Source organism: Paenibacillus sp. 7523-1 (genome assembly GCF_002276415.1).
Classification (GTDB): Bacteria; Bacillota; Bacilli; order Paenibacillales; family Paenibacillaceae; genus Paenibacillus; species Paenibacillus illinoisensis_A.
Map to the genome: position 1 here is coordinate 1 of NZ_NPBR01000013.1, position 57,671 is coordinate 57,671.

General features: G+C 46.7%; 47 protein-coding genes, 1 pseudogene and 1 riboswitch (1 of these 49 running past the window's edge). Of the genes and pseudogenes, 1 reads left to right on the forward strand and 47 read right to left on the reverse strand.

The features are described from left to right. Together CHH60_RS15175 and CHH60_RS15180 are read right to left on the reverse strand one after the other, a co-directional pair. A pseudogene (locus tag CHH60_RS15175) lies at positions 1-367 on the reverse strand (hypothetical protein); the annotation flags it as partial. 462 nt (positions 368-829) lie between these two features. Then, complete coding sequence (locus CHH60_RS15180; protein ID WP_095359941.1) at positions 830-1,210, reverse strand: hypothetical protein; 381 nt, start codon at positions 1,208-1,210, stop codon at positions 830-832. Here CHH60_RS15180 and CHH60_RS30090 point away from each other — a divergent pair. Beyond that, entirely contained in the window at positions 1,199-1,393 is a 195-nt protein-coding gene (locus tag CHH60_RS30090) for a hypothetical protein (protein ID WP_217989989.1), read from the forward strand. The two genes, CHH60_RS15180 and CHH60_RS30090, sit on opposite strands and share 12 nt — an antisense overlap. A gap of 150 nt (positions 1,394-1,543) precedes the next feature. Here the strand turns inward: CHH60_RS30090 and CHH60_RS15185 are convergent, their stop codons facing one another. From CHH60_RS15185 to CHH60_RS15405, 45 genes are all read right to left on the reverse strand, one after another. Continuing rightward, the gene (locus CHH60_RS15185) at positions 1,544-2,266 is read right to left on the reverse strand and encodes a response regulator transcription factor (protein WP_095291355.1); all 723 of its coding nucleotides are present in this window, start codon (positions 2,264-2,266) and stop codon (positions 1,544-1,546) included. 4 nt (positions 2,267-2,270) lie between these two features. Beyond that, the gene (locus CHH60_RS15190; protein ID WP_095359942.1) at positions 2,271-3,431 is read right to left on the reverse strand and encodes a sensor histidine kinase; all 1,161 of its coding nucleotides are present in this window, start codon (positions 3,429-3,431) and stop codon (positions 2,271-2,273) included. Positions 3,432-3,478: 47 nt separating this feature from the next. Beyond that, on the reverse strand, positions 3,479-6,202 hold the full coding sequence (locus CHH60_RS15195; protein WP_095359943.1) for a stalk domain-containing protein: 2,724 nt from the start codon (positions 6,200-6,202) through the stop codon (positions 3,479-3,481). A 324-nt stretch (positions 6,203-6,526) separates the two neighbouring features. Beyond that, a complete protein-coding gene (locus tag CHH60_RS15200; protein ID WP_095359944.1) occupies positions 6,527-10,255 on the reverse strand; it encodes a SwmB domain-containing protein in 3,729 nt (1,242 codons plus the stop codon). Positions 10,256-10,468: 213 nt separating this feature from the next. After that, entirely contained in the window at positions 10,469-11,671 is a 1,203-nt protein-coding gene (gene metK / locus CHH60_RS15205; protein ID WP_095291347.1) for a methionine adenosyltransferase, read from the reverse strand. Positions 11,672-11,926: 255 nt separating this feature from the next. Further along, positions 11,927-12,202 carry an alpha/beta-type small acid-soluble spore protein gene (locus tag CHH60_RS15210; protein ID WP_095291345.1) on the reverse strand — a complete coding sequence of 92 codons (276 nt, stop codon included), beginning with the start codon at positions 12,200-12,202 and terminating at the stop codon, positions 11,927-11,929. A 137-nt stretch (positions 12,203-12,339) separates the two neighbouring features. After that, entirely contained in the window at positions 12,340-12,897 is a 558-nt protein-coding gene (locus CHH60_RS15215; protein ID WP_095359945.1) for a hypothetical protein, read from the reverse strand. A gap of 105 nt (positions 12,898-13,002) precedes the next feature. Beyond that, positions 13,003-15,555, reverse strand: coding sequence for a DUF4352 domain-containing protein (locus CHH60_RS15220; protein WP_176476075.1), 2,553 nt, complete (start codon positions 15,553-15,555; stop codon positions 13,003-13,005). A 173-nt stretch (positions 15,556-15,728) separates the two neighbouring features. Continuing rightward, on the reverse strand, positions 15,729-18,719 hold the full coding sequence (locus CHH60_RS15225) for an S-layer homology domain-containing protein (RefSeq protein WP_176476076.1): 2,991 nt from the start codon (positions 18,717-18,719) through the stop codon (positions 15,729-15,731). 559 nt (positions 18,720-19,278) lie between these two features. Then, complete coding sequence (locus CHH60_RS15230) at positions 19,279-19,620, reverse strand: hypothetical protein (protein WP_095359948.1); 342 nt, start codon at positions 19,618-19,620, stop codon at positions 19,279-19,281. Positions 19,621-19,824: 204 nt separating this feature from the next. Beyond that, a complete protein-coding gene (locus CHH60_RS15235) occupies positions 19,825-23,709 on the reverse strand; it encodes an S-layer homology domain-containing protein (protein WP_095359949.1) in 3,885 nt (1,294 codons plus the stop codon). Positions 23,710-23,870: 161 nt separating this feature from the next. Next, positions 23,871-24,998: a glycosyltransferase family 4 protein gene (locus tag CHH60_RS15240; protein WP_095359950.1), complete on the reverse strand. Its 1,128-nt coding sequence runs from the start codon at positions 24,996-24,998 to the stop codon at positions 23,871-23,873. 411 nt (positions 24,999-25,409) lie between these two features. Further along, on the reverse strand, positions 25,410-26,168 hold the full coding sequence (locus CHH60_RS15245) for a WecB/TagA/CpsF family glycosyltransferase (RefSeq protein ID WP_095359951.1): 759 nt from the start codon (positions 26,166-26,168) through the stop codon (positions 25,410-25,412). 7 nt (positions 26,169-26,175) lie between these two features. Continuing rightward, on the reverse strand, positions 26,176-27,345 hold the full coding sequence (gene csaB, locus CHH60_RS15250; protein ID WP_095359952.1) for a polysaccharide pyruvyl transferase CsaB: 1,170 nt from the start codon (positions 27,343-27,345) through the stop codon (positions 26,176-26,178). Then, positions 27,321-29,342, reverse strand: coding sequence for a DUF5693 family protein (locus CHH60_RS15255; RefSeq protein ID WP_095359953.1), 2,022 nt, complete (start codon positions 29,340-29,342; stop codon positions 27,321-27,323). The genes csaB and CHH60_RS15255 overlap by 25 nt, the downstream gene beginning before the upstream one ends. A gap of 225 nt (positions 29,343-29,567) precedes the next feature. Then, positions 29,568-31,289 carry a phospho-sugar mutase gene (locus CHH60_RS15260; RefSeq protein WP_095359954.1) on the reverse strand — a complete coding sequence of 574 codons (1,722 nt, stop codon included), beginning with the start codon at positions 31,287-31,289 and terminating at the stop codon, positions 29,568-29,570. A gap of 112 nt (positions 31,290-31,401) precedes the next feature. After that, on the reverse strand, positions 31,402-31,833 hold the full coding sequence (gene fabZ, locus CHH60_RS15265; protein WP_095291326.1) for a 3-hydroxyacyl-ACP dehydratase FabZ: 432 nt from the start codon (positions 31,831-31,833) through the stop codon (positions 31,402-31,404). Between the two features lie 482 nt (positions 31,834-32,315). Further along, positions 32,316-32,540, reverse strand: a complete 225-nt coding sequence (locus CHH60_RS15270; protein ID WP_095359955.1) for a DNA-directed RNA polymerase subunit beta — start codon at positions 32,538-32,540, stop codon at positions 32,316-32,318. 11 nt (positions 32,541-32,551) lie between these two features. Then, entirely contained in the window at positions 32,552-33,391 is an 840-nt protein-coding gene (locus CHH60_RS15275; protein WP_095359956.1) for a flagellar hook-basal body protein, read from the reverse strand. Between the two features lie 30 nt (positions 33,392-33,421). Continuing rightward, the gene (locus CHH60_RS15280) at positions 33,422-34,306 is read right to left on the reverse strand and encodes a flagellar hook-basal body protein (protein ID WP_095359957.1); all 885 of its coding nucleotides are present in this window, start codon (positions 34,304-34,306) and stop codon (positions 33,422-33,424) included. Between the two features lie 102 nt (positions 34,307-34,408). After that, complete coding sequence (locus CHH60_RS15285; RefSeq protein WP_095291319.1) at positions 34,409-35,407, reverse strand: rod shape-determining protein; 999 nt, start codon at positions 35,405-35,407, stop codon at positions 34,409-34,411. Between the two features lie 218 nt (positions 35,408-35,625). Continuing rightward, entirely contained in the window at positions 35,626-35,913 is a 288-nt protein-coding gene (gene spoIIID / locus CHH60_RS15290; protein ID WP_024632710.1) for a sporulation transcriptional regulator SpoIIID, read from the reverse strand. Between the two features lie 170 nt (positions 35,914-36,083). Continuing rightward, positions 36,084-36,818, reverse strand: a complete 735-nt coding sequence (locus CHH60_RS15295; protein ID WP_095291317.1) for a M23 family metallopeptidase — start codon at positions 36,816-36,818, stop codon at positions 36,084-36,086. 375 nt (positions 36,819-37,193) lie between these two features. Then, the gene (gene spoIID / locus CHH60_RS15300; RefSeq protein WP_441339398.1) at positions 37,194-38,285 is read right to left on the reverse strand and encodes a stage II sporulation protein D; all 1,092 of its coding nucleotides are present in this window, start codon (positions 38,283-38,285) and stop codon (positions 37,194-37,196) included. A 654-nt stretch (positions 38,286-38,939) separates the two neighbouring features. Further along, a complete protein-coding gene (murA, locus tag CHH60_RS15305; RefSeq protein WP_095359959.1) occupies positions 38,940-40,286 on the reverse strand; it encodes a UDP-N-acetylglucosamine 1-carboxyvinyltransferase in 1,347 nt (448 codons plus the stop codon). Positions 40,287-40,802: 516 nt separating this feature from the next. Next, positions 40,803-41,060: a DUF1146 family protein gene (locus CHH60_RS15310; protein WP_095359960.1), complete on the reverse strand. Its 258-nt coding sequence runs from the start codon at positions 41,058-41,060 to the stop codon at positions 40,803-40,805. A gap of 602 nt (positions 41,061-41,662) precedes the next feature. Then, on the reverse strand, positions 41,663-42,067 hold the full coding sequence (locus CHH60_RS15315) for a F0F1 ATP synthase subunit epsilon (protein WP_095359961.1): 405 nt from the start codon (positions 42,065-42,067) through the stop codon (positions 41,663-41,665). A gap of 63 nt (positions 42,068-42,130) precedes the next feature. Then, the gene (gene atpD, locus CHH60_RS15320; protein ID WP_095359962.1) at positions 42,131-43,534 is read right to left on the reverse strand and encodes a F0F1 ATP synthase subunit beta; all 1,404 of its coding nucleotides are present in this window, start codon (positions 43,532-43,534) and stop codon (positions 42,131-42,133) included. 95 nt (positions 43,535-43,629) lie between these two features. After that, complete coding sequence (atpG, locus tag CHH60_RS15325; RefSeq protein WP_095359963.1) at positions 43,630-44,502, reverse strand: ATP synthase F1 subunit gamma; 873 nt, start codon at positions 44,500-44,502, stop codon at positions 43,630-43,632. A gap of 130 nt (positions 44,503-44,632) precedes the next feature. Further along, positions 44,633-46,147 carry a F0F1 ATP synthase subunit alpha gene (atpA, locus tag CHH60_RS15330; RefSeq protein WP_095291229.1) on the reverse strand — a complete coding sequence of 505 codons (1,515 nt, stop codon included), beginning with the start codon at positions 46,145-46,147 and terminating at the stop codon, positions 44,633-44,635. A gap of 16 nt (positions 46,148-46,163) precedes the next feature. Beyond that, entirely contained in the window at positions 46,164-46,712 is a 549-nt protein-coding gene (locus tag CHH60_RS15335; RefSeq protein ID WP_095291227.1) for a F0F1 ATP synthase subunit delta, read from the reverse strand. Next, a complete protein-coding gene (gene atpF, locus CHH60_RS15340) occupies positions 46,709-47,197 on the reverse strand; it encodes a F0F1 ATP synthase subunit B (RefSeq protein ID WP_095291225.1) in 489 nt (162 codons plus the stop codon). Before atpF ends, CHH60_RS15335 begins: the two co-directional genes overlap by 4 nt. A 114-nt stretch (positions 47,198-47,311) precedes the next feature. Then, positions 47,312-47,536: a F0F1 ATP synthase subunit C gene (gene atpE, locus CHH60_RS15345; protein WP_017691934.1), complete on the reverse strand. Its 225-nt coding sequence runs from the start codon at positions 47,534-47,536 to the stop codon at positions 47,312-47,314. 79 nt (positions 47,537-47,615) lie between these two features. Next, positions 47,616-48,434 (reverse strand): F0F1 ATP synthase subunit A, encoded by an 819-nt coding sequence (atpB, locus tag CHH60_RS15350; RefSeq protein WP_095291222.1) that lies wholly within the window; start codon positions 48,432-48,434, stop codon positions 47,616-47,618. 45 nt (positions 48,435-48,479) lie between these two features. Then, positions 48,480-48,857: an ATP synthase subunit I gene (locus tag CHH60_RS15355; RefSeq protein WP_095291219.1), complete on the reverse strand. Its 378-nt coding sequence runs from the start codon at positions 48,855-48,857 to the stop codon at positions 48,480-48,482. After that, positions 48,850-49,104 (reverse strand): AtpZ/AtpI family protein, encoded by a 255-nt coding sequence (locus CHH60_RS15360; RefSeq protein ID WP_024632723.1) that lies wholly within the window; start codon positions 49,102-49,104, stop codon positions 48,850-48,852. Before CHH60_RS15360 ends, CHH60_RS15355 begins: the two co-directional genes overlap by 8 nt. 187 nt (positions 49,105-49,291) lie before the next feature. Continuing rightward, the gene (gene wecB / locus CHH60_RS15365; protein WP_095359964.1) at positions 49,292-50,449 is read right to left on the reverse strand and encodes a non-hydrolyzing UDP-N-acetylglucosamine 2-epimerase; all 1,158 of its coding nucleotides are present in this window, start codon (positions 50,447-50,449) and stop codon (positions 49,292-49,294) included. Between the two features lie 38 nt (positions 50,450-50,487). Next, positions 50,488-51,117, reverse strand: coding sequence for a uracil phosphoribosyltransferase (gene upp, locus CHH60_RS15370; protein ID WP_053782842.1), 630 nt, complete (start codon positions 51,115-51,117; stop codon positions 50,488-50,490). Between the two features lie 230 nt (positions 51,118-51,347). Then, the gene (gene glyA, locus CHH60_RS15375; protein ID WP_095359965.1) at positions 51,348-52,595 is read right to left on the reverse strand and encodes a serine hydroxymethyltransferase; all 1,248 of its coding nucleotides are present in this window, start codon (positions 52,593-52,595) and stop codon (positions 51,348-51,350) included. A 230-nt stretch (positions 52,596-52,825) separates the two neighbouring features. After that, positions 52,826-53,419: a TIGR01440 family protein gene (locus CHH60_RS15380; RefSeq protein ID WP_095359966.1), complete on the reverse strand. Its 594-nt coding sequence runs from the start codon at positions 53,417-53,419 to the stop codon at positions 52,826-52,828. A gap of 142 nt (positions 53,420-53,561) precedes the next feature. Next, a riboswitch (ZMP/ZTP riboswitch) is annotated at positions 53,562-53,643 on the reverse strand. A 137-nt stretch (positions 53,644-53,780) separates the two neighbouring features. After that, positions 53,781-54,353 carry a low molecular weight protein arginine phosphatase gene (locus CHH60_RS15385; RefSeq protein WP_095359967.1) on the reverse strand — a complete coding sequence of 191 codons (573 nt, stop codon included), beginning with the start codon at positions 54,351-54,353 and terminating at the stop codon, positions 53,781-53,783. Positions 54,354-54,476: 123 nt separating this feature from the next. Further along, complete coding sequence (locus CHH60_RS15390) at positions 54,477-55,037, reverse strand: manganese efflux pump MntP (RefSeq protein WP_095291207.1); 561 nt, start codon at positions 55,035-55,037, stop codon at positions 54,477-54,479. A gap of 215 nt (positions 55,038-55,252) precedes the next feature. Further along, positions 55,253-56,476: an L-threonylcarbamoyladenylate synthase gene (locus CHH60_RS15395; protein ID WP_095359968.1), complete on the reverse strand. Its 1,224-nt coding sequence runs from the start codon at positions 56,474-56,476 to the stop codon at positions 55,253-55,255. A gap of 236 nt (positions 56,477-56,712) precedes the next feature. Then, positions 56,713-57,375, reverse strand: a complete 663-nt coding sequence (gene spoIIR / locus CHH60_RS15400; RefSeq protein WP_095359969.1) for a stage II sporulation protein R — start codon at positions 57,373-57,375, stop codon at positions 56,713-56,715. Between the two features lie 240 nt (positions 57,376-57,615). Then, positions 57,616-57,671: the 3' end of an FtsW/RodA/SpoVE family cell cycle protein gene (locus CHH60_RS15405; RefSeq protein ID WP_095359970.1), read on the reverse strand. Its footprint extends 1,165 nt past the window's final position; 56 of the gene's 1,221 nt are visible here — the last part of the coding sequence; its start codon lies beyond the right edge, outside the window; it ends in the stop codon at positions 57,616-57,618.

Genomic DNA, 57,671 nt, shown 5'->3' on the forward strand with positions numbered 1-57,671 from the left:
AGGCAGCAGCAATCCCACTTGTCCCAGCTCTACGTTCAGCTGCAGCTATCCCCGCTTCTCCCCCCAAAACTGCACCTTCTCTTCTGGCTGCTTGTTCTCCCGACAGCTTGTCATACTCCTCCACTTTACGGCGCATAAATGCCAACCAATGTCTCTCATTCCACTGATCTATTCCGCGCTCCGGCTCAAAATGTTCAACCAGCCATGACGCCTGACTTAGCGGCAACGCTTCGTCCAACAATAACCAGCTAAGCTCCTGCTGACCACTCGCTCCTTCCAACCACCATGTGACATCCACCCGCAGATCCAAGGACAATAGCATGTTCCACCTATCCTTAACTCGGCACACATAGAGCGCAACTCTCATCCAATCCCTCCTCAAACTTGAACTTCCATGAACGCAAAAAAAGCACACGCTTACCCGGCTATCTGCCGGAGCATGTGCTTCATGTCCTGATTTCATCCAATGTCTTATCTTACTTGTCTTTTTACTATATCAATTGCTCCCGTGCAGGACAAGCTTTAGGAATTTAAAATTCATGTTTAGGCCCATTTTACCAATTTAACGAATACCCCGAATCAATCTCATAAAGTGCGAAACTTTTTCCAATCGGTACCGTCTATACTTTTAAGTTAAGATGTACGGTTTCGAATCGCTTCTTACTTCAATCTCAGGAGCCCAACATCCAAACAATAACCATAGATTGCATAAAAACCCATTTTTAATTTAACAGCAGACTTGGCTACAATGAACAAAAAAAGATTACAGCTATGCTGTAATCTTCATGTGGATCTATGGAAACGAATTCGATTCAGGCTTTACATAAAATTAATGCTCAGGCTCACGCAGATCAATAAGTCGAAACGTACGATCTCCATTTGGTTTCGAACGTTCCATATCGGGTGGTACGGCTGACAGGTATGAAGGCTCCAACCCCTGCTTGCGCATCAGCTTTTCAATAATCCGAACCGTTTCCGATTCCATACGATCAGCAACAACTGTCAATGTGAAGCTCTTTCCACGGTAAAACAGCTCCCGGCAAAGTGCTCTTACAACGCCTTCGATCCGCTGTTCCTGATTGGAAGGAATGAGCAAAATCTGCTCGTAACCCTCGGGTTCCGGACGAGAAAGATGACGCTGGTGCATGGCATGAACGGCCACTGCCGCCAGGAAGTATATGAGCAGAATCATAGTCAAATGAGCAACCATGGCAACTGCACCTCCTCGGAAGGTCATGCTCACCCATGGCGAACATCCCTGTATACGACAGTATATGCCGTACTCCCGAAAGGGTTACACCTGCACATTGCAAGTGCCATATTTCTTTCTAGTGACTTCGTCAAGGAAACGACAGGCCAGGTCATTCGTCCACTCATTCATAACCAAGCATGAACATTTGTTCCGCACTTTTCCATACTTTGTTCTTATGCAGTGATAAAGTCCATTAACCCGCAGACCAATCCGGGCAATCGGGAAGGGTGCGAGTGAACAGATATCTATGGTACCATTCTTATTTTATTAACAGGAAATCTTATAATTGTATTAGAGCGTAACCCAACCATACTTGATGGAGTTAATAACGGCTTGTGTACGGTCATCTACTTCCATCTTCTGCAGAATGCTGCTGACATGGTTTTTTACCGTTTTTTCACTGATGAACAGGAATTCACCAATCATTTTGTTACTCTTACCTTCAGCCATCAGACGAAGCACTTCTGCCTCACGACGAGTGAGCGGGTTGTTATCGCCAGCGACAAATTTAACCCCAGCTTCTTTTGAAGCACCTTCGCTCATCGCACCTGTTTCATTAAGATACGTCATACGACGCAGCTGCATGATCAGTTTGCCTGTTACTTTAGGGTGAATGAACGCATGCCCCTCATGAACGGAACGAATCGCATTGATTAGGGATTCAGCTTCCATATCCTTCAGCAAGTATCCGTTGGCACCTTTACGCAAAGTCTCAAATACATAACTTTCATCATCATGAATGGACAGAATAATGACTTTAACGTCCGGGAACAGCTCACGCAGTTTCTCCGTCGCTTCAACCCCGTTCTCCACAGGCATGTTGATATCCATCAGAACGATATCCGGCTTCTCCTGGTTGCAGAATTCAAGCACCTGAATCCCATCGCCACATTCGCCGATGACCTCAATATCGTCCTCCATGTTCAAAATGCGTTTTAGCCCTTCACGGAACAGCTGATGATCGTCAGCCAAAAGAACTTTAATTGATGTATTACCAGTATCACGGTTTTCCATCCTGCTACTCCTTTCCCTTATCCACGTTTGTCGGGATATGAATCACGATTTTGGTTCCTTGATTTTCTGCGGATTCAATCTCTATTCTGCCTTCCAGCAGTTCAACCCGTTCTCTCATCCCAATCAGACCGAAATGGTTGTGATCCTTGCTTTTCTTCGCAAGAAGCTCCGGTTTGAAGCCAAGCCCATTGTCCTGAACGACAATTTTAACGAGCTGAGCCTGGTATGTAATTTCCACTACAACATGAGTGGGATAAGCATGCTTTGCAGCATTGGACAGACCCTCCTGCACGAGACGGTAGATTGCAGCCTCCATTGCAGAAGACAAGCGGTGTTCCTTGCCTCTTGTTTCAAAAATCGAGCGAATTTTTGTTTTTACTTCAAAATCCTGCACGTATTTCCGAAGCGTTGGAATCAATCCCAAGTCATCCAGTGCCATAGGACGCAAATTGAATATTACTTTTCTCATTTCTTCAAGACTGGAACGAACCTGGCCTTTCAAATCTACTATTTCGGCCTGGACCATCTTAAAATCCTGCTTAATGAGCATTCTTTCTACAATTTCCGTCCTAAGTACTAGATTGGCGAGCATCTGCGCAGGCCCGTCATGAATCTCACGTGCAATACGCTTCCGCTCTTCTTCCTGGGCCAAAATTATTTTCAAACCAATCATTTGTCGATTCTTGGCGGATTCAATGATCCGGGTCACTTGACCCAGCTCACCCGACAAGTACTCCAGTACGACCCCCATCTGCGAACCAATCGTTTCGGCACGCTCCACAGAAGCCTCCACATTTTTGGCACGCTTCTGCAGATCATCCCGACGGGCCTTCAGATACATTTCCTTCTCACGATAAATCATCAGGTCCAGCTGCAACTGCGTCGCTTTCTCATACGCCTGCTTGATATCATGCTCGGAATAACGGACGAAGTCACGGCTAACCTCAGTCAGACGGATCCGGGAGCGGCGGTAGTTGAGCTCCAATTGATCTACTTTCTCGATCGTTTCCGCCGTCTCCTTCAGAACCGACTTCAACTCCTCATTTAGAGTTTTTAGCTCCTCACGGGTTGAGTCCATGATTTCGAACATTTGATATTTGCTGTTTTCCATGACTTGTATGGCGTTTTTAATGACGCGGTCTATGGCATCGGCTTGTAAATCCACGTTAGTTCGACTCCATTTCTATCGTTTCCGGTATATATCATACCATATCACGATGAGATGGTAACGGTCTTCGTTTTCTGTTCCCATTTTACAGTCAATCCAAGTTGCTCGGAAACGAGTCGAAGAGGGACTAAAGTCCTACCTCCAGATACATATGGGGCTACTGTTGCGCTCTGTCTTTTTCCATTCAAGATGAATTCTTTCTGTCCCACGACCAGATCAATCAGTTTCCCGCCGCGAATAACGGTGATCCGCTGATTTTTGCTATCCCAGCTTGCCTGTCCGCCAAAGGCATCCAGTACATGTTTGATTGGGACATATGTTGTACCATTTTTCAGCACGGGTGCTGCATCAATTGCCTTTTTCGTTCCGTTCACGGTCATCGACTTCTGTCCAAGGACCAGGGAAGCTGTTCCTGTAGGCAGTCCCACTTCACTGGATTTCGATGGCATAGTGAAGGCAATGTTATCAAATGCAACGGTACCTGTCATGGCGCGCTCATCCTGGCCCTCTTCTACATTGACTACATAGATACGTTTCAGCTTGGCTGGATATGCAATGTTCAGACCGCTCAGGTCCACGTTCACTTTTTTCCACCCGCTCCAGTCAATGGCCTTCGCAAGATCGGCATATACGGTTTTCCCATTGGCATCCGTAAACTCTGCACGGAGCCAGTTTAGGCTCTTGTCACCCATTACATCCATCGACATGGTCGTTGCAGCTGAAGATACTTCTCTGCCTGTTGTCCCGTTCAATTGGGCATAAGCATACATTTTCCCTGTACCTGCAGTCATGTCGTAGCTCAGCTGAAGCACTTTGGAGCCAGCCTTTTCACCTGTACCCGCCGTTACCGCTGCTGAACCAGTTACGCCAGCGGCGTTCGTTGTAAAGTTGATTGGATAACTTACATTCTCGAAGTTCTCCCAGGTGGTTTCGCTGTCAGCAGTCGTAAGAACAACGACCGTACTGTAGCCGTCATAACGACCGATTGCATATCCAACCTGTGCTCCTGAATTTACAGAAGATACCGTTAATTGATCGCCAGCCACTTTACCTTTGAAACCGATAAATTCCCATGTCAGCGAATCAGCCGGAACGGTTACACTTTGTCCGTCTTTCGTCTTCGCAGTCACAGGGATGGACATGGTCGTTCCCGCTTTCAGCGAGCCAAGACCAGAACCTGCTGTCAGAGAGGACAACTCGCTTCCACCGAGCACCGTTACTTTAATGGTAGAAGATGCTCCGTTGCTTGTTGCTGTAAGCGTAGCTGTTCCTGGTTTAACACCCTTGATCACACCATTACTTACGCTGACGATACCATTGTTGCTTGATTTCCAGGTCAGCTTGATGTCTCCGGTCGCAATCGGGTTGTAGTACGTGTCATACCCTTTGGCTGAATACTTGCCTTCTTGTCCTACCAGCAGCGTCTGGCTGCCACTTACAGCGAAGCCTTTCAGCTTGCCTTCCGGAGCCGTAGAGAATACGCCGAGCGTGTTTACGACCTGACGCTGCTCTGTGCCATATTCCGTGTTGAAGGTCAGACTAGCATTTTCTTCCCCAAGCGGACGTGTCACCATGGTGGTGGAGCCGCCGCCGTCCAGGTTCATGCCTTTCCATACGCCGATACTGGTCATGAAGGATTGCAATTCAGTCAGCGACATGCCGCTGCTGTTACTGTTTTTCTCAGCCGCAATAATATAGACATATCGACCATCCTGCGAATAACCTACCGCTGTTCTCGCACGAATACCTCCAATACCGGAAGAGGCGATATCACGGGAAAACGTAGCTGCTTTGCCTCCATTGACAAGGATCGTATGACCACCAATCATCATCTCGAGATTACTCGGATCAACCGATTGTCCTGTTGTTTTGGCTACGAGCTTGTAGTCCGCACTAAGTGTCTGTCCTACGGAGAGATGAGTCATAATCCAGGTAGCCGCTGTTCCATGTGCACGCAAAATGTAACCGTCTTCCGGTACCGTCATGTCCAATGCTTTTTTGTCAGAAATTTGCGTAATGACGCCGTTCTGCACAAGCACCTCTGTCGGTGTTGTAGAAGGGTCATTCGGACGTTTGGTTGATGTCCAGGCTGGTGTATAAATATACATCGAGTTGGCGTGACTGTATTTGACCGAGCCTGACTCTACCGTATAGTCCTCCTTGTTCATTCCGCGCAGAGCAAACGTTGAACCGTCATCGGCCTTCACCGTACCGTCAAAAGAGTATTCGTCGATCATCGGTTTGCCATCCTTGGTCACGGTTAGGGCATACATGCCCGTCAGTTCCGAAGGTGTGGAGATTAGAACCCCATCAGAGACCTGTCCACCAATTGGAGCAAGCTCCCCGGAAACGTTAAAATAATCACCGTTCACAGCAGCAACCGCATCATTTTCCTTGGCCATACCGCCTGTGCTTTGTTTACTGTTCAAGTTGCCGCCCTTACCTGTCATCACATCGAGTTTCACATAAGGGTTTTGCAGATCTACCTGAATTACGTCTGCCAGCACATTCACTTTCGAGCCGGATCTTATGGTTGTATATTTGTATTTCATGAGCTTCGCGCCGGAAGTCAGAATTTCCTCACTTAACTTGCTTGTGCTTGTAGATGCTGCAGCGGCTACCGACTCCCACGTCGTTCCCGACCAGACCTGCTGCCCTGCTCCTAAGACCGGTGCAATCCAGATCACACCTGCCAGTGTCACAATTGCCCATTTCTTCGCCTTGCTGCCCTTCACGTCTTCCAGCGGTTTCCCGTGTTTCCCCAGCATGTTTGAAACGTCTCTCCCATCTTGTATATCAATCTTAGACATCACGTGTCCTGCCGCCAGATGGCAGAGAACAGCTAGATCCCTAGTATACTCTACTATTAATAGACTGCTTTTCGTGGAAAAAGTTACGCCCGCAGCCAACTTTGAGGGTATTCTGCACAAAAAAAGACCCCAAGCATGGCATGGAATTGCCACACTTGAAGTCACATGTTAAATAATAGATTATTGTTTATACTGCTACTAACTTGCCAAATAAGAGAAAATCAATCTGATAAACTGTCACTCTCCACATTAACTAGATAGAACAGTTTAATCCCACTCGGACTACAGATAACCCAATTTGTTCAGGACACGTTTCAACATTACTGCTGCTTGTGCACGTGTTGCATTACCTTGTGGTACAAACGTCTTCGATGTCATTCCCTGAATAATGCCTTCCTGTACGGCCTTGGCAACAGAATCCTTGGATTGAATCTTGTTACTATCCTTAAACTTGGACAGTGTTGATGCAGCCGAAGTTTTGAGTACGGTTGGTTGACCTGCATAATCCAAAGCTCGAACCATCATAATAGCCATCTGCTCACGAGTAACGAGGCTATCCGGTTTGAAAGTACCGTCCGTATTACCCGTGACGATACCTGCTTTAGCCGCTGCACCAATATATGCACCCGATATATCACCATAACGAACATCTTTGAATTGTTGAGCACTAGCATAGTCGCCTGGCAATCCCAACCCTTTTGCCACTAAAGTAGCAAATTCTGCTCGTGATATCTGCTGATCAGGAATATACAAGGTTCCATTTTGTCCATTGATAATCCATTTCGCAGACAACTCACCAATGACGTCCTTAGCCCAGTGTGAAGCAGTATCCCGATATGAAACGGGATGGGATGCAGCCACAATAGCCTGATTGCCTTTCAGCTGTCCTGTTATAATAACCGCTCCAGTTGCATTGGAGAAATGATGAGGAATATTAGCCAGAGCTGAAGTACCCTGATCAATGTAGACCAGACCCGTAGCCGGTCCTGTTGTCGTTGAAGGCAATCTCAGTGCAATTGAGCTCTTAACCAGTTGTTCTGCACGCTGGCCACTGTATCCATTATATGCTGATAGATAAACATCCGTAATATCAGATACTCTTTGTGCTCCAGCAGATGCAAGCATACCGTCCATTGTACCGGAGACTGTTACAGGAACCGATTCGAGTTGTACATAAAAGTATGATGAGCCCGAACCTGCATTCACGCTTTGCGCAATACTGGAAGGATTCAAATCTGACAAAGGCACTGACCACAGACGATCACCATATTTTACCCCAATAAATGAAAAACGTTCACGGGAAGCGATTTCTTTTAGCGTGTCTATTGGGAATCCTACATTAGCTGATGCTTCTGTTGAAGGAACTTCAAATACGACCATACGACTTGAATTGTTGCTTAAGCTTGCATATTGAAATGCCTGATTTAACTTACTAGCATCCACATTAAACTGACGAGTAGAGCGACTATTGCGCGACTGGGCGGAAGTTATTGTCGCTGCTTCCGTACTCATGACATACATGGACTGGTTAAAAGCCGATGTGTCTGATACGGTCAGCCATGATGGCAGGTTGCCACTTAAACTTCCAGTATTGGTAGTTGAACCTGTGCTTTGAGTTTGACTAATCGATAAAGGTCCAAATGCCTCAACAATGACGTTATCAAGCGTACGCAGCGGGATGATCCCTGGCGCATAACTTACCGTTCCTGTTTGTCCGTTGGTGCCCGAGCTGGACAACTTCAGAGTTAGGGTTGTACCAGTTGATGCTGCAGAAACCACACTTACCTGTGAGCCTCCCAACTGTACACCGAATTGAGATGGGGTAAGCAGCGTCTGTGACTGTAGAGGTTCCCTAAAAGTAATAGTCACGGTATCTCCTTGCAATATAGCTGATTTCACCATACCATTACCCGCTGTGTAGCTTACAGGTGTTAAGTTGATATAACCAGCAGGATTACCGTTTAGGTCAGTTAAACGCAATGCACCCGGTACATAAGAAAGTGTTACATTCTGGTTCGTGCCTACGGCTGAGGCCAAAGTCAGCGTGACGGTTTCATCTTCAATATCCGTATCATTCACAAATAGTGGTTTGCCGTCTACAAGGACAGAATACTGGCTTTTTAACGGTTTGTTGGTTGTTCTAAGTGGTTCATTATAACGAATCCATAACTTGGAGCCACTTATTTCGGCACTCTGAAATTCAGGTGCCTTGGTATCGATGCTATTTCGGACATAAAACCCGCTAAATCCGGCAAGAGCTTGTCCACGACTATCTTTTACAGGAGAAGAGCCAGGTGCATACGAGACACGAACCACTTCCCCATCGGTAATGGAACGGCTCAGATTCAATGTAACCATTGAACTATTAGTTAAGGATATGCTGTTAATTCCTACCGAAGACTGGTTTGCAGTCACACTGAATTGTGACACCGCATCACTGGAGTTGATATATACTGTCTCCGGGTAGTATAGATTAATTGTACTGTAATATACAGTACCTTCCCGTGGTTTGGACATGACGGAGTCCAGTGTATTTTCCACATCTCGTGCTGCAAACGAAGCAGCCGGGTTCAGGGAAGTATCCTGTATAGGACGCAGTCCAGGCGTATACCCAATCCGGACAACCTGCCCTACAGCTACACCTGTATCGAGTACGACATATACGCTATCTCCTGATACATATGCAGTGCTGACATTACGAGCTTCCCCATTTACGGTTACTGTGAAGCTGCTATAAGCTGGATTCGCACTGAACAGACTTTCATCGTAAGTAAGTCGAATCGTATTGTTACTATACATCTTAACTGTTTTGAGAACCGGGGCTGTAGTATCTCTGCTAAGTGTCTTAAAGCCCCATGAACTGGTACCCGTCAATCCTGTAAAGAGGTTACCAGCCTTGTCCCTAAACACATTTGCAGGAATATCCACATAATAATTCGTGTTGCTTTCCAGAGCACTCTGCGGAACAATTCGCAGCTGTCTATTGTTTGAAGTGCTAATGGTTGTTGTTACGGCTACGGTTCCACCATTGGCCTTTCTCAACGTCACATTGCCTGGATAATTGGTATCAAGCTCTTTATTAAATGTAACCGTTAGTTCTCCCGTCAAAGGTGCATTCGTCGTACCGTTCGTTGGGGAAACAGATGATACGGTGAGAGCAGTAGGATCCGAAATGACGCCAAAACCCCACTCGGTTCCTGTAATTCCCCTGGTGTCATTCCCCAGTTCATCCCTTAAAAGACCTTCTGGCATAACAACATAATATGTGCTGCTGCTATTCCAGTTTTTCTCTGGATCAATCACAATGGAATTCGTCCCCAGACCATTAACACGTGGAGAACCTGCATTCACAGGTATTTCCTCATATAATGTAGTCCCTTGAAAAATCTGCAGTTTCCCAGCACCAGCAAATACCTTTTTACTAAATGTCATTGTTATGTTAGATGAAGGTGATACCTGCATCGCTGCATTCGCGGGAACCTTCTCTACCAAGGATGCTGTGCCTACACCTTGTGTATGGAACGTCCATTCTTTGCTCAGTCCATTGAAAGCAGTATTATTCTCATCCGCATATACAAATGAATTTTTATCGATTTGAACATAATAAGTTCCTCCTGGCAGAGGTGCATGATTAATCGTCACTTTTCTCCCTACATCCGGAACACTGGCGTCATCTGGTGTAATGCTAATATTACTTGATTCCGTTGGGTCCACTAAGATCGGTGGAATAACCTCCGAATCATCTGACACACGTTTTATTGATATGTATCCACTGGCAGTGCCCGCTGCTTTTCGAACAGGTTGGCCAAATTCGATCTCCAATGGGGTTACTCCATTTACGTTCTTCTCTCCTGTTACAGGTAACGTTGCCGTGACCCCTAACGTAGTTAAGTCATCTGCTGCATAAGCCGTGTTTTCCACTCCAAGCAGACTTGTTAGCCAACCTTGGGCAGTTAATAGTACGATTAAAAGCCCGATTGTACTCATTTTGGCTATTCGTTTCAAACGCACCGATTCGTCCCCCTCATCTTCTATTTCTTCTCCTGTCTAATGAACAGACCTCATTATGTATGTCGGTTAGAACAGACATTTTATTTAGCCAAAAGGGAATAAAAGGAATCTTATTTCGTTTATAAAAACTCCTATTTAGCCAACTACTTATGTACGCAAAAAAGCCCCTGATTCCTGATCGGAACCAAAGGCTTTGATCTATCGCAATAAAACTTACAGACCCGCTTGAGCTTTCAAAGCATCAGCTTTGTCTACTTGCTCCCAAGGTACATCCAAGTCTGTACGGCCGAAGTGACCGTAAGCAGCCGTTTGTTTGTAAATTGGTCGACGCAGATCCAACATACGGATGATGCCAGCAGGGCGAAGATCGAAGTTGCTACGGACTAACTCAACCAGCTTCTCTTCGCTGACTTTGCCAGTTCCGTATGTATCTACGTTGATCGATACCGGGTTGGCTACACCAATCGCATAAGCGAGCTGGATTTCCACTTTGTCTGCAAGACCTGCAGCAACGAGGTTTTTCGCTACGTAACGAGCCGCATAAGCAGCGGAACGGTCTACTTTTGTCGGATCTTTACCGGAGAACGCACCACCGCCGTGACGTGCATAACCGCCGTAGGTATCTACGATGATTTTGCGTCCAGTCAGGCCTGCATCTCCTTGAGGTCCACCAATTACGAAACGTCCAGTTGGGTTGATGAAATATTTAGTCTGCTCATCCAGCAATTCAGCCGGAACGACAGGCAGGATAACTTGTTCTTTAATGTCTTTTTGAATTTGCTCAAGGGTAGTTTCTTCAGCGTGCTGAGTGGATACTACAATTGTATCGACACGAACTACTTTGTCGCCGTCGTATTCGATTGTTACTTGAGTTTTACCATCCGGACGGAGGTAATCCAATGTACCGTTTTTACGTACCTCAGCGAGGCGACGTGCGATACGGTGGGACAATGCGATTGGCAATGGCATGAGTTCTGGTGTTTCATTCGTTGCAAACCCGAACATCAGGCCTTGGTCACCCGCACCGATGTTTTCTGTTTCGCGAGCGACTTGAGCCGGATCACGGTTCTCCAGTGCTGCGTTAACCCCTTGCGCGATATCCGCAGACTGCTCATTCAGAGAAGTCAGAACGGCACAAGTGTTGTAGTCAAAACCATATTTGGCACGTGTGTACCCGATTTCCTTAACCGTGTTACGTACAATGGCCGGAATGTCTACGTATTCAGAAGCTGAACTGATTTCACCGATGACAAGCACTAAGCCTGTAGCCACGGAAACTTCGCACGCTACACGAGCGTTTGGATCATTTGCCAGAAACGCGTCCAATACGGCGTCCGAGATCTGGTCGCAAATCTTATCCGGATGTCCTTCGGTTACAGACTCCGATGTGAATAGATGTCGGCCTTTAACAGACATGAAGTTTCAACCTCCCATAACTAGTAGTATGGCGATTGCCCGAACAAAACATTTACGGTGATTCGTTCACTGTACCCTCGAAAGCTTTCCGGGCGGAATAAGGACGCGGGGTCCGCAGTTACGAAGATAAGGATTTTTCAGGTAATTGCCCTAACAAAAAATCAACCTTTTCCTCCTGGAAAAGGTTGCATACCTCAAATGCCATCTTATCGCATTTGTCAAGCCGTGTCAAACCAAGTCGGATAAGGAAAAACCTTATAATAACTGCTTTTCTGCCTGACGAATCAGCCTTTTCGTAATCTCGCCACCAACCGATCCGTTCTCACGGGAAGTCAGATGGCCCCAGCCTTTGTATTGACCATAGGAATGATCACTCACAGCTCCCAGCTCAGAACCAAACTCGGTATCTGCACCAGCAAGGGCATTTTGACCATACCCTACATTCAGACCAAACTCGGCAGCAATCTCATATTTCATCTGATCCAGCATCTGACGACTTTCCGGTACCACTCTGCGGTTACTTCTAGCCATGAATCCTGCACCTCCGTTAATTGGTTTTGTACAATTATAGAGTGAGCAGGAACCCTGATGGCTAGCCGTATAAATGTTTGTTAGAACTGGTTAATCTACACATATGAAATGAATAAAAATGCGAATAAATGCTTAACCTATTTTAAAGAATATCCGCCGCGAACCATAACCGTCAGGCTGTACTTGTTCCCATCCAATACCGTTATACCCCGTCCATCCCTTGGAAAAGAGAGCAGGTGATTGGTCGGCGCTGCCTCTCCATTCGTCAGGTCAACTCCGTCCGTCAGATCAGCTACACCGTTCGTACCTTCACTGACGATCACAGCCTTGCCGCTGCGTACGATGAACTCCGCGCCAGAAGCACCGATCAGCTGTTGACCCGGCTTCACAGTAACGATCTCTATCGCTTCAGATGCTCCAGATACCACCGGTGGAAGCGAGGTGTCACCACCTGAGCTGCCTGTCCCGGTAGATCCACTATTATTGCCTGCGGAGCTTCCCGATCCGGCGTTAGTACTTCCGTTTAAGGCCTTTTGAATCTGTTGATCTACATAACTCCTCGTCACAACTGGATCATCCGCTGTGCCTGGTTGACTGGTTCCTGCACCGATAGCTGTGTTGCTGTATACAGACCCAACCCACACGCCAACACCAATAGCCAGTGCAGCCAGGGATACTTTCATATAAGGTTTCATTAATGATTGTACCTTCCCTTCTATTAAAACAATCTACATATATTTGTCGTCATTTTCTATCATATCTTTAATAGAAAGATTTAACAACGATGCTTACTCTATCATTTATTCAGCACCTGGTAGATTGCCGACAGCTGGAACAAAGCCCATCGCCTGTGTTGCCAGTTTAATCCGTTGACCTTGGAACTCATCATATATGGCAATGGTATAAGCTCCACTGCGTCGATCTTCAAAAACAACATCCTGAATGGTCCAATTCAAAAATTGATTGTTACCTTCCTTCAAGTCTTTATCAAGCACAATTTCTTTATCAAATACTTTTCCAGTAGGTTCAATTAGCTGCACAATAAGTTTGTGTTCACTTTCCGGCAAGTTCAATTCATTATTTCGGGAAGCATCGTAGTTCCATGAAAGGTTAACTGTGGAGCCACCGCTAAGAGACGCTTTGAAATCTCTAGTTTGAATGTTGTAAGGATAAATATCCACATTTTTAATTGTTGTCAAGGTAGGCTCTTGATCCGGTTTAAGTTCAAACGAGGCTGCATCTACATATCCTGCACCCGTAGTTGTTCCTTCTTTACCCGTGCTTTCACCACTTACTGTCTCACCAATTAACAACCTCATATCGGAGACAACGGTCTTCCTTGGAATTTTGGACCACATGGTTACTAAAGCTGAATCACCAGGTCCTGCTGGGTAATCAATCTGTTTAACCGTTGTTTTATAATACTCACCATTTTTAGATTCGTAATATCCGGTTAATTTGGCAAGGTCAATCTGCCGATCCTCAATATTTTTCACCTGAAGTTCCGTATATACAATATCAGAAGAAGTCCCTGGGTAAATCAATGTTCTCTTCACTTGGAGTTCGGATTTCTTCCCAGGCGTATTCAACGCATAGTTGGACCCCAACTCTACTTGCGGTACCTGCGGAAGCTGACCAATGTGAGTCAGTCTGATCAATTCAGATGTGTTCTCGCCCACTACTTCAGAGAGTGCCACTTGTAATTGAGCTACATCCAGATTGGTAGGTAACGATGTTAATAGATGTACATCAAGCGACATGCCGGGCCCAAGTAAAGCTGAGTTCTGACTTATTAACAATTGAGTATCTGCTATATCTGCTGAATCTATCGATAACATCCCTTTAAGCTGCGGGAGTTTAAGAGTATTGGTTGAAACATTGCGTAAAGTAACTCTTGCGGATAAAACATCCGCATTATCCCAAGGAAGACGTTGAACAGAATTCCATGTTACACCCAATGTTCCATTTTCAATCTGAAGAGTACTCTCTGTACCAATCGATTGCTGCATGGAAGTAGCTTTGGGAAGAATGTACGTTCCCGCAGGATACGAAAATTTAATTTCTTTGCTTTCTGTACCCTCGTTGCCCTCAGCTTTTGGTGTATTCATAACCAACTTCAGTGTTCCATCGGCTTCATCGTAAGGCAAGCTAAATGTCAGACGAACTAAGCGCTCTTCATCTGGTTTCAATTTCAAATTATCCAGTGCCTTGGTAGACAACGGAAAATCATTTCCTTTTTTGTTTTGAACCGAGAAATCATATTTGGGTACGGAAACTTCCCTTGATCCCGTGTTTTTAAATTTGAAGTTGACCGTATAGTAGTTGTTACCATGAGTCTGACTCACACTAACATCTCCCACACTCGTAGCCATCTTGCCCTTGTTATCTTCGAGCGTTATGGTATGGACCTTTCCAACCTTAGTTTCTGTATTCTGCAACGAAGTTGATTTCGGCATTTGCATCGTCGCAAGTGGAATAACCGATTTCTCAGCTTCGTTCTCTTGTACCATAATAAGCTCAGCCCCATCCAGCTTTACCTTCTTGGGAACAGTTGTTATATAATTGATGCTTTTGGACTCTTGAGGCTGTACGTTGTACGTTGTATCGTTCGAATTTAGATTAAGCGGGTAGCTGCTGCCACCTTTTGTTCTCAGAACCCACTTTACATTTGGATTCTCCAACCCCTTATAACCAACGTTATGCAAATTAATTTTCACACTTGCATAGTTGGATGTGTCTGAGGCAGAGAATGTCTGTAGACCCTGGACTTTAATTTTTACCGGAATATCATTGATCCGTACCTTTTTGACTGTATTTACTGGGGTAGCCACGGTATACGAAGCAGGAATATTGATTTTCCCCAGAATGCTTTCATAATTTGGCTTACTAAAGTCCCATTTAACAATTTCAAAATTCAGATTGCTGAGCTGTACGTTCTTTCCAACAGTCGTCACATATGTAACAGATAAGGTAGAGCCAGCTGCAACACTCTTTTTCTCTGCATCCTGCGTCAGCAATTTGGAAGTATAACTTGTTCCACCTTTACTTCTAACTTTGGTCCAGTAATCAACTAGTTGTAAGCTTTTTTTCTCATTGTTGGTATATGTGAGGGTATACGTAATCAACTTGCCTTCGTCTTGAGTCAGAACATTGACATCTGTAAGTCTAACACTGCTTTTGGATGATAGCTTGACAGCCGGGACATTAGATAATGTTTTGACAGCTTTTTGAGTTTGAGCTGTATTGCTAGAAGAAGTTGCGGCTTCTGCAATTTGAAAATTGTTCATCCAAGCGGCCTGAGTCAACCCCAGCACGGTAGTCGCGACAATAACTTTCTTAAATTTATTTTTCACATGAAACCTCCATACATAGATTTCCATAATACATATATTATAGACGAATAATATATACAGGAAGTTTCAAAGAGGTAACTTTTAGTACAGCAATATTGTTTAAATTCATTGAAATAAAACAAAAAACAGCCTTGCATCTTAATAGATGCAAGGCTGTTTCAGAAAAAATAATATTAGTTATTTGTAGTAGGCAGTTGCTTACCGAAAGTGAACTCACCAAGTGCGTTACCGCGTCCATCAGTGATAGCTTCTGCTGCTTTGTTTTTATCACCATCAAATTTAACATTTACAACTTTACCAGCTACATTTGTATCTGCAGTTGCTGTGATAGTGATAGAATCAGTTCCAACAGTAGCTTGAACATTGGAAATTTTCACACCAGTACCTGCATCAACAGTGAAGAGACCATTGATATAGGCTTCGTTGTAGTTATCAGTATCTGCTTTAAGACTTTCAGATCCTTTAACAGTAATAGTAATTGCTTTACCAGTAGCAGCATCAGCAACGATATTAGTCAAAGAAACTGTTGGTGCAATTCCATCTTTAACTACAATTGGAGTATCTCCAGTTGCCGTAATTTTGTTACCAAAAGCATCTTGAGTTTGAGTAGAAACAATCTCCAACGTTACATCCGCTGCATTTACTGGTACTGCATTGTCAGCAAATTTCAGCAACAGTGTTTTGTTGTTGTCAGCCAAAGTGTAAGAAGTTGGTTGAGATTGAACACCGTTCACTACAAAATCTCCCAAGTTAACACTTGACAATGCTGCGTCAAATTTAACTTTGATTTCATTGTTGCTAGTAGCATATACATCACCAGTAACAGCAACTTTAGAATCACTTACTTTGTCTCCAACATTGTAAGATCCGTTATTGAAGTAGTTACCTTCGGAATCTTTAATGTAGCTTGCAGTTACAACTGCTTTGCTCCAATCGAAACCAGAAGGAATGTTGCTTCCAGTAACCGCAATACGAACAGTGTTTGTAGAGATCAAGTTAATGTCATTGTTCTCTTTAGCGATTTGGTAAGATCCAGTAGCATTTCCATCGACTACTGAAGAAACAGTGTATTTAGCTGCTTCAAGAGCATTACCTTCGCCAGTAGTAGCTAGTGTTTTATTGAATTGAACATATACGTAACGAGTGCCTTCGCTAACAGAAGACCAAACACGAGTTACTTTACCATTTTGAGCAGTGTTAGCGTTCAGTGTAGCAGTGTATGGCAACAATACATTCCCGATGTAAGCAGTATCAGCGATACCAGATACAGTCAACGTGTAAGTTGCATCTTCTTTCAAGCTGCTACCCAGGTTAACTCTAACCTTTTTGTCAGTATTGTTGTAAGTTGGTGCAATTACAGGATTACCTTTAGAAGTCAAACCTGTAACAGTTACAACTTTACCATCAGCATCTTTCAGAACATAATTCTCAGGATTTGTAGCTCTGTCAGATCTGTTTGGATCATTTTGCAACGATTTGCTGAATGTAATTTCAGCGAAGTAGTTACCATTTTCCACTTTGAACTCAGTAGCTACAACTGTTGGACGAACAGTATCCAGTGTTGGAGTTACTTTTGCATCAACGGAAGCGGAGTTGTTGCTGTAGTCGGAAACTGCAGTCAGGTAGACTGTGTTCTCGGATACGTTCAACGGATTGTTGAATTTCAGCGTAACTTTGTTGTCGTTGATCTCAATGGATTGAGCGTTGTTGCCTGTAGCGTTAGCATAAGCACTTGCTACACTTTTCACAGTTTCATCAAACTCAACAGTTACTTCCTTCAAGTCGTTAGATTTTACACTTACAACTTTAGGAGCTGCTGTGTCTACAGCTGCAGTAAATTTGCTTTCCACTGGAACGATAGTCAGACCAGAGTAGTCTTGTACGCCACTCACACGCAATGTGTGCTCACCAGCAGTCAAGTCTGTAGTTACGATTGCTGTGTTAGGGTAAACATACTTCACAGAAGCAGCAATTACATTGTTATCTACACGGAAAGAAGAAGAGATAACACTTTCAGGTTTAACAGGCTCGCTGAATACTACTTTGAACGCTTTAGTTCCCAGAGCTTGAACTTCTTTCACTTCTGGAACTGCCACATCAAGTGGAGTAAACTCAACTTTTTGTGTAATAGTTTTAGTTGCATCAGCGTTTTTAACGTTGTTGATTTGCAGGCTAGTTGCTCTTTGGTTTGTCAGAGCAGAAGAGTTCTGTTCTACCAACAAAGTTACAGTTGTTTTGTCATCAGACAATGTAGCGCTTTTGAAAGTCACGCCACTTACAACATAGTTGTTTTTGCTTTCAGCAGAAATTTGATCTACAGTACCATCAAATTTAACTGTGATTTCTTTCAAGTTTGTAGCAGATACAGAAGATACTGCTTGAGCTACTGTAGTTACATAAGTAACTTTCTCAGTGAACTCTTTATCTTTGTAAGTAAATTTCACTTCAGTTTCTTTGTTAGCTTCAAGAGCTTTATCCAAAGTTACTTTAACGGATTCACCGTCGCTCATTTTGAAAGTAACAACTTTACCAGCTTCAGTTACATCATAAGAAGCAACTTTCAGGCTTTGCTCTTGATCAACTGCATAAGCAGCGCCAACGAGCAATTCGCGGGAAGCATTGGATTGGAAGTTCAGGCTGGAATCAAGCAATCCTGCATTGATTGCCGCTTGAACATAACCTTTAGCCCATGCGGATGCTGTGTTGTTAGTTTCAGTTGGAACTTCAAGGTCAAGTGCACGAGTCAAGATGGTAGCCATCTCTTCGATTGTTACTTTACCGTTGAAATCGAAGATTTTTTTCTCAGTGTTTTTACCTTCCATGATGCCTGCAGCTGTTACTGCTTCGATGTAAGGAGCAGCCCAGTTTTTAGCATTGTAGTTTTTGTCAGTGTAAGAATATACACCAGTGATTTCTTTCAGGCCGAGCAATTTAGTGATGACTTTAGCGAACTCAGCGCGAGTCATTTCTTTGTTCAGTCCTGCAGTACCATCCGGATAACCGTTGAAGATACCTTTTGCTTTCAATGCATCAAACTGTTGTTGTGGTGTAGTAGCTGTATCACCAAATGCTACAGATGCAAACATCGAGAATGCCATTGCTGTAGACAAAGCTACGGATAAAATTTTCTTCATAACCTTTTTTTCTCCTCCTTGGGTGTTCATAACATGGGAATTTTCTTTAATAGTTTCGCTCGTGTTCCTCATATATTGTTGCACCCCCTTTCCAGAGTCCTGAGCAAGTTAATATAAATGATGTCTGTGAGCTTATCACAGAAACTTGTAAACTAGATTAATCTTAGAATCATACGAAAATAGAGTAGTTTCCTAATCCTACCTAACGTATTATACAATGGGTTACTCTCGCCGTAAAGCAATTTTTTCTAATAAATAGACAAGATTCTTCACGAGGTCATTCTTGGTAAGAGGCCCAATGTTTTTGACTCTACATCTTAAACGCAGGAGATTTCAAAAAGTTGCGGGTTCTGTAAAAAAAGTTTTGAACTTATTTATGTATTGATGCAGTGCGGGTAATTTACTGGGTCCAAAACTTTAAAAACAGTACTGTTATGGTAGCCATAATGGGTTTCTATTGCGTCTGGGTTGATCTGAACGTTTATTTATACCCGCTTTGCCTGTACATGAAGCGACAAATTGTCCCAAAACAAAAAATAAAAGGCATTCCGTAAGGAATGCCTTCTTATCCAGTTCTTGCTATATAGACTTAGCGGATTTTCATCGCAAGATCAATAATTTGTGCACGCATCTCTGGATCACTATTCAGTCTCAGATACATATCATCAATTGGTTGTCTGTTTTCACGGTACGTCTTTTCATGCTTCATGGTGGTGTGAGACCATTCAATCAATTCATTCTCGGCGAGTACCAATTGGTTATATGCGTCATGGAAGCCAGTCGCTTGCACGAGTCCTTCCATCACTTCCTGGGTAACTTCCTGCGTTTTACGTGTATCTTCTATTTTCTTTTCCAGAATGACTGCCTGCTTCTCGAACTGTGTCTTTGCCTTCATGTAGCCCAACTGGGCCTTTGAATAAATCGGTTTCATTAGCTAACTTCACCCTCTAGATCATTGTGTATTTACCGTTATTGTATCTTAAACTCTAGCAAATTACAAAAATAGTTATTGGTAAAAAACATCTTTCTTCTATTATAAAAGTGTTCTTTTGCCGTTTCCTTAACAGTCAAAAAGACCCGCCCCTTAGCACAAGGGACAGGTCCTTCCAATAATGCTTAAATGAACTTTGATGAATTAGCTCAAGTTTTTAGGGAATACTTTGGTGCTTTTCTTGAGCAGTTCAACAGCAATTTTACCCGCTTCTGCACGAGTCAAATTACCTTTTGGATTGAAATTGTATTGTGGCTTCTTTTGGCCCGGAACCGTTACAGCGGCTCCCTCCATGATTTTAGCCTTTGATACTGCCATAATCGATGGACCTGCATACTTCTCAATGCTGCCTGAATCCAAAAATGCCTTAGCAAGTGAAGCATCCATCTTACTATCATTCGCTGCCAATTTCAGCTTCAGAGCACGAGCAATCATGACTGCTGCTTGTTCACGTGTCAACGGTTGATCCGGTCCAAACACACCGTCCGTCAGACCCGTTACAATGCCTGCTCTTGCCGCTGTCTCAATTCGGTCGTAATCCCATGTTGCAGAACGTGCACCTGGTACCAGATCCACGAACGTACGATTATTGTCCGAGTTAATTGGCAAATTAAGACCTTTAACCAGCAGTGTTGCGAACTCGCCACGTGTTGTCTGATCATCAGTACCAAATTGCTCGAAACGCAAGTTGTTCATAAATCCTTTGGAATAGAGCCCATTCAAAATATTACGAGCCCAGTTATGATTCGTTATGTCATTGTAGCTTCGACTCAACTTCATTACTTTATAGTAGCCGAATTCATCGAATGGCACAGTGACTGTATGTGCTTTGGTATCAACCTCACCACCGATATTTTCCCACTGACGAGTTGCTGTATACCGATATACGGTAATTGTAGAACCAGCTTCGTCTACCACGTTTGAATCAAAGGCGAGCGTAAGAGTTCCCCGTTGTGATGGTGTAATTTTGCGCTCTGTAGGTGTCTGAGGATTACCGAACAACCCTTCTACTGAGTAAGGTGTCAATCCATTCGTTGGAGCTGCATACGTAGCTGAGCCCAGATCTCCCGACTCACCCAAACCTCCATTAATCCAATAGATATCAGAGATTGCCCCAAAGTTACTTGATGCACTGGTTGATCCAAAGTTAAGCAAGTACTCATCCGGAATACTCCAAGCCGGAGCACCACTATTTTCACCCGTTCCAGGGAAGCCAATAATGTTACCATAGTCATTGCGACGTTCTACAATCCCCGTAGTCGGGTCTGCAATACCAAATAGAAGCTTCGTGTCTGGATAGTACTTCGTAATACCTCTTGTGCTGGTGCTTTGCATTACAGTACCTTTCGGGAAACTGAGTTGAAGTCCCTTGTTGAATACGCTATATTTGGTTGCCACCTTCGGTGCCATGTACTGAGCATCTACACCTACGGTACCCGTATAGAACACCTCAATGGTATCCGTATTGCTTGTACCAGCACGCGTGATTGTGATTTTGATTTTATTTTCTTTATCTTGTTTCAATCCTACATAGTCATATACAAAACGGTTTTCTCCCAGATCTGTACGTTTCACAGCAGGATCTTTACCGATAAGGACTTCTGTTGCACCCTCTGCTTCAATGTCAAAGTGAACAAAGTTTTTGTTGACCACAATTTGATTACCAACGGTTGGTTGTGGAGACAGAATGCGATAGGCACTCACTTCTCTGACAATCTCCAGTTTTTGCGATGTCTTCGCTCCGGTCTCGTTGATCAGCTCCAAGGTGTACACATATGTTCCTGGGGCATCTGCAACCAAATCCTGAATACGCATAATAAAATCTTTTTGATTACCTGCGAAATCATAAGTGTAGCGTTCACCGGCAAATGTGACCACAGCATTATCTACCGAGTTAACTGGCAAATCAACAGACAGAATATTTTTGGTTCCCATATTCAAATTCATTTTGACTGCACCGCTACCACGAAGAACCAAATCGTAGTTTTTCAAACTAGTCGTGTACTTACTATTATTGTAAATAAACTCAGGCGTTAAATTGAAAATCTGTGCAAGCTGTGGGTTTTCCGCGCTGAATTCTTTCGGCGGAAAACTAGGACGATCTTTTCCTACAGCAGGCTGGAAGTTAACAATTGTAGATACATTATTGTCTACAACATAAATCCGTAGCTCTTTGCGGATCTCACGAGCTTGGCCTTTATCATCCTTACCTGTACCTGTCAAAATAATTCTGTTTTCCCCAAAGACCAAAGGTCCGTTCTCTAAGGAAATATTTAGTGTAAAATTGAAGGCGCCAGTAGTTTTATTTAACCAGGTAGGGTCAAGAGTCTCTGAAGTATTGGTTGATTTAACTTTCTCACCGTTAGCAAACACTTCTGCAACGAAATAATTACTATTGATCGTGTCTTCAAAGTCAATGTATTGTCCTTTGACAGCAAGTGTTTTTCCGGCTCCAGAATCCACATTATACGTTTGACCATCAGTCAGATTTTCAACGTAAATATAATTTTTGGATGCATATGAAATGGTAACATCTTTATAGGCTGTTGAACTATCGTAGTTAAAACGAACGGTTTGGTTACCGTTCTTTAATCCAACCACTTTGAAGATATAACTGGTATCTGAAACTGTAGCCACATGGTTCACCGTGATTCCGCTTGTCCCGAGTGGAAGGTAATTGGCTTTCAATCCTGTCAGCGGATCAGCTGGTTTGCCGTTCGTGTTGACCATAATGTAGAAGTCACCTGAGTCCACTTTAGCACCGTTCAAAGGCTCCCCTGTCGGAAGATTAGTGGTCCCACTTCCGCTATATCCCTTGAGATACTTGAGATCAGTAATGACGGTTTGACCTTTCATGTATTGAAAATCCATATTTTTGCTTATAGTCTTTGTTCCGTAAGTTACGGACAATGTATGATTTTGGTCTTGCAAAACCACGCCAGCTGCATCCTTGTTAAAGTTCACAGCATTGATATCAAAAGCAACTAACCAATACGAAGGCGTGTTATCTTTCAGACTTGGAATGAAAACTTCCTCGGTAAAAGTAGGTGTCTCTTTTGTCGTATTGTTGTCAACATAAATTTCAGCGCCTTCGCTGAATTTATTTTTATTTACTTCGTCATAAGGAATCAACATTTGTACATGCACTTTGGCATTATCCGTATCTTCAGTGAATACGGGTTCAACACCAAGCAAACTTTGTGCATTTCTACTGGAATCCAACAGATCCAACTTCACGATTGGATTCTTCTCATCATAATATAATAGTGAATAGTTGAACGTTAGTGTGTCAGAACCATTTTGTACTACCAGCTTCAGATCATTCACGCCGGGATTCAGCTTAAGCTGCGGAGAGAAGAATGAATAATTTTGTAAAAGCTGTGTTGCCAGCGCTTGGCCATTGTTTACAGAAACCGTCACTTTCGTAGCGTTGACAGCTGTACCTTGAAGTGTAATCTCGTCCTTGTTTACTACAATTTGAGTCCCTTCATTTAGGTCCAAGTTATCCGATCCACCGAGTACTTGCAACTTTTCTACATAGGGCACTTGGTCAAACAAGATATAAAACGTCTCAGAACGTTCATTCTGTCCTTGTGCTCCAGTGAATGTGATGCGGTTCATACCCGGATAAAGAGTGAGATTTGCCTTGAAACGATTATCCGGTCTATCTGTATCTAACGTGACTACCGCTGGAGCAACACGTGCAGGATCTTCAACCCAACGATTTGTGCTTTGGTCCCAGTTCAACAATTGAATGTTTGCACCCAGTGTTGAACCCGTTACTTTGGTATACGTACCCGTAATCGCTTGTTGAGCATCTGTTACTTTATATACTTTATCTCGTGTTATCTGATTTGCCCCTGCTGTCAATGTCAGATCAACCGTATTTCTGAATTCCGAAATATCGGGAGTAAAATAACTCGTTGGTTTGTCTGCCGCCGATGCGACTGGTGCCAAGCCTGCCGGTATCAACGATACAACCAGTGCCACCATCATAAGCCAAATCATCGGCTTCTTCGTACGCTGCATGCAATCATCTCTCCTCTTTTTAAGTCAGTTAACTCTTTTATCGGCGCCTAGGTTCCAATTATTTAGTAAAAACAGCAAATTAAACAAAAAACCTTATCCACATTGGATAAGGTTTGGGGCTTGGATAATATTCAAGAATTGCAGTAAACGAGCGTATCTATTTAGGATTTGGAGCGAGTCTCCGGATTAATTTTGACGCGCATGCGCATCAGGAAATTAATAACCGGTCGTCTGGTTTTACTTACAAGTCCAATCACTTCTGCACCAACCTGCAGGAAGAACATCATGATACAGATCACGACAAACGTTACCCAGTTGGCTTCGAACATGGCTGCCGACGATTGAATGATCGCCAGTACACCGAAGAATGCAGCAATACCGTAAATGATCAGTACCGTTTGACGGTGGCTGAATCCGAGCTCACGCAAACAGTGATGCAGGTGACCTTTGTCCGGTGAGAAAATCGGTTTCCGTTGTACCGCACGACGGATGATCGCGAAGAAGGTATCCGAGAGTGGTACACCGATAATGATCAGCGGCGTGATGAAGGACACGACTGCAATTTGTTTAAACCCAAGCATGGATAGCATCGCCAGAGAGAAACCAAGGAATAGCGATCCCGTATCTCCCATGAAGATCTTGGCCGGGTGGAAGTTGAAGAACAGGAACCCGACAATACTGCCCAACAGCACAAGGCACATCAAGGCAATCATCATATTACCCATCAGGAAGGACATCACGGCAATGGTACCAATCGCAATACCGGATACACCGGCTGCAAGACCATCGAGACCGTCAATCAGGTTAATCGCATTCGTCACACCAACGATCCACAGAATCGTCAGCGGAATGGCTACCCAAGCTTCAAGTGAGGAGTACGCATCCTGAAAAGGAATGTTGACGAAATCCACTCGGATATTAAATCCGAAAACAACGACTGCAGCAGCAACGAGCTGCCCAAGCAGTTTTACTTTGGCTGACAGTTCGAAACGGTCATCCAGTGCGCCAATCAGAACGATAATGGATCCACCGATCAGAAAGGCACTGACAAAGCTCATATCTCTTGTTGTAAACCATGCAGATACAAATGGAAGAAGTGCAGCTACTGTAATTATAAAAGCAAGAAAGATTCCCAATCCACCGAGACGTGGCATGATCCGAGTGTGCACCTTACGCGCATTCGGTGTGTCCATTGCACCTATTCTAACCGCGAACTTTTTGACAAGCGGTGTCAGGGCAAGAGCCAGTCCCATCGACACGATAAATCCAATGATAAAGATCGCTACCATTTGAACATTCGACCCCCAATTATAATACCCATACGAAATTATAAATCCCCTGATCTCTTTTATATATATAAAGAAATATTGTTAGCCATATTTAATGAAAAGACTTGCACTACAACGGAGAAGTCAGAAATAACCTGTAGAAGCGCAGCGTTCGCCTAAAAGCTTTCTGAAGGAAAGCTACTTCGAAAGCATAAGCTATCACCGGATTTCTCCCTATCTAAAGGGAATAAAAGAAATCTGGGGATAACAGCAATCGGAAGGTTGCCTTGCAATCGTAGTGCCAAGTGTAACGGTCTGATTCATTCTTTGAAAACATACATGTAATCCGGAATGAATTATACGCTGATCACACGCGAAACGCCAACCTCAATTTTTAGCAAAAACGTGCATTTTTCTCGTAATAGCCTGTATTTAACGGGCTTTAGTCACGTTTTCTTTGTCCTGGATCACTTTAATCGCGAATTTTGGAAGCGCAAGCATGCGGCCTGCACGACTCGGTTCGCGAAGCAGTCGGTAAAACCACTCCAGTCTTAGCTTCTGGAACAGTTTGGGGGCACGTTTACTTTTGCCGGAAATGACATCAAAACTGCCGCCAACACCCATGGTTACGGGAACCTGAAGCGCCTCCTTATACTTGTGAATCCAGGGTTCCTGCGTATCTGCGCCGCGTGCCACAAACAGCAGATCAGGTGCAGCTTCGCGAATGGAAGCAACCACCTCTTCGTCCTCAGCCGGGCCAAAATAACCGTCGCGATAGCCTACAATACGGATCGCCGGATATTGCTGTTGTAACCGAACTGCCGTTTCTTGAATCACCTCAGGGGTGGAACCGAGCAAATACACACCCCAACGATAGTTTTCTCCAACCCGCAGCAATTCATGTAAAAGCTCAAATCCGGGTACTCGCTCTGCTACAGGATCCCCACAATAATTGGCAGCCCACACGACGCCTGTACCATCCGGTACAATCAATTCGGCAGACTGCATCACTTGCATCATGGACGGATTCTCCAATGCTGCCATCACCATGATCGGGTTCGCTGTGATGACCTGATGCGGCTTCTTGGACAACACGGCTTCCCGGAGAGTCTCCACCGTTTCTTTCATCGTTAGTTTGGAAAAAGGAATACCATAGATCGAAACGGTAGGTATTGGTCCGGTCTGATTCATCTTTATCTCACCCTTTGCGGCCTAAATAGTTAATAATTTGCTGTGCAGGCACTCTGGCCTCCTGCTTCAGTTCGGTAATGCGATCTTCGTTTTCCTTCAACCACTGTGAACGTTGATCCAGTAGAGAGGCTACGCTCTTCGCCAGCTTGTCCCCATCGAGTGCAGTCGTGCTTCCTACAGGCTCACTATCCAGACGAAGCATGAACTGATCAATTTTGGGATCATATGAGATAGCCACAGGTGGCACATACTGCGATGCGGCATAGATCAAACTGTGCAGACGCATGCCAATAACAACATCACACTTGCTGACTTCCTCCAGCATGAGCTGTGGATCGGTCAGATTCGGAGTTATGCTGACCTCGCTGCCTTTACTAGTGACGTCTCCGAGCATCTCCATAATAAAACGGGAGGCCTGTTCGTCTTTTGGCAAATGAAATGGCATAAAACGCAGATGCACTGCTTTTTTGGCACATAGCTTCTTCAGTCCTGAGGCAATCGCCGTCAGTTCCTTCCGATCGGATTCCCAGAAACGCACGGATACACCGATGACCGGAAGCTTGGTTTGCCCCGCAGATGAACCTTCACTCGATTGATCCGGCGCATTCCCCATCGTAACATCCTTTTCTCTGCTGCCCACAGGCAAAGGCAATCCCATAACCGGGTCTGGCACAACATGAATCTGATTCCACTGCAATCCAAGTCCGCGCAGATAATCAGCCGATTGTTCATCCCGAACCGATATATACTTACACCCCTTGAATACGGAACGGATCATCGGATTGAAGAATTTACGGTTAACGGGCCCAATTCCCTGAGCATAAATAAACGTAGGTTTTTTCAGCCATTGCGCCAGCTTGATTACACCCAGATAGTAGGGAATGGATTTCAGTCCGGTTGCATCCTGCAGCAAGCTTCCACCGCCACTGATCAATCCGTCACTTTCCTTGATTGCTTCGCGAACTTCCTTCAATTTCATACGGTGAACAGAACGCACCCCATACATGGAGGTCGTCGACTCCGGATCGATGGAGAGCACGATCGGCTCAATGTTGACGCCGGATCTGTGACTCTCCTCTTCCAGTGCAGTCAGAATCGACTTAAGTACCGCTTCGTCTCCGCTATTGCGGAATCCGTAATATCCCGAGATGACTAACTTTTGAGAAGTGGTGACCATTTTTTCCAACATCCTTCCGCTACTTGCCACACACCCACAGCAATGATACCGAAGATTAAGCCAATTCCGAGTCCCATCACTCCGCGAATGAGAGATAATACAGCCGGTGTATGGATATGCGCGAACGTATCCACCATGGACAACTGTCCAATCGCAGCAATAATGAGTACAAAGATGACTTGACGATATTTTAAAGCGGCGAACACGCCTACGATAAACAGCGGGTGTCCCAGCACAAATTCTTTGAACCTTGGTCGTACGCCAAATGTATCCTCCAGCGTTGTACGCAGGAACATCTCAAATGGGGTTACTGAACCCGAGTTCCCTGTACGTGTCAAATAATAATATCCAGCTGCGGCTGCAACAACCGCCAGAACAACCATCAGTACATTAACCGGTGTACGCAGAATTCCTTTGAGCTGCTTAATGGAAATCGTACCCGATCCACGATAAAACAAGATATAAATAGCTACCAGTCCCATTGGAGCAAAGTGCAGCAGGCTCACGCCCCTAAACTGGTTAATGACCAGACTATACGTAATGCTGTTAAGCAATGCGATCATAAACGGCACGGCAAGGAACGACAGAATGGACGTTCTTACATATAAGATCAACGTTTGTGCCAATCGACGACCCGCAGATGCATTGGGTTGACGCTGCTGCTGATAATTCACGGTTCTCACCGCAAGCACCATCGCGATGGTTGGTGCCGAGATCGCAACAAGCAAGGCAATCCCCTGCTCAAGCAAGGTCGGTTTCAGAAGGAACAAGCCCGCACTTCCAACCAAACCTAAGACAAACACAAGCAAGGTCAACAGTGGTACGAAGTATGACACCATCAAGGTAATCATGGCAATTGCACCAACTAGCGCAACCAGCTTGGCATAACGCTGAATCGAAGATTCTTTTACTGTAAATGCTTCAGCCTGTCCCAGCTCGAATCCGCGCTTCTCCATGCGTTCAATCGCATGTCCTGGCTCACCCAGACTGTTAATCAGGTTCTCAATCGGATCTGTAATCATGGCTTTGGCCGTGTTCCGGCTAGGCCCTGCATTTAAATAGAGCATGCGGATGTTACGGTCCTTGGTAGCAAGCACAAAACGGTCCGCAATGACATCTACATCCAGATTGGCATCTCCCTCACTTAACGAATACAAACGAGCAACGTTGTAGTCCGTTTTGTAGGCAAGGGTTTCAAATCCGGATTGAGGCTTCTTCAAGTTTTCAATGGCTGCAAGTCCAATGTCATGTTTGTTCAACAATTGTGCGAACTGATCGAGACTCTTCATCTCCGCATTATCATTGTACCCTTTCACTGCATCGCCATCAAACAGGATGCGTTTCACGCCATTCTCTTCAAAGAAGGTCAGCAGGCGCTCCATGGATTCCTGGCTGTATGGCACACTATCTGCGATCCTTGGCAAAATGTAAAACCCTTTATCACGCAGCATTTGGATGGCAACCGGATCCGGCTGCATCGGCTGCATGTTGGCATTCTCCGGAGGAGTCTGCAAAATCAAGCCGCTACGACCTTCAAATTCCCATGGTACCACCGGAATCTGACGATCCGCGAACGTTTGTTCAATGATGGGTGTATAGGTTTGAGCATTTTCTTCGGAAGTGAACAACACATACGTGAAGTTCTCGTTAGGAGAAACCACGTTCTGAGTCAGGTTAGCAACATCCTGCCCGTTATATACTGTCAGTTTCCGTGACTTTCTAAGCTCATCCAGCGTACTTTCGAATACGGCCATCGTTGTGACGCCGGCATCTTTCAGACGAGTCAATTGCTCATTCATAAAATCCTGGGGATGGGCTTGATAAGCCGATATATCCAACAAACCTCTATAATTGAATACAAGCTCCACCTTTTTGGCGGACGATTCCGTCTGTACCCGATCACTGATGACAGGGATGGAAGCGATCAGTCCTATAATGACAACAAGCCACAGCCACTTCCGGGAAGCGGTATTCCAATAAAGCCATTTTTGACGCACTACATGTACCTCCTCAAGTGTTGGAACCAAATCCACGTTCAGCTCAAGTAATTCATTCAAATAATTAACGGGTATATACACAGCTTGTGTCAACAAGCCTTCGAATATCCGATCAATCTGCTTCTGACTCTGTAAAAATCACACCTAAAAGAAAAGCCCCTCCGCCAACCAACCTTACGGTGCGGAGAGGCTTTTAACCATTCGTGCTTCGTACAACAACCGTACTTATTGTGCGTCTACTCGCGACATTACCGTGGAAGCCAAACGTTCAATGCGGCCTTCCGCATCTTCCAGGCTCTCACCACGTACTGCGAAGTACACTTTGATCTTCGGCTCTGTACCGGAAGGACGTAGGCAGAACCATGATCCATCTGCCAAAATGAATTTCAGGACGTTTTCTTTTGGCAAGCCATCCAGACCAAGAGAGTAATCAAGCACATCTTGTACCGCGATACCCGCTACTTCTTGTGGCGGGTTCGAACGCCAATCCGTCATTTTCGCCTGGATTTGCGCTACACCGTCCTTGCCTTTCAGCGTACGGGACTCCAGCTTCTCCAGGAAATACCCGAACTGGCTATAGAGCTCCTGCAGGACATCGTACAGCGTTTTACCTTGGTTTTTGTAATATGCAGCAGCTTCTGCAATGAGCATCGAAGCCAGGATGGCATCTTTGTCACGGGCGTAGCTGCCTGCCAGGTAGCCATAACTCTCTTCATATCCGAACAAGAAGGTATGGCTGCCAGTTGCTTCGAACTGGTTCATTTTTTCACCAATATATTTGAAGCCTGTCAGGGTGTTCATCACTTCTGCACCGTAATGCTCCGCAATGACCGCTCCCATCTCGCTCGTTACTATCGTTTTGACGACTGCGCTGTTGCTTGGCAGCTTGCCTGTCTCTTGCAGACGGCTCAGCACATAATGCACCATGATCGCACCGGATTGGTTACCAGACAGTACGAAATACTTGCCATCATTGTCTTTCACAACTGCACCCATACGGTCTGCATCCGGATCGGTACCGATCAGAATGTCAGCACCTACGGATTCACCCAGTTTCATAGCAAGTGTGAATGCTTCGCGTTCTTCCGGGTTAGGAGACTTCACGGTGGAGAATTCAGCATCCGGCTGTTCCTGTTCTGCTACCACGTGTACCTGCTCAAAGCCGATTTGTTCCAATACACGGCGAACTGGAATATTTCCTGTGCCGTGCAGCGGCGTAAACACGATTTTGAAGTCACGGCAAACACCGGATTGAATCAGGTCACGACTCAGACTCACGCTGGCAACCGTATCAACAAATGCCTGATCTTCCTCTTCACCCAGCCATACCAGCAAGCCCTGTGCTTCAGCTTCTTCCTGGGTCAGCTTTTTCACATCGGCAAGGGAAGGAACTTCCTGAATGTACTGGATGACTTTCTCTGCTTCGTGCGGTACCAGTTGGCCACCTTCGTGGTTGTACACTTTGTATCCGTTATATTCCGGTGGGTTATGACTTGCCGTTACCACAATACCGCCCGTCGCTTGCAAGTGACGCACACTGAAGGACAGCTGCGGCGTAGGGCGCAGGGATGTGAACAGCTTGGCTACGATGCCGTTTCCGGCAAGAACCAACGCAGCATCCAGCGTAAATTCAGGCGAGTAGTGACGGGAGTCATGGGCAATAACCACAGAAGGTCTGCCTTCCTTGTCCCCATGCTGTTCGAGCAGATAACGTGCAAAACCTTGAGTCGCCCGACCAACGGTGTACTTGTTCATCCGGTTGCTCCCGGCGCCAATGACCCCGCGCAATCCACCTGTACCAAACTCCAGATTTCGATAGAAACGATCCTCCAGCTCTTTCGGCTGATCCTGCAAATCACGAAGCTCCTGTTTCGTCGCTTCATCAATCGAAGCATCCTCCAACCACTGCTGTAACGTCTGTGCTGCTGTTCCGCTTAACTGTTCCATTCCTATAAACCCCTTCCGTCTATATAAATTCAATGGTTTGCTGAGCTGCTTCAGCATTTTGCATCAATCCGTTATATACACTCCGATCTAATGCAAATGCTCATGGTTATAATCAGCTTGGGTCAGACAGTGCAAACATGATTTCGCCTTCAGCGACGACTTTGTCTTCCACACGGGCTGTCGCTTTGCCTTTACCGATCGAACCCTTCAGACGTGTAATTTCCACTTCCAGCATCAATGTATCTCCAGGCACAACTTGACCACGGAATCGGAAGTTGTCCAGTCCCGCCAAGAAGCCAATTTTACCTTTATTGCTCTCCACGTTAAGAATCGCTGCTGCGCCTACTTGAGCCAGTGCTTCGGTGATCAACACCCCTGGCATTACCGGATATTCTGGGAAATGACCGATGAAGAACGGTTCGTTGATCGTTACATTTTTCAGACCAACGGCGCGTTTGCCATCCTCCATTTCTACAATCTTGTCCACCAGCAGAAACGGGGGACGGTGCGGGATAATGGCTTGAATCTGTTTGCTATCGAGCACAATTTAATCTCCTTTCAGGGTCATTTATTATGAGACTCTCCATAATGGACTGACCATGTGCGTGCTTGCGACCGTTACGGTTTCGGATCGTTCTTTCGATCGCTGTTGTTTCTCGAATGTGTACTGAACTATTTATTAAATGGTATACATTCGAAAACAAAGGCGAACGCTTCGCTTCTTTAGAATCGATTCCGTTCCCTCCACTAGTTCTCAGCATGAAATGGACAACCCAACTATTATAAAGTCGAGCTCATATAAATGTGGTTATTTTTATTTGGTATGAAAAACGCATATTCAGTTAACACTACTAATATCCTTCATGACTGCAGTAGTGAAGGTTGAGATAAGGGGTCTCTCTTCGCGATGACAATCGTCTTTCGCAGGGGAGGCCTCTTTTGACGTCAAACGTCATCCATCATTATACTGTTTTCAACGCGAAAAAGAAAACTCCTGCCTGCGCAGGAGTTTTCGCTATTTCACGATCATGAAGCGAACACCAGATCATATACATGTTTCCAGGTACTCCACTGGAACACGGAGCCAATATCCTGTTTGCCCAGTACCACATAACCAGCGACCATGCCGCCAGCGAGGGCAAGAACAAGCAAGACCGGGATCAGGAACCATCTGGCGACGCGCCATCCACTCTTTTTCTTCTTGACTTCCTTCTTCTCTGGCTTGCTGTTCTGCTTCTGTGTATCTGTCATCGCATTCACCTTTATGCTCTTATAGTGTTGGCAAGACCTGCCATCGAATCACTTGATGTCAGTGCACGTGCTGCCAGCTGATAGGTCCGCTGTCCTTGCATCAATAGTGCCATCTCCTGTGTCAGATCCACGTTGGATTGCTCCAGAAAGCCCGCACGAATCGTAGCTACGGAATCACGTGTAGCCGCATTAGCGCCAAACACATCATCCTCGGTCAAGCCGGCATCCAGACCAAACAGATTATCTGCGTATTGCACAAGTCCTTCCGGACGTTCGATGTCTACAAGCTGCAGCTGGGCACCAATCGTTGCATTGGCTTCATTGCCGCGACGAATCAATAGATTACCCTTCTCGTCGAAGGCCACTTTACTATTGTTCGGAGCCGTGATCCGGTTACCTTGACGATCCAGCGCGAAGTAGCCTTCCCCATTAACCAGCACCATCATCTGAGGTGCATTGGGGTTCGGGTTAGGTGTTGGATCAGGGACAAAATGGAATGCTCCCTGACGTGTCCACATTTTCTGACCATTCGCTTCAACGGCAAACATCGCGTTGCCTTCGATTGCCAAATCCGTTGGACTGCCTGTCTCATTCAGTGTCCCCTGAGACATATCCTTCGTCACGCTCGTCAAACGGGCACCAAATCCCAGATTATATCCCATTGGGGTGGAACGTCCATCGAGCTTATACTTGTCCGGCTGCTGCTGCACCCGGGTCAGTACATCCTCGAACGCCGCCTGCTTGCTTTTATAGCCTGCCGTATTCACGTTGGCAATATTATCGGAAATGACATCCAGACGTTGCTGTATCGCGGTCATCGAGACCTTCGCACTAATCATGGAATTATTCATTTAGTAATTCATCCTCTCTATTGCCGCGCGTTATACACGACCTACATCATTGACAGCTTTGTCCAAACTTCGATCATAGAACTGCACAACCTTCTGATTCGCTTCATACGCACGATAGGCGGCATTCATATCCACCGTAGCTTGAGAAGCATCCACATTCGATCCTTCCAGGTAGCCCTGACGGATCTGCACATTATCTCCCGCAGCCATCATTCGCGCTGTAGCACCTTCCTGGTCATACAGACTAAAATTACCGTCACCCTGCCGAACCAGTTGGTTAGGTTGATCAATGACGCTGATTCCAAGCGTAACCCCCGTCGGTGCTCCCGTGCCTGCATCCACAAGACGGCCTTGCTCATCCACTTTAAATTGGTCCACTGAGCCTGTCAACACAACCGGCTGTCCATCATTATCCAGAACCTGAGCTCCCGTTGAGCTTAATAGTTCTCCCGTTCCGGTAACCTGGAAGTGACCATCACGTGTATATCTTGTATTGCCTTCCGCATCCCGCACCGTGAAATACGCTTGAGGCTGGTAGATCACCGTGCCATCAGCTCGTACAAATTTGCCTGAACCGTCAAAAGCGACAGGTTGTCCCGTCTGCGGATCATTAACGGACAGATTGGACGAAATGGCAAAATCACTCTTTTGACCACTCTCCATAATCGCTCCCTGCAAATTCATGGACAAGCTCTCTTCCGCGAACACCCCTGTGTTCAGCCTGCCCAGCCGCTTCGTCGGAACATTGGCATCTCCACCGACCAACGTAATGAGCATTTCCGGGAATGAACGGCTTACGCTGTTCACCTGTTTATATCCCGTCGTGTTGGCATTAACAATATTTTGAGTCGCTGTATCATGGCGGCGTTGCTGCGTAATCATTCCCGCGGTAGCGGTGTACAAACCTCTTAGCATGAATAAACCCCTCTCCTCAAGCGCTTGTCCTGCACTGCAGGATCAATGCTTGTCCGTTCTATTGCCGAGCATAGGCGAACCTTTGATACTTATATCGGCAGATCAGAACTTTTTCTTAACCACTTGATCCAAATTATTGAGCATAATGCCTGTCCCTTTTACGACACAATGCATCGGATCCTCTGCAACCCATACCGGTACATGCAGTTCATTGGACAAAAGCTCGTCCAGCCCATTAAGCAAAGCGCCTCCGCCAGTCAGTACGACACCCCGGTCAATAATATCCGCCGACAGCTCTGGTGGCGTCCGCTCCAATACCGATTTTGCTGCAACGATAATGGATTGCACGGAATCCCATAGCGCTTCCTGTACTTCACTTCCCGACACCGTTACGGTAACAGGCAATCCGGATACCATATCCCGTCCGCGAATGTCCATCTCGGTTTGACGTCCAGCCGGGTTTACGGAACCAATCGCAATCTTCAGGTCCTCGGCAGTGCGTTCACCGATCATGAGTTTGTACTTGGCTTTGATAAACTTGATAATCGCTTCGTCGAACTTGTCCCCTGCGACTTTAATAGAAGAGGCGGTGACTACGTCGCCCATAGACAGGACTGCAACGTCAGTCGTTCCGCCGCCGATATCCACGACCATATTGCCGCTCGGCTGAAAAATATCCATTCCTGCACCAATGGCTGCCGCTTTTGGCTCTTCTTCCAAAAATACTTCTTTGGCACCGCTGCGCTCCGCAGCCTCACGGATCGCCTTCTGCTCCACGGAAGTAATATTCGTCGGTGCACAGATCAGAATACGCGGGTGGCTGTACCAGCTTCTCGCCCCCACACGATTAATGAAATGTCTGAGCATCGCTTCCGTAATTTCGAAGTCCGCAATAACGCCGTCACGCAGCGGTCGGATGGCAACAATGTTACCCGGAGTACGCCCCACCATACGACGCGCTTCCTCCCCAACAGCAAGGACCCGCTTCGTATCGCTTTCAATGGTCACGACGGAAGGTTCATCGAGGACGACCCCACTTCCTTTCACGTGAATAAGCACGTTCGCCGTGCCAAGATCAATACCGATATCCTTGCTTAACATAAAAGAGCCCCCAAAGTGATATTATTTGGTCAGCGTATCCTGTGAAAAAGAGTCCCTTATCACGTCACCGCTCGTTCGACAAAGTGCAACATATATATGTAAAAATCGGGCTGATAAGATGTCATAATTCGATCCTGTACCAGCTTTTAACATATCATACTTCAGGGGAGGGATTCAATCCATGTGTGAGCTTTTTGGCCTACGTCTTTTCGCGATGGTTACGATTTAGCGGAAGCCAGTACTTCACGCTTTTTGCCGCTTGTTTTTTTGTATTTGATTTTGGTCGCTTCGCCGCCCCGCAAGTGGCGGATGGACTTGTGGTACTCCAGGATATGTTTCACCTGGTCAGCAAGATCAGGGTTGATTTCCGGCAGACGCTCCGTCAGGTCCTTATGCACAGTACTCTTTGACACGCCGAACTCTTTGGCAATGGTACGGACCGTATTCCTCGTCTCGACAATGCAGCGACCTATTTTTATGGTCCGTTCCTTGATGTAATCGTGCACGCTCCCGCCTCCCTACTGTGTGGATAGTTTGGTACATTATATGAGGAGCATGCCTATATATTCGCGGTTTAGAGGTGTGACAAGCTTCGGAGGTCCCAATAATTTCTGAAAAGCACAAAAAAAGCAGAGGGGATTTCCCTCTGCCCTTTTCATTCTGCGTTAAAAATCATTTATTTTTCCGGAAGATATCCTTGCGGGTTAACGGGTTGACCGTCTTCGTATACTTCGAAGTGCAGGTGGTTGCCGAGCGTTTTTTCCAGTTCATTTACGCCAGCGGATGCAATTGCATCTCCCTGTTTCACTTCATCATCCTGTTTCACTTTGACGTCAGACAGACTTTGGTATACGGTTTTGAGGTTATCACTGTGCGTGATTTCCACAACTTGACCCGTCAGCGGATTTTGCTCCACCCGTGTCACTTTACCGCCGAGTGCTGCTTTTACTTCAAATGATTTGTTATCCCCACGCGCCAGGTCTACGCCTGTGTTCGGAATAAACGTATCGTTGTACTGCACCATTGCGGCTTCATGTTCTTCGGTAGAGCCTTCGTTCTCATAGAACGGTTTAACAACAGAGATTTCCGACGGACTTGCTACTGGCCATGCAAAACTTTCCGACTGAGCGACAACTTCCACACTTTCTTCTCCACCAACTGCTGTTTCTTCTGTACCCGATGCTCCTGTTTCTACTACTCCACTAGCAGGATCGGAGTTCAGCGTTTTCTCGCCTGTACCCTGATAGACCCACACTAATGTTAGTATAATGCCTGCTGCTGCGATGTAGGCTGCCGGGAAGACCCAACGTTTGGACATTGCTCTTTTCCATGAAGAGGGCTGGCTGGCCGGTACTCCTTGAGTTGTTTTAGGAGTTTCTTCTTGGACTGTTTTTTTGTTTTGTTCATTCATCTTGATCACCTCAGTAACAAGTGTTACCGGGTGCAACTCTTTTATACACGTGCGACTCTAATTTTTTTCACGGAGGTTTCAGAGACTGCTATATATGACTGATATGGGGATGTCCGTGCACCGCTCCGGGGCCAGAAAACCTTCCGACCGGCTGTTATCCCCGTATTTCCATATTATATTCTCCCAAGGGAGAAATCCGGTGATAAAGGCGGACGCTACGCTTCTACAGGTCTTTTCTGTCCCCTGCGCTCTCCATATACTCTCACTTTCCGCATAAATAGCCGAATCTCGAAAGCTCCGGAATGGGTATTTGGTTGGTAGAGAAGCTGGATTAATTCAGATTGATTCGCAAGTATTCATCCGTCTTGATGTCTCTTATTTCGAGGCCAACATCTTCGATGCCTGTCCAAAGGAGATGCCTGTATAGTAGTGTTTCAGAATCTGTGTCGCTGTGTGTCCCTCCTGCGCCATGCCATTCGCTCCCCACTGGCTCATTCCCACGCCATGTCCGTAACCGAAGGTCGTAATCTGCACCTCGTCACCCTCTGTCGTCCAGCTGAATTGACTGGATCTCAATCCAAGCAGTTTACGCACCTCTGGTCCACTGAACGTTGAACCTGCGATCTGCATCTCCTTAATTCGGTGACCTTCTGTTGTAGACAGCACTTCCATCCAGGAGCCACCTTCCTGGGCAGTGACCGGGATAGCATTGGCACTCAAATTCAACTTCTGGAGAATTTCGCTGCGCTTCATTGTGACGGTCTCCTTGAATCCCGGGGCTAACTTCTGATCCCATGGACTCGCTACACTTTTCAAATAGGGTACGACATTTCCCCATACATCCTCAGCGTTCTCTGTATAACCGTTACTTGTAGAAAAAAAGGATGCGGTAATGGCCTTACCCTGATATGTCATCACGGCGTCCCGGCTTTCGCGGATGGCCTGCTGTAACTTCTCCCATTCCTCCGCTTTCCCCAACCGTGTCCATTCCTTTTCTACCTGGTCCGGTGGAAGAAACACCTGATGACTAACCGTATCCGTTACATCTGCATCACCCGATGGTACACCGCTGGTATCATGTGCTGCCAGCCTTCTGACGATAAAGGTCCGCGCTGCAATTGCCTGGGCTTTCAATGCCTCAAGCCTGAACTCGGCAGGCATCTCTGCAGCAACAACACCCGTCACGTACTCCTCAAGCGGAAGATTCATTGTTGTTCCCGTTGCAGACAGATACACTCTTACATGGGGTTCTGGGTATGTCACTGGCACAGCTGGGGCAGGGACGGTGTTCGTTACACTGCCTGTTGATGGTGCAACAGGGATCGGCTTCACCGGATCACTTGTCCGGGGCCACACTAATATAGCAGGGATCAGGAGTGCCAGCGCCAAGAGCCCTGATACAGCAGCAGCTGGTTGCCATCGCCTGGATCCGCTTGACCACCTGCGTCCTCTTCCGAATGTCCTCATCCGACGTCTCTTTACTGGGCGGAACTGATCCAGTTCTATGACAGGTCCGCGGATTCCCCTTGACTCACGCTCAGACTGGTCTGATGCTCCTGTTGGGTTTGTATTGATTATTCTTTTGGCCTCTGCAGCTGAACTTCTGCTATTCATCGCTGTGAGCTTGTCTTTCTCCATTCCGGCATCCGAAGTCTGCTTGGACTCCTCCATCATTGGACGGGGGACAAGGGGCACCTTAACCTGTATACGAGCTTCTTTCATTTCGACATACCCTCCGTTGTACATAGGCCGTCATAGACCGGTCCTTTTGTTCAAATCCATAGTTTAGGGTATGAGCTGTTTCGATCTGATAGAACCTGATTTGAGAGAAAGAAAGAGCTTTTGATTCTTTTTAATGTTAGATTAACATTGCTCTGCTATAGTGGATAAACCGCCGATATACAGCCATTTTTGACATCCATAACCTTGCACCGCATTCTCTATTGAAATTCGTTTATTTGATTGTATATATTTAAAAATTTGACCCACAGTTCTTCCATTAGGACCAGCTATTAATAGAATCAGGTACTCAATTGTTGGCCATACTTTAATAGCATAGTGTCAAAAAAAGGCATAAAAAAAGCCAAGCCAGATGGCTTAGCTTTTTACTAAAAACATGATTTAAGCCCAAGTCGGTTGTACCTTGAACATCGGCACTTCTTCCTCAGCTTTTTCGGTTGCAGGCTTAGCTGCGTCCAGTTTCGGTTCTTCAACCGAAATACGGTAGATGTCGGCTCCGAGTCCATTTAGCTTTTCAGCCAGATGAACGTAGCCGCGGTCGATGTGATGAACACCGCCGACTTCAGTTGTGCCTTCAGCAACCAGACCCGCAATAATGAGTGCAGCACCCGCACGCAAATCGGTAGCTGTAACTTTGGCACCCTTCAGTTTCGCATTACCTGTAATGATGGACGAACGGCCTTCCACTTTGATCTCCGCATTCATCAATTGGAATTCATCCACATGCATGAAGCGATTCTCAAATACCGTCTCTGTTACAACACTTGTTCCTTCTGATGCCAGCAAGAGCGCCATCATCTGGGACTGCATGTCAGTAGGGAATCCAGGGTATGGTAATGTTTTCACATCTACTGCCTTGAGTGGACGGTCCGCAATGACACGTACCCCATTCTCATCTGGCAGGATGGTCACTCCCATCTCTTCCATCTTGGCAATAACCGAACCCAAATGATCGGAGATTGCACCTTCGATGTAGACGTCGCCACCAGAAATAGCAGCAGCAGCCATGTAGGTACCCGCTTCTACCCGGTCAGGAATCACTGTGTGCTTCACTCCAGTGAGTTTCTCCACACCTTCGATGCGAATAACTCCTGTACCCGCTCCACGCACTTTGGCACCCATTCCGTTAAGGAAGTTGGCCAGATCCACAATCTCAGGTTCTTTCGCTGCGTTCTCCAGCACGGTAACACCGTCAGCCAGCGTTGCAGCCATCATAATATTTTGAGTAGCTCCGACGGAAGCTACATCCAGATAAATTTTTGCACCGCGCAACCGTCCTTGGCTGCGAGCTTCGATATAGCCTTGGCCCAAGCTGATCTCGGCACCCATGGCTTCAAAACCTTTCAAATGCTGATCAATCGGCCGTGTTCCGATGGCACATCCACCAGGAAGCGAAATTCTTGTATGACCCATACGCGTCAATAAAGGCCCCATGACCAGAAAAGACGCCCGCATTTTACTTACCCATTCATACGGGGCTTCGCAGGAAGTAAGTTTTTCCGCATTCACGGTAATCACTTCGTCCCGGTATGTAACACCCGCTCCCAGCGATTCCAACACTTTGTTAATCGTCATCACATCGTCTAGAGGAGGTGCGTCAATAATAACGCTTTGTCCTTCTTCCCCTAGTAGAGAGGCAGCGATGATCGGAAGAACAGAATTTTTAGCGCCGCTAACTTTGACACTTCCGGTCAACCTTTTGCCACCGCGGACGATAAATTTGCTCATCATGGTTCCCTCCGCGCTTTTATTCCCTTTTCTTCATTCCGGAATACGTAAGCCCTCTGTGTTAGAAAGGACTGTTGCTGTGTGTGGAATTTCGACATTCCCCGGCAAAAAACGCCTGATGTCTGTTCAGAAAAGAATTGGTTTATAATCCAAAATTGATGATAACACTTGCCGTGCTGATTGCCTGCAAACTTGTAATTAAGGCTTACAGGTCAGCAAAACATCAGGACAGACGGATTGGGATAATTATTAGCCGGCAAATACCGGGGATCCCGTTTATAACCTAAGGTTAAAGTGAACAATAGTTAATTCCCTAACTTCCATCATAACATTTTTGAATTGTACGATACAAGCATTTTTACATAAAACATCTCAGTTCAACCAATTATACGTCACACATTTTTCTTAATTGTTAACAGGTTGGTCATACTCTAATTGTTGACACAAACAATCGATGTTATTCGACAATCAGGCTGCATGAAGAACCTAACAGATGATTAACCAACCATCTCAACATTAAAACAAATGACGCAACATTTGGGTCCATGATAAATAATCAATAACGAACCCGGATACGGCATGACCCAGAATAATGGCAAACAGCAAATGCAGCAATCTTCCTTGAGCACCCTTCGGCTGTCTGATAATCAGATCAAGCTTCAGGTTTTGCAGTGCCCACCATGCGAGTGCTATACACAATAGCGAAACGACAATCGAAACTAACCCATTTGTGCTTAATGACTGGTTCAACTGATTCGTCAGATCAATATCCATATATTCATTACCTCCACATTTGTTGCAGCAACCAGCGCAATTTTGCTTGTCATCCTTAATTTAAAAGTCATAAGAATGGTTTGTTCCAGCAGAACACAACTGACTCACCGCTGAAGTACCCCATATGGATATCCTTCGTGTTGCCCATTCATCGAGCAGCACAATCGGGCTGTGAATGATCATGGAATTCATCTTCGCAGCTGCAATCTCTGCTGACTCTATGGAATATAGGCTCTTTCATCATACATTGTCAATTACATTGATTTCCACTTTGAGAATATTTTAATTTTAAACCATCGGGATTTTGTGACTAAAACGACATAAAAGAGCGCTATTTCGATATCGATCTTGTCATTTCCTCGGAAATAATTTGGTTTGAACTGGCCAAAAATGGGTCTATTAGTGGTAACTATCACCACTACTATAGTCCTATACTATATTCAATATCACACGAACGGTGATCATTGTTTACAAAAATTAACGGAGAATCTACATAAAATCATCCAGTAAATTACGATTGCATTAAATAAATATGGAAGCCATTTCTGCGAAACACAGCGAAAAAGCCCGGCAGACCAAGCCGCCGGGCTTCCTTTAATCGTTTATTTGCCGTATACGTTGATCCGGTTAACCGCTTTTTGCAGAGCAATCTCTGCCCGGCGGTGATCAAAGTGGTCCTGGTTGCTTTGGCTGCTGAGACGGCGTTCTGCCCGTTCCTTCGCTGCACGCGCACGATCCACATCGATATTTTCCGGGAATTCGGCACTTTCTGCGAGAACAACAACCTTATCTTTGCGGACTTCGATAAAACCGCCGCCAATAGCGACCTGCTTGTTCTCTTTTCCGTTTTTGATAATAATTGGTGCAATCTGCAATGGTGTAACCATAGGGATATGGCCTGGTAAGATCCCCAATTCCCCTTCAATACCACGAGCGATGATACTATCTGCTTGCTCCGAATAGACCAAACGCTCAGGTGTTACGATTTCCAACAAAAAGGTGCTCAATTCCATCCCTCCTGAAACTATCCGAAGGATAGCTCGCTTCATAAGGACAATCCTGGATTCAGATTATACCAGTGTTTTAGCTTTCTCCACTGCCTCTTCAATCGTACCCACGAAGAGGAATGCTGCTTCCGGCAGATCGTCATGCTTGCCTTCGAGAATCTCTTTAAAGCTGCGCACTGTTTCTTTAACCGGAACGTATTTACCCGGAATACCGTTAAATGCTTCAGCAACGTGGAAAGGCTGGGACAAGAAACGTTGAATTTTACGAGCACGGTAAACGAGCGCTCTGTCTTCTTCACTCAGCTCGTCCATACCCAGGATCGCAATGATATCCTGCAGCTCATTATAACGCGCCAAGATGCGTTTAACGCCTTGTGCTACGCTATAGTGTTCTTCACCTACAACTTCTGGTGCCAAGATCCGGGAGCTAGATGCAAGTGGATCTACCGCAGGGTAGATACCCATCTCGGAAATTTTACGCTCCAGGTTCGTTGTTGCATCCAAGTGAGCAAACGTTGTTGCAGGAGCTGGATCCGTATAGTCATCCGCAGGTACGTAGATCGCCTGGATGGATGTAACCGATCCTTTTTTCGTGGAAGTGATACGCTCTTGCAATTGACCCATTTCTGTTGCCAGCGTAGGCTGGTAACCTACCGCGGAAGGCATACGTCCGAGCAAGGCAGATACTTCTGAACCCGCTTGGGTGAAACGGAAGATGTTATCGATAAAGAGCAACACGTCACGGCCTTCTTCATCACGGAAATATTCCGCCATCGTCAGACCTGTGAGGGCTACACGAAGACGTGCGCCTGGAGGCTCGTTCATTTGTCCGAAGACCATTGCTGTTTTGTTGATAACGCCGGAATCACTCATCTCGTGATACAAGTCGTTACCTTCACGTGTACGCTCACCAACACCCGCGAATACGGAAATACCACCGTGCTCTTGCGCAATGTTGTTGATCAATTCTTGAATTGTAACGGTTTTACCTACACCGGCACCACCGAACAAACCGATTTTACCACCTTTGGCGTAAGGAGCCAGCAAGTCGATAACTTTGATACCTGTCTCCAGCATTTCAGCTTGAGTCGTCAGTTCATCGAATGCAGGAGCAGAGCGGTGAATCGGGTTTTTATGTTCAGCAGCTACAGTACCGCCAGTATCAATTGCTTCGCCGAGTACGTTAAATACACGACCCAGTGTCGCTTCCCCAACAGGTACAGAGATTGGAGCTCCTGTATCTACTGCTTCCATACCACGTACGAGACCGTCCGTGGAGGACATCGCGATACAACGTACCCGGTTGTCACCCAGATGTTTCGAAGCTTCAAGTGTAAGACTTACACTTACGCCGCTTTCGCTTACTGTAGTGATCGTAATGGCATTGAGGATTTCCGGCAGACCGCCGCGATCAAACTCGACGTCAACAACCGGACCCATGATGCTCACAACGCGTCCTTTGTTCATCTTAACGTTCCCCTCCTACAAGCCTGCTACTTTGACAAAAATAAAGTTCCGTTCGTTTATCTTTGCAGTGCAAGCCTTCATTAAATAAAAAACGGTTAGCCTTGTGCTGCGTTGGCACCTGCCACAATTTCCGTAATCTCCTGCGTGATCGCCGCTTGACGGGCACGGTTGTATGTCAATGACAAATCGTTAATGAGTTTGGATGCATTTTTGGTTGCATTACCCATTGCCGTCATTTTCGCGCCCAGCTCACTCGCCTTACCGTTCAGAAGTGCACCGTAGATCAGCGTTTCCGCATAACGCGGTAGCAAAACTTCCAGTACAGCTTCAGCTGAAGGCTCGTATTCGTAGCTCGCCGTCGGTCCTTCCGCAGCAGTTACCTCAGGTGTTTCCATTGGAAGAAGTTTTTCTACCGTAGGAATCTGGGTCAACGCATTCACAAAGCGGTTATAACAAATGTACAATTCATCAAATTTAGCCAACTCAAATCCTTGAACAGCCTCGTGTGCAATAGATTTGATGTCTGCAAATGCTGGTGAATCGGATAGATCCGTTGTAACGGATGCCATCGCAATTTCGCGCCGTCTGAAGTAATCGCGTCCTTTACGCCCAATAACGAACAACTCGTAGTCATCTTGGGAGTTATGGCGCTCTTTGAGCGTCAGATTGACCTGACGCAAAACGTTCGCATTGTATCCACCCGCAAGACCGCGGTCCGATGTAATGATCAGGTAAGCTGTCTTTTTGACCGGACGGCTCTCGAGCATCGGATGCTGGATCCCTTGCGTGCTTGATGCAATACTAGCCACAACTTCTTTCAGTTTCTCCGAATACGGACGGGCTGCCTCAGCTTTTTCCTGCGCTTTACGCAGTTTTGCAGCTGCAACCATCTCCATTGCTTTGGTGATTTGCTTGGTGCTTTGTACGCTTTTAATTTGCCGCTTAATTTCGCGCATGCCTTTTGCCATGATTTCACCACCTCAAAACTTTGGCGGAGCCAAAGTTACTTCGTAAGCATAATCTTACTTTGACGGGGTCAAAGTTTTACATGCAGACATGCGGAATCGGTTAAACAACTCCGCAGCTGCAATCATCTATTTAGACAGAGACAGCGAAGCTCTTTCTGAACTTCTCGATTGCACCTTTCAGTGCATTTTCATTGTCTGCAGTCAATTCTTTTGTATCACGGATGGATCCGAGAATTTCCGGATGGTTGCTCTCCATGAACGCGAGGAATTCGTGTTCAAAGCGAGTCACATCACCTGTAGGGATTTCATCCAGGAATCCTTTAACAGCTGTATACAAGCTTACAACCTGTTGTTCAACAGGCAGAGGCTGGTTTACACCCTGCTTCAGGATTTCCATCATGCGAGCACCACGATTCAGGCGGGCCTGAGTGGCTTTATCCAGATCGGAACCGAACTGGGAGAACGCTTGAAGCTCACGATATTGAGCGAGGTCCAGACGCAGGGAACCTGCAACCTTTTTCATCGCTTTGATCTGAGCAGAACCACCGACACGGGATACGGAGATACCTACGTTGATCGCCGGGCGTTGTCCAGCATTGAACAAGTCGGCTTCCAGGAAGATCTGTCCGTCCGTGATGGAGATTACGTTCGTCGGGATGTAAGCAGATACGTCGGAAGCCTGTGTTTCAATAAACGGAAGTGCGGTTAAAGAACCACCACCAAGTTCATCATTCAGCTTCGCAGCACGCTCCAGCAAACGGGAGTGCAAGTAGAAGACGTCACCCGGATAAGCCTCACGGCCTGGAGGACGACGGAGCAGCAAGGAAAGCTCACGGTAAGCAGAAGCTTGTTTAGTCAAGTCATCATAGATAACCAGAACGTGCTCGCCTTTGTACATGAAGTACTCACCCATCGAACAACCGGAATACGGTGCGATGTACAAGAGTGGTGATGGATCGGAAGCAGCTGCAGTTACAACGATCGTGTACTCCATTGCGCCTTTACGACGAAGAGTTTCCACAACTTGTGCAACTGTAGATTGTTTCTGACCAATAGCCACATAGATACACTTCATGCCGCTGCCTTTTTGGTTCAGGATCGCATCGATTGCGATCGACGTTTTACCTGTTTGACGGTCACCGATGATCAACTCACGTTGTCCGCGACCGATTGGTACCATGGCATCAATCGCTTTGATACCTGTTTGCATCGGCTCATGAACGGATTTACGATCCATTACGCCCGGTGCCTTACCTTCAACCGGACGGAATTCCGTTGTCGCGATTGGCCCTTTGCCATCGACAGGAATACCGAGCGGGTTCACAACACGTCCAATCAATGCTTCGCCTACAGGCACTTGCATGATTTGGCCAGTACGCTTCACTTGGTCGCCTTCACGAATATCATAGTAAGGTCCCAGGATAACGACACCGACATTGCTTTCTTCCACGTTCATGGCGAGTCCCATTACACCGCTTGGGAATTCAACCAACTCGTTGGACATGACGTTCTCAAGTCCGTATACACGAGCAATACCATCACCAACCTCGATAACCGTCCCGACTTCGACTACATCGATATCGGTCTTGTATTGTTCGATTTGGCTCTTAATTAATGTACTGATTTCTTCTGGTTTGATACTCAAGTGTCCTCACCCCAATCTACTGTACTCGTCTGTTAAAAGACTGCTCAAGACGTTCGAGCTTGCCAGCCAAGCTGCCGTCATAGATCGTATCGCCAATGGCGACTTTCAATCCGCCCAGCAGAGTCGAATCGACAATGTTCTCGATACGGATCTTTTTATTCACACGGCCTCCGAATTCACGGGCTACCGCTTCTTTTTCTTCATCATTCAATGCATAAGTCGAGTAAACGCGAGCATCGGCAATGCCGAGCGAGTCGCCCTCGATCTTCAGATAATCACTCAAAAGAGCTTCCAGCAGTTCAACGCGACCACGCTCAATCAGGAGCAGAACCGTGCGCAGGACAGGTTCGGACACTTTGCCTTCAAGGCTCGCATGAAGCACGTTCCGTTTGGCTTCATCAGAGATGTTCGGAGATACGATGAACTTGATGATCTCGGCATCCCCGGTCAATCCGCTGACAACCGCACGCAGTTCCTGTTCAACTTCAAGCACCTGCTGCTGCTGGAGAGCGACTTCGAACAATGCTTTCGCATAACGCTTGGCAACAATCGTATCGCGGCTCATTGTCGGCCCCCTACCTCATTGAGGTATTGGTTCACAAGCTCTTCTTGTGCTGGACCGTTCTCAACTTCTTTTTTGATCAATTTGGAAGCAATCTGAACGGAAGCTGTACCCAGTTCGCTGCGAAGCGCTGCAACCGCTTTGTTCTTCTCGCTTTCAATTTCACGTACCGCATCGTCTTTCAGACGATTAGCTTCAGCTTTTGCGTCAGCCAGAATTGACTCAGCCTGTTTGCCGCCCGTTTGTTTGGACTGTTCAATGATGTCGTGAGCTTCCTTGCGCGCTTGCTCCAGAGCTTGTTTTTGTTCCTCCACATAGGCAATGGCCTGTTCCCGAGTCTGAGCAGCCTCATTCATCTGCGTCAGCACGAGTTCGCGACGTTTTTCCATGATGGAGAACAAAGGACCGAAAGCATAACGGCTAAGCAGCCAATATAAAATTGCAAATGCGATAATCGCAAGAAGCGTATTTTCCCATACGAAACTCAATCTGTTCACTCCTTCCTGGAGGTATCCTTGAAACGTTCATCCGCATGAACGGACATTACCTAAAAAGAAGGCGCGGATGGCTATGGCCTTCCCCGCCAAACCTTATCAATTTAATTAAGCCATACCGTAGAACATGAACGCGAGTACCACACCGATGATCGGCAATACCTCGATCAGACCTACCCCGATAAACATTGTTGTTTGAAGAGTGGATTTTGCTTCTGGTTGACGCGCGATTCCTTCTACTGTCTTGCTGATTACCATACCGTTACCGATACCTGCGCCAAACGCGCCCAGTCCTGCAACAATTGCTGCTGCGATTAATGCCATTGCTCCCATTTGTATATCCTCCTTAAAATTATAAATCGAATTTTTTTATTGTTCAGCCTGGTGAAGAAATCTTCGTCGGGCTTGGAACTTAATGTTCGTCGTGCGTCTCGATGCTCTGTGAAATGTACACCATCATCAAGATTACAAAAACAAATGCCTGGATCGCGCCGATAAAGATACTAAAGCCTTGCCACACCATCAGCAACGGAATGGCAGCAATTGCGCCAAACACTTTGAATGTCGTCAGTTTCAGGATCGTTGTGATCAGTACCTCACCCGCGAAGATATTCGCGAATAGACGCATACCGTGTGTCAACAGCTTGGATGCCGTCTCAATCAAGTTGATGGGCAAGAACAAGGCGAATGGCTGAAGGTAGTGCTTGAGATAACCTCTCGTGTTGCGGAACAATCCGAGTCCATGAGATACCATGAACGCAACAAGCGCCAGTCCCATGGTTACCGATAAATCAGCTGTAGGTGATTTCCACCATGCCAATTCAACGTGTGGGTGTGCTTCAGGGTCTTTGGCATGCGCTTCTTCAAACGCATCGACCGCTGTAACGATCGGCTGACCAAACACCTGCGCATGCTCTGCGCTGTCCACTGCGGTTACTGCCTGGAACGGAAGACCCAGCATGTTACCGACAAAGATGAACATGATCATGGAAAGAGCGAGAGAGATAAAGTGCTTCCCTTTCTTCATATCCATCGTACTGGAAATCAGATTGCGGACGAATTCGACTGCCCACTCCATAAAATTTTGCAGCTTGCCGGGGTTTTCAACGGACAACCTCCGTGTAGCCAGTACAGCAAAGATAAAAACGAGGGCACCTGTAACAACCAGCATCAACACAACCGATAGATCCAATCGAAATCCGCCAAGCATAATAATTGGAGCTTCATGCATATTTTTCTCACCCCTTTCTCGACTTGAAAGCTGCAGCACCTAACATCATTCTGCTCTGCGGGAATAGACGATCCCTATAATCAGTAAGGAAAATTGCGCAATGACCAGACCGCCTGCAACCGCGTATGTATTGAAGTACTGCGGAAAGCGCATCGATATGAATATACCGAGCACAGCGAGTGCCGCTCTTGTCAAAAATCCCAGGTTCACACGCTTCAAGTTACCTTCTGCCGCATCATCAGACATTTTCCTTACTTTGTAGCCCAGGTAAAATGCATTGATCCAGCTAATTCCTGTACCCAGGGCCAGTCCCAAAGCAATTGTCTCCACACGTGGCATAAAGGCCGCTGCGAGAAAACAAATCATAAGAAAGTACATGATGAAAACAGTCATCCATCTGCGGTATCTGGTTAGTTCACTCATCACTTTCCCCCATGAATTTTTTCGCGATAAAGTAGATGCTCACGCCGCCTGCGGCCAGAAAAAAGAGAACGCTTACGGCGATCCATATTCCGTTACCTCCAATGGTCTTGTCCAACCAGGAGCCAGCGTAATATCCGGCAACAGCGAGAATGGCAATCTCGATCCCAAAAGCTGTCACGAGTCCCATCGCTTTCCATACATTATCGTCATGGTTACGGGATGAATTTGGTTTGTTCGAATCGGCCATTTTCCACGCCACCCTTGCAATCCCAGTTAATTTTACTGAATGATGAGAGCCTTTGTCAATTGATTGATTTTAGCGTTTTAAAGGGTAAAACGACGGGTTTACAGGCCCCCGGGAGCCCATAAACCCGCGTAAACCGTACAGTTTAACTGTATGCTGTACCCTTTATGATTCAGTCAGAAAAAACGAATTATTTTTTGAATTTTCTGTGAAATGATTCCGGACGCTCACTATTTACGCCAAAATGGTGCAAAATCGCATTGACAATTCTTTCCGATGCATGTCCATCACCGTATGGATTGGCAGCTTGACTCATGCTTGCATACAGCGTTTCATCCGTAAGCAGAGCTTTGGTCCGTTCATAAACACGTTCCTCATCCGTACCCACCAGTTCCAACGTTCCGGCCTCGATGCCTTCCGGGCGCTCCGTTGTATCCCGCAGAACCAGCACGGGTACACCAAACGAAGGCGCTTCTTCCTGCAAACCGCCTGAATCGGTCAAAATCAAGTGAGTATGCGGATAAAAGTTATGCAAATCCACCACGTCTAGTGGATCAATTAATTGAATACGGGGGTGATTCCCCAAAATCGCGTGAGCCGGCTCCTTCACAGCAGGACTTGGATGCACCGGGTACACGATGGCAATATCTTCGAACTCGTCGGCAATCCGTTTGACGGCCTGGAAAATGTTGCGGTGAGGCTCGCCTTGGGATTCACGGCGGTGAGCTGTCATCAGCACAAGACGTTTGCCCTGTGCCCATTCAAGTACCGGATGTGTGTAATCCTGCCGTACTGTATATTGAAACACATCTGTTACCGTGTTGCCTGTGACATAGGTACTAGACTCCGGTTTATTTTCTTTGGCAAGGTTGGAGAAAGACCAATCTGTCGGTGCAAAATGCAAGTCTGCAAGTACACCGGTCAACTGGCGGTTCATTTCCTCCGGATACGGAGACAGCTTATTCCATGTACGAAGACCTGCTTCAACATGGCCCACCTGGATCTGCTGCAGGAACGCTGCGTAGCTGGCTACAAACGTAGTCAGCGTATCCCCGTGAACAAGCACGATGTCGGGTTTTGCTTCGCGCAGTACAGGCTCCAGGCCACCAAGCACACGAATCGTAATTTCATTCAGCGTTTGGCGATCTTTCATCACGTCCAGATCATAGTCCGGTTGAATGTTAAACACTTCAAGAACCTGATCCAGCATTTGACGATGTTGTGCGGTCACACAGACGATGGATTCGATAGATTCGGGATGTTTCTGAAGTTCCAAAATAAGCGGAGCCATCTTGATGGCTTCCGGACGAACTCCGAATATCGTCATGACTTTAATTTTCTTGGACATTCAAACAAAGCCCCTTTTCTCTTCAGCATGCAGCATGCTTATTTAGTGCCGTACAGACGGTCTCCTGCATCTCCCAATCCGGGAACGATATAACCGTGATCGTCCAGACGATCGTCCAGAGCAGCCACATAGATGTCCACATCCGGATGCGCGTCCTGAACTGCTTTTACACCTTCAGGTGCTGCAACAAGGTTCATCATTTTGATTTGGGTGCAGCCGCGTTTTTTGAGCACGTCAATAGCAGCAATGGCAGAACCGCCAGTCGCCAGCATCGGGTCGATGACAATCAATTGACGCTCTGTAACGTCTGTAGGCAGTTTGGTGTAGTATTCTACCGGTTGCAATGTTTCCGGATCACGGAACAGACCAACATGTCCAACTTTTGCAGCTGGCAACAATTTCACAACGCCATCGAGCATTCCGAGTCCTGCACGCAGAATCGGCACCAGTCCGAGCATACGTCCGGAAATAACTTTGCCTTGTGTTTCAGCTACAGGAGTTTGTACATCAATAGTCTCCAGTTCAACATCTCTTGTAATCTCGTAAGCCATCAGTGTAGCCACTTCATCCACCAATTCGCGGAAATCTTTCGTATTCGTACGCATGTCGCGTATAAACGTCAGTTTGTGTTGAATCAAGGGGTGATCACATATTACTAATTTTCCCATCTAATTTGTCCCTCCGGTAAGTTCTTCATGTTCAGCATTTCCAATAATGCCTAATCATCATTCATAGGCCCGATAAATCCTGTATATTATATCATCACCTACACCGAATTACACCATCAAAGGACATGTAATCATTACAGAAAACCGAATACTATAAAAATAGGACCGGAAACTTGGCATGTTCCGGTCCTTTTCGCTCTAGTTGTACAATAATTCCATTCGTAGATGGACTAGTATTTCAGATCTGTGTATAGCGGGAATTGGTCTGTCAGAGCCGTTACTTCCGCGCGGGCCTCATCCAGTTTCGCTGTATCTTTAGGATTTTTCAATGTTTTGGCAATGATTTTACCAATAGCAACCATGGCTTCTTCGTTCATGCCGCGGGAAGTAGCTGCCGGAGTACCAATACGAATGCCGCTGGTTACAAACGGGCTGGTCGGATCAAATGGAATTGCATTTTTGTTCACGGTAATACCGATGGAATCGAGCACATGCTCAGCTTCCTTACCTGTGATGTTCACGCTGCGCGTGTCGATCAGCATCAAGTGGTTGTCTGTACCACCGGATACAATATTCAGCCCTTCGGCAATCAGTGTTTCAGCCAAAACCTGAGCGTTCTTCACTACGTTTTGTGCATAAGTTTTGAACGAAGGCTGCAGGGCCTCACCCAGTGCTACCGCTTTGGAAGCAATAACGTGCATCAAAGGTCCACCTTGGGAACCAGGGAATACCGCTTTATCAATTGCAGCTGCCCAGGATTTGCGGCACAGGATCATACCGCCACGAGGTCCGCGCAGCGTTTTGTGTGTTGTCGTTGTTACGAAATGGGCATGTGGAACCGGGCTCGGATGCAATCCAGCAGCAACCAGTCCTGCAATGTGGGCCATGTCCACCATGAACAATGCGCCTACATCATTGGCGATAGAAGCCATTTTTTCGAAATCAATGGTACGCGGGTATGCACTTGCGCCTGCTACAATCAGACGAGGACGGTGCTTGAACGCTGCTTTGCGCACTTCATCATAATCGATCAAGAATGTATCTTCCTGTACGCCATAGGCCACGAAGTTGTAGAGCAAACCAGATGCATTCACCGGGCTGCCGTGAGTCAGGTGTCCACCATGGGCAAGATTCATACCCAGTACCGTGTCACCAGGTTTCAATGCGGCAAGGTAAACTGCCATATTTGCTTGTGCACCGGAGTGAGGCTGTACGTTTACGTGCTCAGCTCCAAACAGTTCCTTTGCACGGTCACGTGCGATATCTTCCACGACATCCACGTGCTCGCAGCCACCATAATAACGTTTGCCCGGGTATCCTTCAGCGTACTTGTTTGTCAGTACAGATCCAAGTGCCTCAATTACCGCTTCACTTACGATGTTCTCGGATGCAATCAGCTCAATGTTGTTCTGTTGGCGTTTCAGTTCCAAATTCATCGCTTCAAGTACTGCAGGGTCATTCTTACGCAATTGTTCCATGTTTAAATTCCTCCCAGTATATTAGTGAAGTTATAAAGCGAAACTGAAAGGTTACACTCCTTACTCCGATTGCAGAACCATCTTCCGATCGCTGTTATCCCCGGATTTTTTTGAATGCCCTTTAAAGGGGGAAATCCGGTGATAAATGCGACCACTGCGTTTCTCCAGATTGGTTTTGCACTCTCCGTTTTCGTGTAAACATCATTTTCACTTTATAGTAGGTTGAAGATTTAGTCGCAAAATGTCGAATCTGGTTGCTCTTCCATCTGATACACCGCACGTTCGCCGCCAATCAGCTTCGGACGGGTCAAGGCTGTCGTCACACGGGCTTCCCCGATGTAGCGAAGCGTTGTACGGAAGGGGACCGCCACATGCCGCAAGTGCATGCCAATCATCGTTTCCCCGATATCCACTCCTGCATGAGCCTGCACATGTTCAGCCAGACAAGGATCACTCAGCGAACGATATGCTGCGGATGCCATGGAACCACCTGCCTTGGGAACCGGTACGGCGCCCACTTCAGTCAAACCCAGACGTGTGAGCAGTGAACGTTCCATCACCAATGCGCGATTCAAGTGTTCACAGCACTGAAACACAGGATCAAAGCCGAATTCCTGCTGCACCTCGCGAATCCCTGCAAGAAGCTGCTGTGCTACATCAACGGCACCACTCGTACCAATCTTTTGGCCTGCAACCTCGCTTGTGCTTGTACCGATCACAACGATCTGTCCAGGTCCAAGCTTTCCGGCAAGTGCCAGTTCACGCAGAATGGTTACGGTCTGTTCCTGCAATCCGGGTTGATCCGAATCTAACTCAATAGTCATCCTATCGCCTCCCGATAAAATCATGCCTGACTCCCACACGGCTGCCCGCTCTTGTATGCATGCACGGCATTTCAGGTACTATTATAGCGAATAATCAGATGAAAGACGAAAAAAAGAGCAGTCTGCGGGTATCGCAGAATTGCTCTTTTGCCCAGGCGACCGGCCGTTTGTTCCGGTGCTCCATTGTGGTTGTGCCCACTTCGTCGCCAGTTACACCGGATCCCTGTTTTCCCCTTCATCATAAAACAACCCACGCTTAAAATCAACGGGTAATTTACATTACATGTCCGTTTTTGCATAACAATTTAATTTGAAAATTCAATCTTCACTGCCTAATTACTATGACCTGCACAATCCCGGTTTATCCCAACTTGTCCAGGAGACGATCCAGCGCAGTTCTGATCTCCGCAGCGGCGATATTGTAATCATCACGACTGCCGCCAAACGGGTCAGATATATCAAAGCTTGGAATACGCTGCCGGATCTCGATCACGCGCTCACGCTCTGATGCCAGAATCTCCTGACCGAGTGCACGCTTCAACTCCAGTGTGGCGAACAGGCTGTCCAGTTCCTGAAGATCATTCAGAACCTGATTATCATTCTCTACATACTCTTTCAGCGTGTACGTCTTGTGTACCGAATCCGGAAAAACCTGCATGACATGCTGTTTATGGCTTCGCGTTAACGTAAGGACCAAATCTGCCCAGCCGATCAGGCTCGCGTTAAGCTGTGTGGAATGACCAGGCCCTTCCGCCTGGTGATCTCTTAATACAGCTTCGGCATGACGGGAAATCGGCATTCCCGATGTTGCCGCCACACCCGCAGAACGAACCTCAACCTGAATGCCCCGTTCCGCTGCCAGCATGCGCAAAAGCCCCTCCGCCATGGGGCTGCGGCACGTATTCCCTGTACACACAAACAAAATATGTTTCATTGTGATAGCCTCCCCATTTCGCAAATGTTGTCGAATGATGCAATATTTTAATTTTAAATGATGAAAATTTAAAGAGTATCGTTATGACTGCACAATAGCTGCAGCTGCTCCGCTCTATGACTATTAAAAAATAAACAGCAGTCCAAACGCAAGCAGGATGGCCCCACCAATCGCTTCACCATAATCGCCAAGGTTTTGGCTCACTCGTCGTCCCAGCAGCAGACCCATGACGGACATGATTCCACCACATGCACCAAAGGCAAGTACGGTCAGTACCAGATCACTGCTAAACATGCCGAGGGACACCCCAACGGAAAACGAATCCACACTCACACTAAGTGAAAATAAAATCACACCGAGCATAGAGCGATGGTCCACCAGCTTGGTGTCACCTTCACGAAAAGCATTCAGAATCATGTGACCCCCAAGCAGAACCAGCAATCCGCCTGCAGCATACGTCGTAATATCTCCCAAGAGAGAGCTGACGTATTTTCCCGTGTACATGCCGATCAGCGGCATGATGACATGAAACAAAGCCGTAACCAAGCTGATTCGCAGCACATCACGTAAACGAATGCCTTTCATGCCAATCCCAATACCCAGCGAGAAGGCATCTAGCCCAAGGGCGACGGCCATAATCAAAATGGTTACCAACTGCCCCAGATGGGCAGACACATCCCACATTCCCATACCCCCAAGTCACGTAAAGGTTCTTGTACACGATATGCGGACAAGGACACAAACATGACGGGAGAACGAGAATGAATAGTCGGCAGAGACGCAGGCAGGCGTGTCAAAAGAGGATTGGTCTAATCGGCAGGCCGTGAGGTGGTTGTGCTTGCTGCCACGGCCTGCCGATTAGGTGGACCGGAGAGACATCGTCAGCTCCGGTCATGGTGTTACTGGTCCCCAACCTGTATAAGTTGGTGCCCAGCAGCTTTGAGCAGCCGATTCATGACGGCTGCTCCCAGCCCTTCGCGTGAGCAGGCTTCAGCCACAATGTATGTGGCGCCCTGCTCATCGCAGCTGCGCAGCGCGGCGTACAGCCGGCGCGCTGCTTCTTCAAGCTCGCTGGCATCGCCCAGCGAGAATACGGCATCGGCGCGGTACTGCTCCGCGTGCTCGGCGAACGCCAGCACCGCGGTGCGCTCTCCGCGCTGCGCCGCCTCCGCGAGGGCGGCGCTGATCCAGGCCGCCACAGCTGGGGGCGGCCCCTCTACCACGCACAGCGCCCCTGTGGGCGCATAGTGCGTGTACTTCATGCCCGGCGAGCGCGGCGCCGGGCTGCCTTCGCCTTCGGACCCCTCAGCGAGAATCGCCGGGTCCGTGGCGACACGGGCGGCAACGGCGGACAACTGTTCCGCCGTAATGCCGCCAGGGCGCAGGATGGTGACGGTACCGTCGTCACCGACCTGCACTACCGTGGACTCGACGCCCACACCCGTGGGGCCGCCGTCCACAATGCCGCCGATGCGGCCAGCCAGATCCTCGCTTACATGTGAAGCGAGCGTTGGGCTCGGCCGCCCGGAGCGGTTAGCGCTTGGCGCAGCCACCGGACACGCGGCCGCTGCGAGCAGCTGCAGAGCAACCGGGTGATCCGGCATGCGAACACCCACCGTGTCCAAGCCAGCCGTAACCCGCGGGGATACGGCACCTGGCTTAACGGGCAGCACAATCGTGAGCGGACCTGGCCAAAAGGCTTTGATCAGCGCTTCTGCTGCCTCATTCACTTCCGTAACCAGTGAATCCAGCTGATCGCGATGTGCAATATGCACAATGAGCGGATTGTCTGACGGACGGCCTTTGGCTTCAAATATAGCCTCTACCGCAACTGTACTGCGCGCATCCGCGCCCAAACCGTATACCGTCTCTGTCGGAAACGCAATGGTCTGGCCTTGACGAATGCAGGCAGCGGCAGCCTGCAAGTCAGCGAGTGCCTGCTCATAGGCGCTCTTTTTTTTCTCATCAGATCCCTGTCCCTCAGGTTCACCCATAACCAAATTACCCACAACATGCGGCTGTTTCTCACTCATCAATGCTCTGACATCCCACACCGAGGTAAGCAATCCTTCTGGGTTTCCCGAATCTTTGTTTCCTGTGTATTGGTCTTGTTCTCTACTCATATATCCATCATCCCTAAACTTCAATAGGTTAGTACCGCGGGGCCTTGACCTTGACGGTAGCTGTCTTGCTTTCATTTCGAATACCTATAATTATAGCATATCTCTTCAACCTAAGAACGGGCTCAGGATCTCTCTTATAAACCCCATCCGTTAAGCATGACAGCCATTCATTGAAAAATGGGGCAAAAGGGCAGCTTCCTGTATCGAAGTCGCCCTTCCCTATCATTCTCACGATATTACGCAAACAACCCAGCTGCCCAATCCCATAGTTTAACCGCCAGATCCACCAGGAAAAAACGCGCTTCCGGTGTTGCTCCCTGGACAGATGCTTCAGCATCTCCAGGCTCAGCAGCAGCCGCTGCAGATACTGTAGACGGATTCGCCAGCGCATCCCCTGTGCTTGCATCAATGAAGCATAATGGCGGAAACAGCACACACCACCAGTTCTGACCCTTTCCTTCTCCCAGTGTTATACGCACCGCCTCATAATCACCTGCGGGATATACCGTGCCCCCATATAGTTTGGTAGGGAACGGAACGACACCAAGCTCCACTTGAAATGGATAGTCCAGTCCACGGCTGGCCAGCTCTTCTCCCACCCGATCTTCAATTTCAGACAAATGCTCACGAACGACATGGCGTGCTTCATCCAGACTTTGCGGATTATCCAGCTCTGTAACCCACTCACTCATCTGGGCGACCACAGCATCCCGAATCTCGCGTTTCACCAGTTGATCCCCTGGCGCATCCGAATTCGCAAGAATCCGCAAACGGATGGATTGCTCCGGAATCGCTGTAGCGGCTACAGCTGCATCCGTCTTCTGACCTTCCCACATCATAATAATCATCATAAGACAAACGATAATAAGTCCAATTTGTTTCACTGTTTTTCTACTCATCCCGTTCTCCCCCTCGGCTCCCGTGATCATGTTCCCTGCAACTCTCTCATGTCTATCAGTATGCCCGGAAGAGACAGAAGTAAACCTAGCAATAATCATAAATCTAGCAAATTCATTCTCTCATTTTAACGTGGTTGAGCCGGATTAAGAAAAGGCCGACCACATCTGTTACAGATGCGCATCAGCCATGCTTAAGAGACCTATCGAACCTAACTGTTAATGCAAAACCGTATTCGATGATTACAACGCGCTCTTTTCTTTTCTCAGCAAATGCAATAACCGGTCTGGCAAACCGG

Coding starts and splice junctions, on each gene's coding strand:
- CHH60_RS30090 (WP_217989989.1), top strand. CDS start 1,199: ATGAGCAACCATGGCAACTGCACCTCCTCGGAAGGTCATGCTCACCCA.
- CHH60_RS15180 (WP_095359941.1), bottom strand. CDS start 1,210: ATGGTTGCTCATTTGACTATGATTCTGCTCATATACTTCCTGGCGGCA.
- CHH60_RS15185 (WP_095291355.1), bottom strand. CDS start 2,266: ATGGAAAACCGTGATACTGGTAATACATCAATTAAAGTTCTTTTGGCT.
- CHH60_RS15195 (WP_095359943.1), bottom strand. CDS start 6,202: ATGCTGGGGAAACACGGGAAACCGCTGGAAGACGTGAAGGGCAGCAAG.
- metK (WP_095291347.1), bottom strand. CDS start 11,671: ATGTCTGTTAAAGGCCGACATCTATTCACATCGGAGTCTGTAACCGAA.
- CHH60_RS15210 (WP_095291345.1), bottom strand. CDS start 12,202: ATGGCTAGAAGTAACCGCAGAGTGGTACCGGAAAGTCGTCAGATGCTG.
- CHH60_RS15215 (WP_095359945.1), bottom strand. CDS start 12,897: ATGAAACCTTATATGAAAGTATCCCTGGCTGCACTGGCTATTGGTGTT.
- CHH60_RS15225 (WP_176476076.1), bottom strand. CDS start 18,719: ATGAACACCCAAGGAGGAGAAAAAAAGGTTATGAAGAAAATTTTATCC.
- CHH60_RS15230 (WP_095359948.1), bottom strand. CDS start 19,620: ATGAAACCGATTTATTCAAAGGCCCAGTTGGGCTACATGAAGGCAAAG.
- CHH60_RS15235 (WP_095359949.1), bottom strand. CDS start 23,709: ATGCAGCGTACGAAGAAGCCGATGATTTGGCTTATGATGGTGGCACTG.
- CHH60_RS15240 (WP_095359950.1), bottom strand. CDS start 24,998: ATGGTAGCGATCTTTATCATTGGATTTATCGTGTCGATGGGACTGGCT.
- CHH60_RS15245 (WP_095359951.1), bottom strand. CDS start 26,168: ATGAATCAGACCGGACCAATACCTACCGTTTCGATCTATGGTATTCCT.
- csaB (WP_095359952.1), bottom strand. CDS start 27,345: ATGGTCACCACTTCTCAAAAGTTAGTCATCTCGGGATATTACGGATTC.
- CHH60_RS15260 (WP_095359954.1), bottom strand. CDS start 31,289: ATGGAACAGTTAAGCGGAACAGCAGCACAGACGTTACAGCAGTGGTTG.
- CHH60_RS15270 (WP_095359955.1), bottom strand. CDS start 32,540: ATGACAGATACACAGAAGCAGAACAGCAAGCCAGAGAAGAAGGAAGTC.
- CHH60_RS15275 (WP_095359956.1), bottom strand. CDS start 33,391: ATGAATAATTCCATGATTAGTGCGAAGGTCTCGATGACCGCGATACAG.
- CHH60_RS15280 (WP_095359957.1), bottom strand. CDS start 34,306: ATGCTAAGAGGTTTGTACACCGCTACCGCGGGAATGATTACGCAGCAA.
- CHH60_RS15285 (WP_095291319.1), bottom strand. CDS start 35,407: ATGTTAAGCAAGGATATCGGTATTGATCTTGGCACGGCGAACGTGCTT.
- CHH60_RS15295 (WP_095291317.1), bottom strand. CDS start 36,818: ATGAATGAACAAAACAAAAAAACAGTCCAAGAAGAAACTCCTAAAACA.
- spoIID (WP_441339398.1), bottom strand. CDS start 38,285: ATGAGGACATTCGGAAGAGGACGCAGGTGGTCAAGCGGATCCAGGCGA.
- murA (WP_095359959.1), bottom strand. CDS start 40,286: ATGAGCAAATTTATCGTCCGCGGTGGCAAAAGGTTGACCGGAAGTGTC.
- CHH60_RS15310 (WP_095359960.1), bottom strand. CDS start 41,060: ATGGATATTGATCTGACGAATCAGTTGAACCAGTCATTAAGCACAAAT.
- atpD (WP_095359962.1), bottom strand. CDS start 43,534: ATGAACAAAGGACGCGTTGTGAGCATCATGGGTCCGGTTGTTGACGTC.
- atpG (WP_095359963.1), bottom strand. CDS start 44,502: ATGGCAAAAGGCATGCGCGAAATTAAGCGGCAAATTAAAAGCGTACAA.
- CHH60_RS15335 (WP_095291227.1), bottom strand. CDS start 46,712: ATGAGCCGCGATACGATTGTTGCCAAGCGTTATGCGAAAGCATTGTTC.
- atpE (WP_017691934.1), bottom strand. CDS start 47,536: ATGGGAGCAATGGCATTAATCGCAGCAGCAATTGTTGCAGGACTGGGC.
- atpB (WP_095291222.1), bottom strand. CDS start 48,434: ATGCATGAAGCTCCAATTATTATGCTTGGCGGATTTCGATTGGATCTA.
- CHH60_RS15355 (WP_095291219.1), bottom strand. CDS start 48,857: ATGAGTGAACTAACCAGATACCGCAGATGGATGACTGTTTTCATCATG.
- CHH60_RS15360 (WP_024632723.1), bottom strand. CDS start 49,104: ATGGCCGATTCGAACAAACCAAATTCATCCCGTAACCATGACGATAAT.
- wecB (WP_095359964.1), bottom strand. CDS start 50,449: ATGTCCAAGAAAATTAAAGTCATGACGATATTCGGAGTTCGTCCGGAA.
- upp (WP_053782842.1), bottom strand. CDS start 51,117: ATGGGAAAATTAGTAATATGTGATCACCCCTTGATTCAACACAAACTG.
- glyA (WP_095359965.1), bottom strand. CDS start 52,595: ATGGAACAATTGCGTAAGAATGACCCTGCAGTACTTGAAGCGATGAAT.
- CHH60_RS15380 (WP_095359966.1), bottom strand. CDS start 53,419: ATGACTATTGAGTTAGATTCGGATCAACCCGGATTGCAGGAACAGACC.
- CHH60_RS15385 (WP_095359967.1), bottom strand. CDS start 54,353: ATGAAACATATTTTGTTTGTGTGTACAGGGAATACGTGCCGCAGCCCC.
- CHH60_RS15390 (WP_095291207.1), bottom strand. CDS start 55,037: ATGTGGGATGTGTCTGCCCATCTGGGGCAGTTGGTAACCATTTTGATT.
- CHH60_RS15395 (WP_095359968.1), bottom strand. CDS start 56,476: ATGAGTAGAGAACAAGACCAATACACAGGAAACAAAGATTCGGGAAAC.
- spoIIR (WP_095359969.1), bottom strand. CDS start 57,375: ATGAGTAGAAAAACAGTGAAACAAATTGGACTTATTATCGTTTGTCTT.